This is a genomic window from [Bacillus] enclensis (assembly GCF_001456935.1).
Taxonomy (GTDB): domain Bacteria; phylum Bacillota; class Bacilli; order Bacillales; family Bacillaceae_B; genus Rossellomorea; species Rossellomorea enclensis.
Genome location: NZ_KQ758482.1, coordinates 995,293 through 1,051,110 on the forward strand (window position 1 = coordinate 995,293; position 55,818 = coordinate 1,051,110).

Sequence of the window (55,818 nt, forward strand, 5' to 3'; positions counted from 1 at the left end):
ATTTTCCATCTGTTCGTAGGCTGCACTCTTCTCTTCCGCTGACAATTCAGGATCGCCGACTTTCGCTTCAAGTTCTTCACGGAGCTGCGCACGCTGGTCTTCCACTTCCATTCTCATCGCTTCGAACACTTCATTGCCGGCAGAGTCTGTGACGACTTCAACATCACCATTTGCCGCTGTTTCTTTGTTATCTGCCGCTTTCTTGCCGCCTTCGTTCTGCTCCGCCGCCATGTCCGTTACCTGCTGTGTAGGTGAAGTGATGTAATAAACGGATAGGACGATCACAAGACTCAACATCGTTAAAAGCCATACTGTTTGTTTTTTTAATAACATCTATTATTTCCCCCTTAATCTTTAGGTTGGACCGATACCCTGTGAACCGGGACATCCAGTACGCGGGTAACAGCTTCCAATATCATTTTTTTGATTTGTATATTATCGGCTCCCTTTGCTACCACAAGGACGCCGCTGACTTTAGGTTTTCTCGTTTCACTGATGACCGGGACTTCTTTATCCCCGTCCTGGATCACGACCATCTGTTCTTCGCTTGATTTTTCTTCTATCGACCGTTTTCCGCCCTCTTTGTCTTCCTCATTCGTATGCTGAGACTGCTTGCTTTCTTTTTTTTCGTACACTTTTTGTTCAGAGGATTGAACATTGACGACGACGAGGGCTTCGCTGACCCCTGTTATTTGATCGAGTGCTTCTTTCAGCTGGTTTTCATATTGGTCTTCATAGCTCCGCATCGATGAATCATCCTTATGATCCTTGCCGAATGCAGATACGTTTTCTGCCCCTTCTTCCTGGAGGGTCTTGTCTACCGCAATGCTGGGCTCTTTCTTCCAAAGATCACTGATCAGCATGAAAGCGACCCCGAGCAGCAGGACAATCAGGAAGTACTGAATTTTTTTTCCTTTTTTATGTTCTGGAGGTGTTTGTGCATTTTCCTTTGACAGCCATTCTTTTATCAGAGTTATGGGTCCTTTGCTAAAGTTCATTGTCGCTTCAAGTCCCCCCTTCGGCTATGATTATTTTTTCGGGTGAAAGGTTCCACTTTTCTGCTAGTAAGGAGGTCACCAGGGACATATTCTCAACTGTCTTTTCCGGTCTCGTCTTATCTCCTGTATCGATCTCCACATGCCGGACGGCTTCAATGGCCTGTTCCTCTTTTTTTTCTGAGAGATAGACCGTCACTTCCGTGATGCTGTCTGGGATGTTTTCCAAATCAGATGCAGCAATATTTACCTTATTAATGACTTTTCCGCTCTTCTCCATCAACTCCTTTTCAGCTTCTTGTTTCATTTGGACAGCCATCTGTTCTAAAATATATGCACGTTGTGAGGCTTGTATTTCTTTTTTCTTCATTTCTATTAAATTTTCTACGGAATTATTCTGAGAAGTACCGCTAATCCGAAAGGAATCTATGACTGTATCAACATCCGAGGTCAGCAGCTTCAGTAGTGGAGTGAGGATGATCGTAATCAGCAACAATCCTGTCACGATCTTGACGTACTTCTGCATACTGGAGCTCGGAAGAAGCATATCGATGACGGTTGCCAACAATACGAAAACGATTATATTGGTGATCCATTCAGTCAGGAATGACATCTAAGCTCCCCCTTCATCGAACCATCATGGTTATATTTCCGGCTGCAATGATGACGGTAATGCTCAAGAAGAACATGAATGAGACTATGGCCAGCGCCGCAAATACATAAATTACACTCTTTGCGATCGTATCCAGACAATCGATGACCGGACCGCCCCCGAGCGGCTGTAGCAGTGCGGCCGCCAGTTTATAAATAAAGGCGATCATCAGGATTTTAATGGCGGGAAATGCCGCAATGATCAGCACGATTGCAACACCTGCTATCCCGACCGTATTTTTTAGAAGTACGGATGCGCTGATGACTGTATCGGCGGCATCAGTAAACATTCTTCCGATGACAGGGACAAAGTTGCCGGTTATGAATTTAGCGGTACGGATCGTGATTCCGTCGGTGACGGCCGCGGTTGCACCCTGCACAGAGATGACGCCGAGGAATACCGTCATGAAGACCCCGAGCAGGCCGATGCTCCATGTGCGCAGTAAGTTGGCAAGCTGTGTCACTTTATAATGCGGCGAGAGTGTGCTGACTATGCTCAATAGTGCGGAAAGGAATAAAAGCGGCAGAACGACATTCTGTATCAGCAGGCCGCTTGTGTTCATCAGAAAAAGGATGACCGGATGGAAGAATGCGGCTGATACTACCCCTCCGGAAGCGGCGATCAATGCAAGCAGCAGGGGAATGAGGGCGATGATGAAATTAATCATCGTCGAAATCGCTTCCTGCGTATAATCAATCGCGACGTGAAAGCTGTTCAAGGCGATGATGATCAGCACCATGAAGATGATTCCGTATGCGACCTTGCTTACATTACCTCCTTCAAAGGCGTTTTGGAGCGATTGGAGGAACATGCTCAGGATCGTGAGAAGTATCAATGTCCCCAACAGCTTTCCATTCATCACCAGTTCTTGGAACGCAAACTTCAATACACCGCTGAACCAGGCTTTCATTGAAAATTCTTTCTCCCCCTGGATGAAGTCCATCAGGCTCCCTTTTTGACTCTCGGGGAGATATCCGCCATATTCATCCACGATGCTTGTCCAAAAGCTTTTCAGTTCGTCTATGCCCAGATCATCGAGCTGCTGGGTCACGACCCCTTCCTGAAAACCTGGATTCCCCTCTTCACTGCTGCCTTCAGCCTGTACAGCGTAAGGACCCAGGATGAATAAAAGCAATGCGATGACGAGTGTTCGATAGTATTGCTGCAATTTTTTCCACCTCTTTCATCTTCAATCATCCGGTCGGAATCATGTTGATGATCGTTTCTATGATTACTGTCAGAATCGGTACGGCCATTGCCAAGATCAATATCTTGCCAGCGAGCTCCACCTTGGCAGCAATCGCCCCCTGGCCTGCATCCTTTGTAATATGGGAAGCGAATTCGGCTATATAAGCGATGCCTATGATCTTCAGGATCGTTTCAACATAGACAAGGTTCACGTTGGCATTTGCCGCGAGCTTCTCAAGCATATGAATGATGGTATAAATCTGATCGATCAAAAAAAGGAATATAGAGCAGCCGACGAATACGATGAGCAAAAATGCAAAGTTAGGCTTTTGTTCTTTTACGATCAGCGCAAGAAAGGTGGATACAAGTGCGATACCGACGATTTGAATGATCTCAATCGCAGACTCCCCCTTTACCCTTGAAATAGAAAGACCGATTTTATTTTCTGGAATAAGTCATCCACGATGGAAGCAACCATGAACAGAATATAGATAAATCCGAAAAGCGTGACCCATTGTGCGTATTCTTTTTTTCCCACCTGGTCCAAGATGGTGTGCAAGAAGGCGACGACTATTCCCACCCCTGCAATTTTAAATATGATATCCACATCGATTCCCATAATTTTCCCTCCTGCTTTTCTTTTTCGCACATTGCGGGTCATCCCGGCTTATCAAATGTTTGCTGCGATAAATTAAAGCAGCAGGATGATCAGAAGAAGGCCCGATAAAAATCCCAGGCTTTTTGTCATTTTTTCATATTTTCTTTGTCTTTCCACCGCTTCGGTCTCTTCACGTTCCAAATGCTTCAAAGCGAGATGGATATGCTTCTGCTGGGTGACCAGATCATGTTTTCCGAGGTTTTCCCCGAACTGTTTCATAATTTCATATTCTCCCGTTTTGAAAGCCGTCAATTTCCACACTTCTTCAAGGCTGTCTTCCCAGGCTTTCTTGACTGATATCTCCTGTGCGGTCAATTTTTTTGAGAAACCTTCAAAAAACCACGAAACCGGTTTTTGAAGCTGTTTGGATATTTTTCTGGCCGCTTCATGGAGCGGGGTATGGCTGTAGGTTATTTCCGCTTCAAGAGATTGCAGGGCAACTTTAAGCAGTCTTAACTGCCTTGGTCTTTCTGTAAGATACTTGGATACTTCAAAACCCGCCCACGATGTAGAAAGAAGAATAAAGATTGCTCCTATAATTTTTATCATTCATGTCACACCCACTTTATTCAAAAGAGATTCTCCATGCTCATTCAAGACTTTTGATACTTGTCCAGGGTCTGTATCTCTATTAAGCTCAATGAATCTTTCAATACTCTGCATACCGATGATTTCTTTGATGACAGGTCTCTTTTTCACTTCCTCAAACGAAGCTCCATGAATGGTCATCATTAAAGTAATGCCTGCATTTACTGCTTCCTGTATGGCCTCTCCGTCTTCCGCGCGCCCAATTTCATCGACAATCAAAACATCCGGACTCATGGAACGGATGAGCATCATCATTCCTTCTGCTTTGGGGCATGCGTCAAGGACATCGACCCTCGGACCGAATAAAAGTTGGGGAACCCCATTTACACAGCCCGCTATTTCAGATCGTTCATCCACGATCCCCACTTTATATGGAGGGATCTTTTTATGAGGATCACCTGTTGATATGATCCGCGCAAGATCTCTTAACAGTGTGGTTTTTCCCGTCTGCGGTGAACCGATGATCATTGTTTGCTTCCAGCTTCCGTCATACACGAACGGAAGCAGCGGGTCTGCAATCCCGATTTTCTGTCTGGCAATACGGATATTAAAAGAGGCCAGGTGACGTATCCCTTTTACGGCTCCGCCTTCTAGTATGACTTTTCCGGCAAGCCCCACACGGTGTCCACCATCAATTGTGATGTAGCCTCTTTTGAGCTCTTCCTCGAGTGTATAAAAAGAATGATGCGAAAGTTTATTGATCAGCTGTTCAGAGTCTTCAAGTGTGACGTTGTAAGGAAGAAAGAAGGGTTTCCCCCTTGCCGTGACTTCCAATACTCTGTTAGTACGGACTCTGATTTCTTCGGCTGTATCCAGTATGTCTTGTGGAAGGGAAAGGATTTTTTCGGAAATGGTGCTGGGTAGCAGGGCTAGAACTTCTTGCATGAATGTACCTCCTAATCTTTTTCCACCGGGCTTTTCGGTTGAGTTTTCCCATACCGGCGTACAAGCCCCCAGATAATACAATGTATTCTTTGAAAGTAAGAATATGACTCATCCTGGAGAGAATAGCGATTGGGAAGTGGATTGAAGCATCAGTTTTAGAATAAATTGGTGGATTGAAGCTATTTGCAGGGGTATTTTATTTTAGTTTGCGGACCGGGGCTTTTTTAAAGGAACCTTATAAAGTGAAATAGGGAATAGGTGCATGTAAAATTGGAATCGAAATGGGAAATGTTTCGGAATCGGGGCATAATCTTCGAAATACAGTCGATAATCTTTTAATTTTCACCTATATTCTTCGAATTTCCCCAATTATTCTTTTATTTCTCCGGATAATTCCACCACTTACCAATTTTAACCACTAAACCACAGCAAAAAAGCATGGCTGCACACCACCATGAGAGCATGCTTTTTCCACTATATCTCGCTGCTGCATTACGGGAATAAAGCAATAACGATCAAAAAAAACAGAAAAAGCCTGGACAGAGTTTGATCTGTCCAGGCTTCTGGTTTTTGTTTTTCGATATGGGTTTATCCTCGTGACACGTATGTCCCGTCCGTTGAATTAATAACGAGCACATCTCCTTCGTTCACGAAGAACGGTACGTTTACAACAAGCCCGGTTTCTACTGTGGCAGGCTTTGAACCGCCTGAAGCTGTGTCTCCTTTGATACCGGGTTCAGTTTCCGTTACCGTCAGTTCAACTGTGTTCGGAAGCTCGACTCCAAGAGTCTCCCCTTCATACATCATGATTTGAACTTCCATATTTTCCTTGAGGAATTTCAATTCATATTCTATGGATGCTGCAGGTAATTCGATTTGTTCGTAACTTTCATTATCCATGAATACGTGCATGTCACCATTAGCATACAAGTATTGCATCCTGCGGTTGTCGATTTGGGCTTTCGCCACTTTTTCACCTGCACGGAAAGTCTTTTCCTGCACTGCTCCGGTACGCAGGTTGCGAAGTTTTGAGCGTACGAATGCCGCTCCTTTTCCCGGTTTAACATGTTGGAAATCCATAACTCTCCAAATGCCGTTATCCACTTCGATCGTTAAACCTGTACGAAAATCATTTACTGAAATCATGTTTGTTCCTCCTATTGTCAATTAGACCTCTTTCAAGGACTAAAATGGTAGAATGATTAGATCTTTAGTTGAGTGTGTCAATGTTTCATTGGAATCCTCAGTGATGAGCGTATCATCTTCAATACGTACACCGCCGACCCCAGGTACATACACTCCCGGTTCAACCGTTACAATCATGCCAGGCTCAAGTACTGCTTCGGAACGGGAGGAAAGACCAGGTCCCTCATGAACTTCAAGACCGATTCCATGTCCCAGCGAATGTCCAAAGCACTCACCATAACCTTTTTCTGTTATGTAATCGCGTGCAATCGCATCTGCTTCTTTACCTGTCATGCCCGGCTTGATTTTCTCCATGGCCAGAAGCTGCGATTGAAGGACGACATCATAAATCTCCTTCAGTTTTTCACTCGGTTCACCTACGGCCAGGGTACGCGTCATGTCAGAACAATATCCTTTATAGTATGCACCATAATCCAATGTAACAAAATCACCTTTTTCAATGACTTTATCGCTTGCTACACCGTGCGGAAGTGCTGATCGGTTCCCAGAAGCCACGATTGTATCAAACGATGAAGAAACAGCACCGGCTTTTCTCATAAAGAACTCCAGCTCATTTGACACTTCCAGCTCCGTTACACCCGGTTTGATGAAATCCAATATATGCTTGAATGCTGCATCCGCAATGTCCGCCGCATCCTTAATTATCTTAAGCTCTTCAGGTGTCTTAATCAAGCGTAACTTTTCAATCGTACCCGCGACAGGTACAAGTTCGGCTTCCAGCACTTTCCGGTAACCCTCGAATGCACTGTAAGTCATATAATTTTTTTCAAAACCGAGCTTGTTTATTCCTAACTTAGAGACTTGTTTAGCGACTTCTTCCTGGATGGGACCTGTGTGCTGGACAATTTCATAATCAGCAGCCTGTTCCGCAGCCTGTTCCGTGTATCGGAAATCTGTTATGAAAAGAGCCTTTTCGCATGATATCAGAACAACACCTGCAGATCCAGTAAAGTTCGTCATGTAACGGCGGTTGTATGGGCTCGTGATCAGCATCCCGTCTATACCGCTTTCAGAAAATGTATTGCGCAATCGATCAATTTTCATCCCCTTGCACTCTCCCTTTTATGTAATGAATAATTGCCTCCAAGGCCAGTTCATACCCATGCAGTCCCAGTCCGACGATCTGCCCGATTGTTTCGGCGGCAATGACGGAATGATGCCTGAAATTTTCACGCTGATGGATATTGGAAATGTGGACTTCAATGACAGGTACTGACACAGAAGCCACTCCATCTCTCAAAGCATATGAGTAATGTGTAAAGGCACCCGGATTCAAAATGATACCGGCGACCCCTTCATCCTCAGCTTCATGGATATAATCAATCATTTCCCCTTCATGGTTCGATTGAGCGGAAAGTAACTGCCAGCCTTTTTCCTCAGCTTTTTCCTTCAGATTTGTTTCCAGTTCCTGAAGTGTGGTGTGACCATAGATTTCGGGTTCCCTTTTTCCTAACCGGTTTAGGTTAGGTCCGTTTAATAATAAGATTTTTTTCATAGATAACCCCTAAAAAAAAGAATGTTCAACATGAACATTCTAACATAAACCTATTCCATCTACCTACTAAATTATCTGATAATAGGACGTTAACGAGCCATTTCCCCTGACTTTTGCTTTTGTTCCTCATGTCTCAGCTCATTCTCCTCATATGATATCGAATATCCGATAAAGACCCCGTACAGGATGTAGATGCAAAGGGATGTGATCAACGTATGATAATCGATTGCTGCAAATGATTTTATGCTCGGGAAAAGAGGTCTTAACAGCAGGAAGACGGTAAAAAAGAGTACAATCCCATAACCTGCTCCCACCCACATTGATTTGAACTTTCTGAGTACACCATAATAGACCAGGGCTACACCGATAGAGATGATTCCATAGGCCAGTATAGATAAAATGATGCCTATCCATCTTTCCCTCCAGTCACCGACTGCCCAGGGTTCGAAGATAATATTTGGTTCGAGTTTGGTAAAGGAAAAATAATAACAAAGATAGGCAATTGAACTCCATATCAAACCGCCTATAAACCCGGTCAACATGACCATTCCTATAAACGACATCGGCTTTTCACTTTGATTTTGTTCCAGTGCGGGATTGGTTTGATCACCTTTCACTTTTTCAGCCTGATTATTTTGTTCGGACATCCAGAACACCTCCGTTCATAGTATGTCCCATTCCTTCAAACATTTGCATAAAATTCCTTTTAAGCTGATTTCATTTTTTCGACTTCGCAGTCTGGCTCTTTTTGAGAATTTTTAGTAAAATAAAGAATAAGGACCATCCCCCATCTCATGGAATATGGTCGAACTTTCAAAGGTTTAATGAGCGGTGATTACGTGAATAAGTATACTATCACACCAGTACCCCTCATATGAAAATCTACCCAAATTGACGATTAAAATGAATAAATATTGTCTACAATACTAATATAAAGGATTAAGAATCATTGAATCATAAGGAGGTGGCTTTGTTGAACGCTCGGAATATCCTGGTTTTCACCTTATTATTTTTAGCGATTTTAGGATTGGGATCCTGGCTGATCGAAAATCCCCTTGGACTTCTGCGTAACATTCTGGTCACGGCCGCCGTCATCGGAATCATTTTCTTTATTTACCGGAAATGGTTCAGCAAGAGAAGCAGCGCAGGCAGCAGCGAACAAAGAGCGTTTCTTAAAGCAGCCAAACAATCAAAAAAGAGATTAAAGAAAAAATCGACTACCGCAAAGTCCCATAGACCGACTGTTTCCCAGCTTTCAAAAAAACGTTCCCACCGAAAAAAATCCAGTGCGAACTTAACGGTCATTGAAGGAAAAAAGAATAAAAAAAACAATCGGGCATCTTTTTAAAATCGATGCCCGATTGTTTTTTTTCAAAAGGTCCATTGTTTCAGGAAAAGCTCTCCTTTGTACTTTCCCGTTTCAAATAATTCACTCTTTCCTTCATTGGATAACTCAAATTCCGTGGTCTGCACGCCCTCTGTCGGGATAAAAATAACATTTTTCTCATGCTTCCTGGAAATATATCTTGAATCATGCGCATCTTTCATCGTCTGAAACAGAGCACTGTAGAGGTCAATTGCATTATTGATTTTTTTCTTTGGACGCTGGAGGTAATTATGACTCAGCTTCACCCCTATGACAGGGCGGGTCTTTTTAATATTCTCCCTGTCAAACAGCCACATTGGAAAATTACTGAGCACCCCACCGTCCACAAATAGACTGGTGCCCTCGAGCGACCGGAGCTTTACAGGTTCAAAAAAGTACGGCAGACTTGCGCTCATCCTGACTGCCCTTGCAACCGGAAATGTCTGCGGGGCAATGCCGTATTTCTCAAGATCATCCGGCAATACAAGAAGCCTCCCATTCGATAAATCGGAAGCAATGACCCTGAGCGATTTTTCCGGAAGGTCTGCAAATGTATAAATCCCCCTTGCTTTAAGCTTTTGCTCGATCCAGTTTTCAAGAGCCGCTCCTTTATATAATCCCAGCCGGTAATAGATCCTGAACCACTTGATAAAAGGCAGGGAGATGAGTGCATTTGAGTCCAATAATTTCTTGATATCCATCTCTTCCATTATATTTTTCATCTCTGTGCTCTTATATCCTGCCGCAATAAATGCAGCAATGATCGCGCCTGCACTTGTTCCCGCCACTCTCTTTAACTGTAACCCTCTTTCTTCGATTGCCTGGCAGGCACCTATCAAGGCGAGCCCTTTAACCCCTCCGCCGGAAAACACTCCATCTATTTCCAAAGGCGCCCCTCCTTCAAAGCTGTATATAGTATATTTTTAAGTGAGGAATGCGCCATTTAGAACCTTTAATGCTCCTGGGGAATCGGTCATACACATAAAAAAGGAGAGGGAAAATCCCCTCTCCAGTTCGAACATATTCTTACAGACCGCATTTCAACTGTGCACCGCAATTGGTACAGGTATTGCAGCCGCCCATGTCCTTGACGGTACCTTTCCGGCATACCGGACAAGTATTTCCGACTTCAGAGCCGATCGTCACGTCAGTCGAGCGCACATCCTGAATCGTGTCCAGAAGTACAATCGGTTTGCTTTGGGTTTTCACTTCTTCTTGGACTTCTTCTTCGTCAAAGCTGTTCTCTTCTGCTTTCAGCGTTAGGACCTGCGAGTCACGGCTTCCGTCAACGTAAACAGTACCGCCTTTCGCACCGCCTTTGTACAGTCTTTCATACACTTTCTGTACTTCTTCCACTGTATATCCTCTTGGTGCATTTACCGTTTTGGAAATGGAGCTGTCGATCCAGTTCTGAATGACGCACTGAACATCGGCATGCGCTTCCGGTGCGAGATTCATCGAAGAAATGAACCATTCAGGGAGGTCATTTGCATCCGCTTCAGGATTGCGTTTCAGGTAATCCTCCACGATATCCGCTTTCACTTCAATGAATTTACCTAGGCGCCCGCTTCTGTAATACGTGAAGGAGAAGTACGGTTCAAGCCCGGTCGATACCCCGACCATCGTTCCGGTTGATCCTGTAGGGGCAACCGTCAATAAATGGGAGTTTCGGATACCGTGCTCAAGGATGTTTCCTCGTACATCTTCAGGCATCTTTTGCATGAACCCAGTATTGATGAAGGCTTTTCTCAGCCTTTCAGTCTCTTCTTCTGTTTCCCCTGTAAGGAACGGGAAGCTTCCTTTTTCCTTGGAAAGTTCCACGGAAGCACGGTAAGCCGTGGTCGCGATGACCTCGAACACTTCATCCACAAGCTTGTTTCCTGCTTCAGATCCATACTCTTTTTCACAATAGATCAGAAGGTCTGCAAGACCCATGACGCCAAGGCCGACGCGGCGTTCACCGAGTGCCTGTTTCTTATTTTCTTCCAGGAAGTAAGGCGTTGCATCGATGACGTTATCCTGCATACGCACGCCGACTTCAACGGTTTGCTTCAATTTTTCAAAATCCACTTTCTTTGTATCCTTGTCTGCGAAACGGGCCAAATTGACGGCTGCCAGGTTGCAGACTGAAAATGGTGCGAGGGGTTGTTCCCCACATGGGTTTGTTGCAACAACTTTCTGACCGTATGCTTTTGCGTTGGTCATATCGTTCGCATTATCAATAAAGAAGATTCCCGGTTCTGCAGAGTATGTTGCACAAACATTAACCAGGTTCCAAAGTTCTTTCGCCTTGATTTTTTTGTATGTCCTTACCTTGTAGCCAAGCTTTTCCCATTCTCGGACATCTCCGACTTCATGCCAATTTTCGTTATAATACTTCATCTGGTCGGCATCATAACTCTCTACATCAGGGAAGCGCAGTTCATATTCTTCGTCTTTTTCGACCGCATCCATGAAATCGCTTGTCAGGCAGACAGAGATGTTGGCGCCTGTCAGGAATTCCGGGTTGTGTACACTGTATGTACCGCCCGTCCGGAGCTTTTCCTCGGCATTCTTGATGATCTTCTCGTCGAATCCGCCGTAGCCCGGAATCTGTTTATAGTTGATGATTCCCTGATACATCGCCTCTTCCTGCTCTGTCAGAGGAGTGAATTTCAATTTATCTTCTGCTGCCTTCTTGATATTCTCATCTTCTGTATTTTCAAGCAGATAGCGCAGGATGCGCGGATTCTGCATTTTAGAGATGATGAATTCAATGATGTCAGGATGCCAATCTGAAAGCATGATCATTTGAGCCAATTCGTTTCACTAGTTCGCTACACCAGTTCTCTATGTCACCATAGAGTTCAGACCATATCTTACATTCAAATGTTGAATGTCCTCGCACTTCGGAACCGCTTGGCCCCTACTCTACTCCCTTCCGCTTTTACACGTGGTTTCGATGGTCGTTGAACCTTCTCCTAATTAGGAGCTTGGCTGCTGATTGTCTTTATCCACTTATTGTTTTTAAGCATTCACGCTCACCGTTTCCAGTCACGTTGTAGCCAATAAGTCATAAAAGAGTTTCCAGCAATTCACGAGGTTTATTTATAGACGAGGCACTTAAGCTGCTTTACCACGTCTTGATCCGCCCTGCTCGACCAAGTGAGTCAGTTTCGCGATGTCATCCAGCCAGGACACGGATCCCGAGGATTTACCATTAACTCCTTTTGCCAGCGTGTTGCGCGGTCTTAGAGTCGATCCATTTGTTCCGACACCTCCGCCGCGGCTCATGATTTCCATTACCTGCTTGCGGTGCTCGGAGATCCCTTCACGCGAATCTTCTACGAACGGCATCACGTAACAGTTGAAATAAGTTACGTCCGTCCCTGCACCCGCTCCGTACAAAACACGTCCTGCAGGTACGAAATGCAAGTTGACGAGCTCATGATAAAACTTTTCAAACCATTCTTGTCTCTTTTCAGGGGTTTTTTCTACTTCGGCCAAGCCTGTTGCGTTTCGCTTTGCAATTTGTTCATAGTAGACTTCCAATGGTTTCTCAATGACATCCAGTGTACGAGTCACTACGCCCGTTTCAATTTCATGCGGTTTATCGATCGCACTTCTGTATTCCTCTTCGATCCAGACATCCGCTTTTTTGTTTTCCCAATCAATGGCTGTAATGTACCCAAGGCCCCTTGCAGGGAACTTAGGATCCTCTTTGATTGTCAGTACGACAAAATCGCCTTCTGAGAGAGTGATCTTTTCAGTATCTTTGAAAGAATAACGGTCAATCATTACCAAGCGGGATACACCTTTGTGAGTGGTTTTCATATCCGGGGTGATAGGATGCACTTGAGGAAACAATCCAATATCCTGATTCAATCTTTCCTTGTTCAATTTCATCGTTTTTTTCGACGCAACAGTCATATAGACAGCTCCTTCTACCATAAATGTTTCTTTTATTTTGTTTTAGCTTGTTTTCTATTTGCAATTAATACGTTATCATATGCTTATTTTAAAATCAATAAATAAACACAATATATGGTGTATAATATATTTTTCGACACACCATATATTGTGTTGCGGACAGAAAATTATTTTTTTGTCAAACGACTAAAAAGCAGAAAATAATAGGAAAACGCAGAATCCCATAGATAATATTCCTAATTCAGGCGGTAATCTATTAATTTGGGAGTTGCCAAACTTTCATTTTCAGAAATAGTTGGTAAAACAGGAAAAAAGCGACACGCATCGCTTTTTTCTATCAAAAAATTTTCATCGTTTAAAATTCCACTCATCGGATTCATATCGGGTTTTTGCCAGATTCTCAACATATTGTGTTTCTTCTTCAGAAAGCACATATGGTTCAAGATTGATATCGAGTCCCTCTTCGAATCCTTTCTTAAAAGCGTCTTTTGCCATATCCATCGTGATTCTTTCAGACGAGATCTCATTCATGGCAACGGCTTTGTTTTTGAACGCTCTTTGCATACGCTCTTTTACCCTGTCGGAAGGATACTTAAACAGACTGAACAGTTTATCTTCGTCAAGATCAAGTAGGATGGACCCGTGCTGGAGGATGACCCCTTTTTGGCGAGTCTGAGCGCTGCCTGCCACCTTCCGGCCCTCCACGACAAGTTCGTACCAGCTCGGTGCATCGAAGCAAACCGCAGAACGGGGGTTTTTCAATCCTTCCCTTTCTTCAGCCGTCTTCGGGACCGCAAAGTATGCTTCAAGACCAAGCGCCTGGAATCCCTTTAATATTCCTTCTGAAATAACCCTGTAAGCTTCAGTGACAGTCTTCGGCATTTCAGGGTGCTCCTCGGACACAATGACACTGTATGTGAGTTCCTCATCGTGAAGGACTCCCCTTCCTCCCGTTGGCCTTCTCACAAAGCCCAGCCCGTGCTCCCTGACGGCTTCCATATTGATTTCTTTCTCAACTTTCTGGAAGTATCCTACAGAAAGTGTCGCCGGATCCCATCCATAAAAACGGATCGTCGGCGGGATTTTCCCTTCACTATGCCAATCCAGGAGCGCCTCATCGAGCGCCATATTGAAGGAAGGCGAACAATTGCCTGAATCGATGAATCTCCACGTTTCTTTTGACATTCGACATACCTCTTTTACTTTAGCTTCATTCTTTTACACCAGGCCGGTATTCAGGCCATTTTTGGATAAAAGGTTTTAATGTGTTTTCCTATGTATTAATCCGTTACTAGTCTACCAAATCCTTTTCCAAAAACAAAGGAAAACAGATTGGTAAGTCTTTGCTGTGAATAGTAAATTTCTTTTGATTCTCTGGGCGATGATGAATATAATAGTAGATAGTGCATTGGAAGAAAGGAGCATGAAAGCAAGATGGATGGTTTATTTATACTATTAGTCGTACTTGGAGCAATCATTGCGTATTCCCTGTTTACGTACTTCAATCAAAAAAGAGTGGTCAACACATTGTCAGAGGAAGAGTTCAAAGCAGGTTACAGAAAAGCCCAGCTGATCGATGTGCGCGAAAACAACGAATATAACAACGGACATATTCTTGGTGCCCGCAATATCCCTCTTTCACAGATGAAAATGAGACAAAAAGAAATCCGCAATGATCAGCCTGTTTACCTGTACTGCCAGAGCGGAATGAGAAGTGCCCGTGCAGCACAGATGCTTCACCGCAAAGGCTACCGCAATCTTCACCACCTGCAAGGCGGCTTTAAAAAGTGGACAGGTAAAGTTAAGCATAAAAAATAAAAAACTCGAGTCTCCTGCCGCAGGAGCTCGACAAGCATAAAACGAGACCCCCAAAAAGGCGTACTTTGCCTTTGGGGGTCTTAGTTTGTTTACCCAGAGCTCCTGGCCGAAGGAGCCTACAATTAAGAAAGGATTGCCTTAACCGGCAATCCTTTCTTTGTTATAGATACCACTATCCTGACTTACGCTTCAGGAGTATAACGAAGAATCGGTTTTCTTGCTGCAAGGGTTTCGTCCATTCGTTTGACTACTGTTGTATGCGGTGCTTCCTGGACGATTTCAGGCGTTTCCTCTGCTTCTTTTGCAATCTGGATCATAGCATCGATGAAAGAATCCAGTGTTTCTTTCGACTCTGTTTCAGTCGGTTCGATCATCATGCATTCCTCTACGTTCAACGGGAAGTAGATCGTTGGCGGATGGTAACCGAAGTCGAGCAGCCTTTTCGCGATATCAAGTGTCCTCACTCCGAGTTTTTTCTGACGCTTACCGCTGATGACGAATTCATGCTTGCAGTGACGGTCATATGGAAGATCAAAATGAGGAGCCAGTCTTCTCATCATATAGTTTGCATTAAGGACCGCATTCTCGGTTACAGCCTTCAACCCGTCAGGTCCCATCGAGCGGATATACGTATAGGCACGTACGTTGATGCCAAAGTTTCCATAATAAGGTTTCACGCGGCCGATTGAATCCGGACGGTTATAGTCAAATTCGAAATGATCACCGTTCTTCACCAGAACCGGCTTCGGGAGGTAGCGGATCAAATCTTCTTTTACACCGACCGGGCCGCTTCCGGGACCTCCGCCTCCGTGTGGACCCGTAAAGGTTTTATGGAGATTCAAGTGAACGACATCGAAGCCCATATCCCCCGGTCTCGCCTTGGACAGGACGGCATTCAGATTGGCACCGTCATAATACAGCTTGCCACCGGCTTCGTGGATGATCGCTGCCATCTCCAGGATGTTTTCTTCAAATAATCCCAACGTGTTCGGATTTGTGAGCATAAGGGCCGCAGTATCTTCCCCGACAACCCTCTTTAGATCTTCGAGATCCACAAGGCCATTTTCATCCGATTTCACTGTCACCGTTTCAAAACCGGCCACTGTAGCACTTGCAGGGTTTGTTCCATGGGCGGAGTCAGGTACGATGACTTTTGTACGCTTCGTATCACCGTTTGCTTCATGGTAAGCACGGATCATCATTAGACCCGTCCACTCGCCGTGAGCTCCGGCAGCAGGCTGGAGAGTCACTTCGTCCATGCCCGTGATTTCTTTCAGATGCTCCTGAAGGTCATACATCAATTCAAGTGCTCCCTGGACACTTTCCGGTTCCTGAAGCGGGTTGATATGTGCAAAGCCATTTAGCCGCGCCACATTTTCATTCACCTTCGGGTTGTATTTCATCGTACACGATCCGAGCGGGTAGAATCCTGAATCAACACCATGGTTGCGTTTGGATAATGCAGTATAGTGGCGCATGATATCAAGCTCTGACACTTCCGGTAAATGAGGCTCCTCCGTCCGGATATAATCGGAAGGAATCAATTCAGAAACATCTACTTCCGGTACATCCAGTTCAGGCAGGCTGTAGCCGACACGGCCTTGTTTCGATAATTCAAAGATAAGAGGCTGATCCTGTAAGTTATTCATGACAATCCCCCAATTCCTGTGCAAATGCATCAATTTCTTCTTTGCTGCGAAGTTCAGTCACGGCAACCAGCATATGATACTTCAACTCTTCATCCACTAGACCGAGATCATATCCGCCGATGATTTCTTTTTCTAGAAGCTTTTTGTTTATTTCTTTCACAGGGGCATTCACTTTTACGACAAATTCATTGAAAGAAGGACCTTCGAATGCGATTTCAAATCCTTTTTTCTTGAGTTCCTCTTTCGCATAATGAGCTTTTTGGATATTCTGAAGGGCCATCTCTTTAACACCCTGTTTTCCGAGTGCCGTCATCGCAACGGAAGCTGCCAGCGCGTTCAAAGCCTGGTTTGAACAGATATTAGATGTCGCTTTATCGCGGCGGATATGCTGTTCACGGGCCTGAAGGGTCAATACAAATCCTCTCCGGCCTTCTTCATCGACCGTCTGCCCCACTAGACGGCCGGGAACTTTACGCATCAATTTTTTACTTACTGCAAAATAACCGCAGTGAGGTCCGCCAAACGCACTCGGGATCCCAAACGGCTGGGCATCCCCGACAACGATGTCCGCTCCGAGTTTTCCAGGCGGTGTCAGGGCACCAAGCGATAGCGGGTTGGAAGATACGACAAACATTGCTTTCTCGCTGTGCGCGGCTTCTTCAATCGCCTTCAGGTCTTCCACCCTTCCAAAGAAGTTAGGGTATTGAACGATGACAGCTGCAATATCACTGCTCATAAGCTTTTTCAATTCCTCAGTATCTGTGACGCCATTATGATGCGGAATCTCCACAACGTCGATATATTGGCCCTTCGCATACGTTCTTAGAACATCCCGTGATTCAGGGTGAACCGTACTTGAAACAAGAACTTTTTTGCGGCGGGTCTGACCTGCGCTTAACATGGCGGCCTCGGCCAGTGCAGTCCCTCCGTCGTACATGGAGGAGTTCGCTACATCCATCCCCGTCAGTTCGCAGATCATCGTTTGAAATTCAAAGATGGCCTGCAGTTCACCTTGTGAGATTTCAGGCTGATACGGCGTATACGCGGTGTAGAATTCTGAACGTGACAATACGTGATCGACGATGATCGGCGCATAGTGATCATAAACACCCGCTCCAAGGAAGGAGGCATGACTTTTCAAATCTGCATTTTTTGCCGCCATTTTAGTCAATTCTTTCACCAGACCGGTTTCTGACTTGGCAGGCTTGATATTATACTCACCTTTGAAGCGGACCTTCTCAGGAATATCCTCAAATAAATCGTCGATGCTGTTTACTCCAATGCTATTTAACATTTCCCGTTGATCTTGCTCTGTCATCGGTAAATAACGATGCTTCATGACCGTCATTCCTCCCTATTATTTAGTTCTCTTATAAAATGGTGTCGGAACCACTTTTGCGTTAACTTTCTTTCCTCTGATTTCAACCTGGATTTCTGTATCGATGGAGGTGAACTCTTTTTTCAGCAGGGCAAGGCCGACATTTTTCTTTAAAGTAGGAGACTGTGTCCCTGTTGTCACTTCGCCGATTTCTTCCTCGCCTGAAAATACTTTGTAGCCGTGACGCGGGATGCCGCGTTCGATCATTTCAATACCGACAATCTTTCTTGACGCACCTTCATCTTTCTGTTTTTTCAGAGCGTCCTGCCCGTTGAAAGGAATCTCCTTGTTCACCTTTACTGCAAAGCCGATCCCCGCTTCGATAGGGGAGATGTCTTTTGAGAGTTCCTGTCCATAAAGTGCTAGATTCGCTTCGAAACGCAGGGTATCGCGTGCCCCGAGTCCGCATGGAAGCACCCCGTCCTTCTCGCCTTCTTTTAAAATATCTTTCCAGATTGCGGCTGCATCCTCTGCATCACAGTAGATTTCAAAACCGTCTTCTCCTGTGTATCCTGTGCGGGAGACAAGGGCATGACGTCCATTGATGCTGACGTTGGATTGGAATTTAAAGAACCCGATCTCGCTCAAAGAATGTTCATTTGTCAACCTTTGCAAAACACCTTCAGCAAGCGGACCCTGCAAAGCGAGCTGAGCCATATGCTCGGAGATATTATTGATTTCTACTCCGTCTGTTTCATGCTGTTTCAGCCATTCAAAATCCTTATCGATGTTCGCTGCATTGACCACCAATAAATAGTCATTATCTTTTATTTTATAAATCAGAAGGTCATCAACGGTGCCGCCGTCTCCATAGCACATTGCAGTATATTGAGCCCCGCCGTCTTTGACTTTGGATACATCATTGGTCATCATTTTCTGTAAGTATTCGAGAGCCCCTTCGCCCTTCACTTCGATTTCTCCCATATGCGACACATCAAAGAGCCCTGCACGGGTCCTGACCGCTTCGTGCTCTGCTTTGATACTTGAGAATTGAACCGGTAATGCCCAGCCTCCGAAGTCGATCGTCTTTCCCCCATACTCTTTATACACTTCATATAGAGGTGTTTTTTTCAAATCTGCCATTAGACTTCCCCCTTAATATCATCAAACTTTTCCTTCTGTACGCTTCCTGCTGCCAAATATCCGCGCATGAAAAAAGACAGAAAAACCCCTTTTTTCAAAAGAGTTTCTCTGTCCTTTCACCTGAAAGTTTACCGGTAAAACGGCTTTCCCCTTTGGTGGCTTCCAAATGGAAACACTCTCCAGAGCTGCGTCCAGCAAGAGTCTTTTTGCCTGAGAGATTCACACATTGATGTTTGCTCCTTCGGCGCTGTATGGTACAGTCTCTCCCCTTGCTATCATTCGCCAATATTCCTTGCAACATTTGGTCATACTAGAAGTATAAACAGTAGAAATGTTATTGATGTGAATGTTCGGATTATTATAGTTTTCAAAACATTAGGTAATCTACTCTCATCCTACCATTAAACATAAGTTCCGGGCAATCATTTTTCTATCAAATAAGGAGATGTTTTTCACATGAATGTTGACGTTGTATTTAATGAGGAGTGGGGCGATGGTCTCGATACGTTAATAAATAATGACGGCCCCTGGGGGAGCTGGGAGCTCTACAAGCTTGCAATAGAATGTGAGCAGCATCTGGCAATCCCGAACTTTGAGGGCCTTCAGGCACCAAAACATTTGGCTAATGTGACTCCGCTCCCCCATCAGCTCGAAGCTGCCAGACAGGTAGTGGAAACAATGAACGGAAAAGCCATCCTTGCCGATGAGGTGGGCCTCGGGAAAACGATTGAAGCTGGTCTGATATTAAAAGAATATATGATTCGCGGACTCGTAAAAAAGGTTTTGATACTCGTCCCTGCATCACTGGTGTCCCAATGGGCATATGAACTGAACAGCAAGTTCTTCATCCCTGCCGTCGCGCAGCGCAAAAGCTATGTCTGGGATCAGTGCGATATCGTGGTTTCCTCCATGGATACCGCAAAAAGGAGCCCGCATCGCGAGAAAGTTTATGAACAGGACTATGACCTTGTCATCATTGATGAAGCTCACAAACTGAAAAATCATAAAACCAAAAACTATGAATTTGTCCAGAATCTCAAGAAAAAGTTTTGCTTACTTCTTACAGCCACACCGATACAAAATAAAGTAGAAGAAATCTTCCATCTTGTTTCACTGTTAAAACCTGGGCACCTTGGGAATGAATCCGGATTCACCGACCGTTACAAAAAAGGAGACCGGACTGTCCATGATGATGACTCCTTGAATCAGCTCATCAATAAAGTCATGATCCGGAACAGGAGGAGTGATACAGGAATTGAATGGACGAAGCGCCACGTCAAAACGATACTCATTGATTTCAATCAGCCGGAACGAGACCTGTACGACAGTATCAACTTATTGAAAGGGAGCCAGGAAGACTGGGCCGCGGCCAGTTCATTTTCACTCCTCACATTGCAAAGGGAAGCGTGCAGCAGCAGGGAATCCGTTTTTTACACGCTGAAAAACATGATCGAGAAAAAAGAAAATCCTACTGCCGCATTCGAGAATACGATTGGCACACTCATGAAAAAAGTGGAAAACGTGACCGTGAATTCAAAAGCCCAGAAAGCGCTGGAACTGATCCAGCAGATAAACGACAAGGTCATTATCTTCACTGAATACAGGGCGACACAGCTGTACCTGCAATGGTTTCTGAAGCAGCACGGGATCTCTTCTGTACCGTTCAGGGGCGGTTTCAAAGGCGGAAAGAAGGACTGGATGCGTCAGCTGTTCCAAAACCACGCCCAGGTACTCATTGCAACTGAAGCTGGCGGCGAAGGAATCAACCTCCAGTTCTGCCACCATGTCATCAATTTCGACCTGCCTTGGAATCCCATGCGCCTTGAACAGCGGATTGGACGCGTACACCGTCTCGGCCAGACCGAGGATGTGCATATATACAACTTTGCCACCAGGGATACGGTGGAAGAACATATCCTAAAGCTGCTGTATGAAAAAATCAACCTGTTCGAGAGGGTGATCGGCCAGCTCGATGAGATTTTGACGAGGCTTGATTTTTCAGATTTTGAAGAGCACGTCACGGATATCCTCTCTTCCTCGCGAACCGAGGGAGAGCTCAAGATCAAAATGGAAAACCTGACCAGTATGATTCAGTTCGCAGAAGAATTAAAGGAGGAAAAAGCCAATGCAGCAGCGCGAAATACATCAATTTCTTGAACGCTATTTTACAGCAAACGGCTGCGAGCTGGTTGCAAATGGGGAAGGCTATATGACCGTCCAATTGACGATCGATCTTGATAAAGAATTGATGAACCGTCCATTTTACTGGCATTATCTGGAGAAGACAGGCGGGACCCCAAATCCGATGACCTTGTCTCTGGTGACGGACGGGGAAAAAGCACCGGAAGATTTCAAAGGGGAACTCATCCATTTCGGCTCCCCGCGATTACACCAGATATTCCGTTCGACAAGAAATCTTGCAGGATATATCCGTCTTTATGAAGAAAGAATGAATTTCAACGGCCAGCAGGTGCCTCTCCATCCATGGCTTGGTTTGAATATCAAAATTTCTCATGTGACAAATTTGAAAAAGGACAGGATTGAAAGCATTGGTCTTAATTTGATCAACGGCCACATACAGGAGGACTTTCACAATCACCTGTTATCGAGAAGATTGACCCCTAAGATTCCCGACTTTTCTTTTACTTTGACTCCGATCATTAAACCGCAGAGCGGGATAAATCGAATTCAAGGTTATCTGCTGAACGGAATCGAACAGGAATCCTTCTCCTGGGCAGACGAAGCAAGGAAAAGATGGGAAGAAGATCTGGATCTCCTAAGTCATTTTTACGGTAATCACGAGGAAAAACCGGAATCGTACCACCTCGAAAAGCAGGCGTTAAAAGAACAATATGAACCCAATATTACAATTGATATCATCAATGGAGGAATATTCTATTTACAGAACACCCATTGAGCATAGAAAAACCGCCCTGTCATTTACAGAGGCGGTCCTATTTTTTATTCTTTTTAAACAGCACCAGGAAGGCATATGGCAAGACCCCGAACCATCTGAATAAAAAAGGGGGACGCTCATTCTTCCTCTGGTGTTTCAGAGTTTTTCGTTCATGTGGGGATTTTTCGTAATGCTGAACAAATGTCTGGGTTATGAACTTTACGTAATCATTTACTGACATAAACGCACCACCTTCCGCTTCTATCAGTATATCCGCACCATCAGAATTTAATCATGATTCGATGTGGCGCTTCAATTCATTCAGTGTCTCTTCAATCGATTTACCGGTGGTATCGATTTCTGAACTACTGGCATTTCTATAAAGGGGCAGCCGGCGGTCGTAAAGATTTCGCAATTGGTCCCTGGAATTTTTCAGGACGAGCGGTCGTTCACAGTCTCCCTCCAGCCGCTCCCATAACTCTTCAAATGAACAATAAAGGTGGAATACCTTCCCGCTTTCACTTAGTATGTCCCTATTCTCTTTTCGTTCGATGATCCCTCCACCTGTGGTGATGACTGCTTCCTTCTTTTTCACTTCCATCAAAGCTTGTGTTTCGATTGTACGGAAAAAGCCTTCACCATCTTCCCGGAAGATTTCCTTTATCGGACGGCCTTCCTTCTCTTCTATGAAGTGATCCATATCAATTACGGGGAGATTCTGAAGCAACCCTATTTCCTTACCGACAGTTGTCTTCCCCACTCCCATGAAACCTATTAAAAAAATCGGCATGCACATTACTTCCAATCTATGATTTGTTTTGTTTCCCTATTATACACAACAGAGACCGGCTTAAAAACCTTCTCATCTGTTTGATAGGTTATTTCCATCAGCACCTCGTGTTCATTCAGGAGGGAATTCACTACTTCTGTTTCACCAAAGTCCCCCTCATGTATGACTGAAGCGGGCACAGGATCTTTCATTCCGAGGAGCGCACCATGGGCAATGCTCACCTTTCTTTCATACACTTCTCCCATATTGACCAAATAGCGGTATTTACTGAGAAAAAGGCTTGTCGACAATACAGCCGCCGTTATGACGATCATGAACAACAGCATTGAATAGGGAAGCAGAAAACCTCCCTCATTAAGGTACTTCCGGTTGAATTTACTTGTAATGATAATATTCACTTTCAACATTCTCTCCCTCTTTAAACACTACAGAGATCTTAATTCCTTGCTGGACTTCTGTAATAACAAACGAATCGATTTCTTGAAGCACGACCTCATGCCCGAGTCCGCCAACCCTTCTCCTTACTGAATCTTGATACCGCTCATACGTAATGGTTCCCCCATCGCTTTCAAACGAGATTTCTTCCGGGGAATACAGAATATTACTCCCTCCCCACATTTCCGTTCTCAGGCTCTCGCTGAACAGATTCCATTCATAATACCTAGGAGGGAGGCTTTCTTTTTGGATGATCTGAAGTCCTTTTATGACAAGTGGAAAGCTGAGCGATATGACCAAAAAGATCATAAAGGACAGCAGGGCATCGAGCAGAGTGAACCCCTTATTATTCAGAAGCACATATTTCATCGGTGACTCCCTCCTTTTCGAAGGCTACACAAGGACTGGTGAGGTCATTCCCTTTCCAATTCAGGGTGTAAAGCACTCCCTTATACATCCTCGTACTATTTTTATAGTCATCCGTCACAACTGCATGCTCAATCCCTTCAAGAAGGAACTTCATTGCCTCTACCCTATGCTGTTTTTCTTCAAGTGTGGTAATCATCCTGATGCTTAGAGGAAGGGAAAATGCGAGCATCATCATGAAACAGCTAAAAGCGACCAGGCTTTCGGGAAGTGAAAAACCTTTAGAATTCCTGTACATAAAATCTTCCTTGTCCGATTTGGAATGATAGTTTTATCGTGGTCTCCCCAGCATTGAAATAAACCGGACCGAACCGGTTGGTGTTGCCTGATGGGTTGTAAATGATTTCATTCAATTTATTGTTCTCTGATATTGTGACGCCGGCCGGAAGAGAGCGGGAGACCAGCGTATTCCCAAAGTAGTCTTTAGCAACATATTTATTTGCATAAGGATAAAACAACAGGGTCGTGGAGGATTGCGAAAAATAACTTTGACTTTGAATGAGATACAAGTCCGATTGCAGCTGGGAGATAAAAAAATTCTTTTCCGTATGCTCTTTCAATGGCGCAGCTGAAAATGCAGCAAACGATAAAAGGACCGTTAAAATCAATAGCACAATGAGCATCTCGATGAATGTATAACCTCCTTGATACGCACCCTTTTTACTCTGCCGCAACTGTGTCTACATTTCCCTCCGCATCAATCGTCAGTGATTGTCCATCGGGGCATGTTTGATGATTTTCATTAATATATTTCTTATCTACCAGAAGTGCCATCGTGACCGGTATCGCATTGCCGTTATCCATCTTATATGCTTCCACCTGCCCTTCCACCATATTGATGAACGCTTCACATCCTTTCGAATTGATCTTACTGCTCTGACTCGTGACATTCGGGATCGTTACGAATAACAGGACAGAAATGACCAATAACACGATCATCATTTCAATCATGGTAAAACCCTTTTCATTCTTTAACATAGTGATCCTCCTTCTTGATTAAATTAAATGCCCTGCATCATTTGAAACAGCGGCATCATGATGGAAAAATAAATGGCCATGATGAACAATCCGACGAAAGTGAAGATCGCCGGCTGGATGTACTTGAGTATCTTGTTTCCCTTCTCTTCAAGTTCCGCAATACAAATTTCACTGTACATTTTCAATTCATCTGCAAGCCTCCCGTTTTTTTGACCGTGGGAAACAACATAAGATAACTCTTCCTGGAAAAAGGAAATCTTAGAGGTGCAGTCGTACAGCGGCCGGCCTTCTTTCAAACCGTCCAGCAGTTTTTTTGAAATGTATTGCAGGACGGGTCGATATGTCTGCCTCTCAATGATTTTAAGAGATTCAGTGATCGACACACCATTTTTCAGCAGAAAGCTGAGTTCCCTCGCAAAGAAATGTGTCTGCCCATGCTTGATGAAAAAAGACAACAGCGGGAATCTTATCAAGAAAGTGATATGGCTTACCTGGAATAACTTATTTCTGAATAAATAAATGAAGGGGATGATCGTTGCCACAATCAGGATGAACCCCAAAAAATATGAGGGGAAACTTTCGATGAACCAAAAGAGGTAACTATAATTATCTGATTGATCATAACCTAATGAATGGTATAACGATTGGAAGCGCGGGAACAAAATCCTGCGGAGGAGTACCATGAGCATGATGGCGATCATTACGAGAAAAAGAGGATATTGAAGGACCTTCACTAGTTTTTGTCTGCCCTCACTCATTTTCAGGAGATAATCCCCTGCTTCCTTAAGCGTGGCACCCATCTCGCCATGATGTTCTGCAAAATAAATCTGAGCGGATACCTGCTTTGGCATGTTGAACTGACGGTCGAATATCGATGAGAGTGGCTCTCCTTTTTGGAGAGAGTTGGTGATCCTCTTTTTTAATTTATCTGAACCGTTCCGCCCCGGCACAAGAAGAAAATCAATCGCTTCTGAAAATGTATATCCCTTTTCCAGTAGATCACCCGTCCTCTTCAGGAACTTCCCTTGGTCATCCATTTTCTTCATGTATCCATTTGCGGAACTCAGAATCCGGAACAAATCCCAATGCCACCCCCTTGTTGATCAGTGTACGAAGAGTAGGATACTGATAATATGCATCTTCTCCCCTCGCTTCTTTAATCACTTCCTTAAGTGCACTGCCCGTCACAATTTCATAGACCGAGGCCCTTTTCACCGGACCTTTGCCTTTACAATCCGTATTGCAATCAGTCTCACACACTGAACATTTGAGTTTCAATAGTCTTTGAGCGGATACCCCTATCAAAGTCTGCTGTATATCATGCCAGTGCACCCCCAGTTCCATCAGCCTGTAAACCGCACTTTTGGCGTCTTTGGTGTGTAAGGTAGTTAAAACCAGGTGGCTAGTGATAATGATAGAACCCAGTTATTTATATTCATTTCTTTTTTGATAAATAAAAAGGGAATGTTTTACATTTGTCGAATTAAGTAAAATAAGACAGGAAGGAGGTGAATTACAATGGAGAAAAAGATTTACTGTCCACATTGCCAGGAAGCTTATTTACCTACTGATCCAGTGGTTTTAAACAGATTACATACTATACTGCACATGGATTGTCCAGATAATGAAAACCATCCTTACATTGACGAAGGAACTTTTGAGGAGATTGTAAAGAAGTATTCATTTTTTGATAATAAACTCCTTAAATAGAAGGAAAAATAAATATAACAATTTACTGAGTACTCTTATTGGGGTGCTTTTTTATTTTGAGGTGAGATTGATGGACTTAGTAAGTGCATTGGCAGCAAAAGGAGAGTTAATCACTCTTAAAGACAAATTAATTACATTGGGCTTGGAAATTGATGATGGAAAAGCAAGCAAAGAAGAGTTATTAAAACGAGTTGCAATGTGTATTGAAAATGTGGAAGAACTTGAGACAATGGTAAGGTTTAACTATGACAAGTACTAATATCTAAATTTGGATATACTGAATACAATAACTCCCCTGCTTGTAAAAGAGGGGAGTTTTTGTATTATCGACTCCAAATTGAGACATGTGTTTTAGTAGAATAACTACTGTCATCTAGTGCAGAAAAATTATATGTATACCTTACATCAATTTCCATCGCACCATTTTCTCCTGATGCAACAGAAGAGAATACTGAACTATCGAACCAAACAGTTCCATTATCCCAATTCCGGTACATATCAGCAGCATTTATTACTTTCTTACCTATATAGGTATAATTATTGTTACCATCATACTCATATAACATAATTTCCACTATTGGCTGATATGTACCATAGGGATTGTCGTTATAAGCCGGATAAGAAATTGTTGTTGGATCAAAACCAATTTTCACCCCAAAATCCTCACCACTGTTCAGTGCAAATGTCTTGCCAGCTTGTTGATAAGTTTGGTAATCCCAGTCAGCATAATTCCAGTGTTCACTTGCATTGTTCAAATACAAATAATGATACCCTAATGTATCAAGTGCAGCTGAAGCTTGAGATAAACCTAGAGTACTAGAAACAGCTAGAGCAACAATTGTTGCTAAAATCCCCTTTTTAAATACCTTTCTCATTTAATTACCTCCTATTACCTTTTTTGGAACATTTATAAACTATCACATCAATATCCATTATTCTACAATTTTTGACAAATAAGGATTAAATTAGTTCTAAAGTAACCGGAAAAGCGAGATGTGACCTTTAAATATTAAAATACTAATACTGGTAATGAAGTTTTTTGTTTATATAACTATAAAATGATGTGAACAAGTTGGGCTTATGTTAATGGAATGTATTAAAAATGTCGCAGAACTTGAGGTGATGGTAAGGTTTTAGGTTTGATTACTTTGAGATTTAATTTATATTGGAAGCTAAAAGAAAATAAAAAATCCCTCTTCAATTGAAGAGGGTGCAAAAAACATGCCAAGGTTGACTTGTCAACGTGTAACATTTTACCACAAAAACCGACTAATTACACAGGGAAACTTCTTGTTTATATCTTGAAATCAATTGCTTACTTTAAAGATAATTATACAAAAGGGTAATGGAGGTATAGACCACATGAGATTTGTAATGGACTTGAAACTCAGAGTCAATGACGAAACCCTTACGTTGAAACACACACTGGATTGTTCCAAAGAAGAGTTAGCCGAAAGACTATATGAATGGTGCAAGGATTATGAATTGAATGTAGCAGAGTGTGAAACAGTAATTGAAAGTTTAATAATAAATGGTGAAGAAGATCTTAAAGAGGAAGTATTGAAATTAGAAGTGCAGCACTTCCTCACCTTACCTGATGACGATAGCCCAAACAAAAAACCCCTTCCCTAAAGAAGAGGCAGCATCATTAGTATGTACCTTCAATGGAAGGGGTTAACTCAATATGCTAATAGTAGGATAGCCAATCCTACAAACATGTTACCATTATTACACAAATATTAAAAATCTTTTTAAAAATTTAACCCTCTCCATTTACGAAGAGGGCCATACTTTAGTAAGCACTATATTTGCCAAACTTACCTGTGATATATGCGAGATCACCGTCATAAATCACTTCCCAGTAACCCGAATCACTGTTTTCCCCTTTCACTGATCCGGTCACCTGAATCGTTCTACCTTTTTGAATTGTACCGAGGTTCTTAGACTTGTTCCGATCCGGGCGGTCTTGAATAATAGCAGCTGCAGAAACATTGACGATTTTGATTTCCCCGATTGCTATCGGTCCACTTTTCCTGGGTTTAGCCGGCTTCTGCGCGGTAGATGTAGCCGGCTTATGTTCAACCGAAACAAATTCCTCCGACGCTGTGAGATAGTATGTTTCACCTTCGCTGTTCTTTACCTCATACTGCCAGGCGTTGTCAACTCTAACTTTACGCACAGCCTGTGGGAATCCGTATCCTTTAGGTAAGTGTCCTGCCACGTCTTTATCCTCCCAGGAAGGCTTAGAGTAGTATCTCAAGTCGTCAACCTTCGAACGCACCCAGTTTGTTTTACTGGAATCTGTATTCTCTTCCTTCGCTTCTATGACTGCCGGCTTGTTAGGAGGAATTACGACCTTTGAATCTGTCAGTTCCAAGAGTTCCTTCCACAGGTTAGGATTCGATACCATAGGGGCAGGGCAGTTTTTCCCGGTGACATCAAAGTGGCGAACAAAACGATTTTTGGTCTCTCTTAGTTGTTTGAAATTCCTCTGTAAATACTGGTGAACAAGTGCTGTACGAGCGATTGTATCTGGATGGATAGTTCCATCTGGTTCAACACACATTTCTACATGGATGCAGAGTAAGTTTGCGTTACCCTCAGGGTAGCTTGAGTCTGTAGCTCTAAGTGTTTGCAACTTTAACCTAGCTGTTCCACCATCATTAGCGCCAAAACACACCTCATTCAGCGGCACTAATTCGAGAGCTTTGTGCTTATCGACAAAGATATGTGCACTTGCGTATCTTTTATCGTCTTCTGGCAGATCGTCATTTTGGTTTGGGAGTGTCTCGTTAAAGTATTTAAAATGATTCTCCGCTGACGCTCCATAATTGGCTGTCCAATGATTAACCACAGCTTGCACCCTCAGTAACTTGATCCCGGTTCTTGTTGTCGGATGCTTTTTTATATGCTTCTCTTTGTAGTTTAACTTAATCACACTAATCTCTCCCTTATTTTTGATATAAGAAAAAGCCCTCCGGAGGAGAGCCCTACTTGTTGCTTGGTTTCACATATAATTTTGCTCTGTTGCTATCTCCAATACCTTTTACAGTTGGATCAGTCACTGCATTAAATACAGACCAGGCGGTGATGGCCAATAAATATGGATTGGTAAAAGCCTTAATGAATAGGTCCCCCACAGATGACCAGGATGTAAGATCCTCCATAGCCAATCCTTGATAAGCCAATAAGGGCAGAAATAGAGCTCCCAATACCTGCAGCAAGAACGTTCTGTTGAGAAATCTAATTTTCCAGTTAATCAAATGATCACTCCTTTTAGTTTTGAATAAAGCCATAAAAAATAGCAATCGCTCCCCCGATTACTCCGGAACTGATTGCTGTGATAATGGCACCTGTAATTTTTCTTTTAATCCAGGTGGTATTCTCATCAATTTTATTTAAAGTGTTATTTAAGGTAGTAATCTGCTCATCATGCCTTGTAGTAGTGGTTTTTAGATCACTTACTTCTTTTTCAAGAATTTTGATGTCGCTTTTCATTTCCACAATATCTTTTTCATAGTGGTTCATGGTTTGTGCCTCCTCTGTCTGCTGCAACGGAAACGCCCCCTCTTTTTATTTTTCATGTGGACCGGACCACCTCCTTCAAACAAAATAAAAAAACCTACACTGTCGGGTAAGGTTCTCCAATAATTTCTTCATATTGCGCTGTTGTGATTTTTTCGCATTCAACTGCCGTACCTACTTGCTCTTTTGACCAGAACATCGGATACCACCCTTTTATATACTTGTACCAATCCACCTCACACCACCCCTTTCGTCATCAGGTCATAAATGAGATCTGCCTGCTGCTGCTGACTTTCCTGGAGAGCTGCAGTTGTGGTCATGACTTCGAATGCCAGTTCAGCGTTCTGAGCTTGCAGACGATCTACTTCTTGCGGCAGACTAGTGTCCGCCTTAAGATTGCCTTGTTGGATTTTCGGGCTCAGCTTCATCTGGTACCACCCCCGGTTCTACATTTTCTTTTCGGATGACAGGAAAGATCCGAATTTCTTGCTTTAACACATCCACCCAAAGGTGTTTGTGAATTAATCGATTGGTTCCTTCATAAACCGGAAATCCATCAATTGCCTGTATAAGCTCATATGTGTACTCATCTGCACTATCTACAATGAACAAGGCATACACGGATTCAGTTCCTTCTGCGATGTCGAAGTTAACCTCTGGAAGCTCATGCCTTCCGGTTTTATCCACGAAAGCCCCGGCCGCCAAATGGATGGCAGAGTCCAAATACTCCACCTCTAACCCTTCCGTCCACTTTCCTGTATTTTCACATGCCTGTGTGAAGATCTCCATTTAATCTCCTCCTTTACGATGGCTCATAAACGACCATCAAGTTAATGTCGATCGATATCCCACTTCGGTCACGGTTGGCCGGGTTGCCCAGATACACATCGAAACCCGTGGCGCTTACATTGTATACACGGGCATTGAAATACGTTGAATTACCGTTATAAGGTTGAGCCATCACCCAAAAGATATTTTCAGCACCACTGAATGAAAAACTCAACGGTCCAAAGTAATTGCTTGAGTATGATCCAGCCGTAATTTTCGTACGGCCGAACCAAGTCACCAGGTTACCATCCAGCGATCCATGCGCGTTTGTAAGTTCCGATTCCAGCTTTGCTCCCATTGCTGCGAATGAGCCACTTGACTTGGACTTTAATAACGTCTTCATTGGCAAATATGCTCGGTCAGTGAACATTTCGAAGTAGTCCCATCCGGCATCATATGTATCGGATCGGAACATTAACTTACTTGCACCTGTACCGGAACCTGTGTACTGCCAAACCTCGAATCCTGTGCGATGGGTGTTAGCCGGTGATAAGTTGTCACGACCCGTAAGAACGAGAACATTGGACCAACGAGTACCACCGGAGTCCGTGTAGTTGTTGACACGCACTTCAGGTACATACCCGTTAGCAGAACCACCTTGGTATGTTGATTTTAAAGACAGCGCACCGTCGTCATAGCCAGGACGATTGGCTCCGTATAAACTAGTGGAGCGCTTATCGTAATCTAATTTTAACCAGTTCTTCGCAGTCCCGTCGGAAGAACGGAATCCAAGAACTAAGTGGCTAATGTAACTATGGATGTCAAGTCCAGGGTCGCCGTCTGTAATATCATAGCCATCACGCATGTTACCTACGAGACTACCGGTTTGATCATAAATTCTAAGACCGTCTTCGTCTGCTCGGAGAACCGGTACCCCGTTACGGTATGACTGTAGCACTCCGTCATTTAAGATAACTTTACCACCATTGCCATTATCTGAACTTACTTTTCCATCAAACGTTCCACTGGCCCCAACAAGCTCTCCAGCAAACTTGATGTTTCCGGAAGTGTCAAAGTAAAGAACGTTCTGCCAAGCATGACTAGTTGAAGCTCTTCTCTGGATAACATAACCCAGAGTTGAATTAGATACTGTTCGAACCAAACCGTCCCCTCTGGCAGTTACAAAACCATCTTGATTTGTAATGCTTACTCCGTTATACGTTTGGCCTTTCATCACAGCGTTTTGATCAGCATAATCTTCTGCATCAGCTAAGGCATCTAGGTATGCTGCTTCTGAAACTGCATCTGCATGCCCTTTAGCATTTTGCTCTGCGTCTTCAGCTCTTTCGAAAGCATTGTCTGCTTTTTCTGTCGCTGTTCCGTCCATATCAACGCTAACTTCATAAACTGAATATCCCGAAGGAACATTTCCACTGGTCCAGTCGACACCTACCCAACCGGTTGTTTGAACATTTTCAGTAATATAACAATGAGAACTAGTAGGATATCTGCTTGTGTTTACATAAACTTCAAGGTATACATCATCATAAGTTGTGTTTGTTAAGATCCTGGCTTTACTAAAAGGAATAGATGAACTATATCGTGAAGAAGAAATAACAGATATCTTGGGATTATTATTGTAATTTACAGTTGCTTCAAAACTAACGGTTTGATGGTTACCAGAAGTTCGATCGACGAGAATAAACTTCGCATACGCTCGGCTGCCTTTGTTGACGGCAATTCGATACCAGCCTCCTGAACTTAGTGCATTGTGATAATAATAATTGTTACCGATGGTAGAAAACTTGTCCGAGAAGTTGGTGTTATCGTTGATTTCATTTGGCCCGATCGGTCCTTCCGGGCCCTGCGGTCCACGCTCCCCTTTGATTTTCACCCAATTATACTCGCTTGGATCATTACTATCTGCAGAAGAAAAATCGGTATACGTGCCGATATACAATTTATTAGTAGAATCAGAGGTAGAGAACCCCGATGTTCCTGTGGAATCATTCGCCCAAGCTGTATGAAAAAACGGGGTACGACCGTCGTCTCCCGGCTCGCCCGGGATTCCCTGCTCTCCATCAAAAAGATTTGTAATAGTGATCCTTCCGATTGAGAGAAGTGAATCTTGAATGACATCTACAGTAAACGTCGCTTTCTCATCAATGTCCGCTGCAGAAACGGTGAGGTCTTTCCCGCTATAGTTAAAACCCGATACCGGGAAACCGTCTTTATCCCGCTTGTTCCAAACGTAAGTATAATTCGCTCCGTCCTCATCTACTTCTTGGCCAGATAGAAATACCCTGGCTTTTAAAGTAGTAGTTCCGGATCCATTTTTAAATACTTCTCCGGCACTGGACACCACCGTTGTGACCAACATTCGGGCGAACTTTTTCCTGATTTGATCTTGAATGGAGTTCCAAATGGATTTAACCTCTGCCTCGGTGTATTCAATGTAGTCACCAAGAATGACTTTCTTTTTAGATTTTTGTGTGATCGATCGTTCCTGGGTATGCACCCGAGCTTCCAGATAGAGAGGAGGATTGAACTTTTCGTCTTTAATTTTGATGGTGTCACCGAACCGGATCTTTTGATTTTCGAGTCCTGGCACATGCTCTAAGTCTGCGATTGTCGATTCATATTCCACCATATCCTTAACGCGCTTTTCCAGCTCGTTTTCGGTTAACGCGGTCAGTCTTTCTTCGGTCATGTCCTGATCGGTCGACTGTGGCTCATATGGTTCGATTAAATGCTTCCCGTTCCTTCCCCATCGAGCAAGGGCTTCCTTATCCTCTACCAGGACTTCAAGCCGCGTCCCGTCTTCCCTCTCAGGTCCGAGACCGAGGAGAGCCGTTACCACTTCATCTTTTTCCCGCCGTTTCACCTCGATTAGGTCTTTACCGAAAGTAGCTTCTCTTCCATTCCAATCCCCTACTCTTTCAACCATATCGACATACCGTCCAGTGACTCGATTGCCTTCCGTTTCAATACGAAAGGAAAGTTCTAGCCCGAATGTATTGGCAATGCGTTTCAACAGAGTGAAAGGGTTCGTGTGGTTTTCTATGACAATTTCTTTCGCACCGGCATACACAATATTCCCCACCTGATACTCAGTGCCTGATACAGCAAACTGCACATGATTTTCTGCTGAACCGGTCAATGATGTGGGGCTGATTACTTTAGCCTTTTTCAGTTCAAGATAACTTGCTGTAGTATAAACTTCGCTTAGCAAACCCTCTCGGGATCGATACTTTAATGTTTCATTGATGATTAGTTCAACGAATCGATTCTCTTCATCCGGTATGATGACCCGTTTCCGTTTGGTAAGGTGGGATGAGAACGGCTTATTTGCGAAGGTTGTAAAATCGAATGTCTCTAGGTTATCTTTTAACGATTTCCTGTGTTTGTTGGACAGAATATTTTTTGTCGTTATGATATCTAAAATCTCATCAGTCTGATGATCTAAAATATGAATCTGCGTCATATTCTACCCTCCTTACTTGTATGACTCTCTATAAATACCGGAAACATTAAAAGAATTGCTTGGATGAACAATCATCTGATTCTCACCTTTTTTCAACGTAAAATAAGATGCCCCAAAGTCTTTATAACTCTTGGCATCTTCCCCGTTAATTAATATTTCTTCATTTTTATGATCAAATGTAATTTTATCTCCTACATCTGCAATGATCGGGATCTCATCTTCTTTTAAACTATTGATCCGCCAAACTTTAAGGTTGTAAATATTCATCCGGGTTGCTTCTGTATTCGGCCACTTTCGGAAGACCACCTGTATTTTGGCTATCTTATCTTCAAATATACCTTCGACAGGGGGAATATAATGTTGTTGTTGGACATAAACCCTCTTCCCATTCACAATCTTAGCGAAGTAGAACCACCACCGGTTTCCCCGACGTTGCAGTTTCATCAAGCCGTAAAAGTTGTTCCAATTTTTAATGTTACCTGGGGCAGCTGTGTTTATAGGAAAGCGTTGATATTCGTCATACCCTAGTTGAACTCTCCCGTGTATTCGGTCTGACCCTTGGAAGGAATCAGACATATGGATACGGGCCACTTGGCGGTCAAGAGCATCTAATAGATACACTTCCACCATCCCCGTCCCCCAGTCGACATTATTATTCCGTAGAATACAATCCATTTCAAAATCTTGAACTTCTTCAGGAAGAGACTTTACAAGTCCTGGCCCCTGCCACTTTTCGGGAGCTACAGCTGTCCCAAAGCTTTTTGGCCTGAAGCTTCCTCCATCTGTTTCAATCTCACCACGAATATATCCATTAGTCACTGTTGTAGCAGCAGCCCAGCCGGTCAATGTATTCATCAAGTCGGCAAGGATGAGAGTGTATTCTTCTTTAGGGGTACTCTCCACTGGAGCCGGCCGGCCAATCATCATATATTCATCAAATTGATTCTGGATCATGGCAAATGTGATCGGCGCCAGGACTTCCAATTCAAAAACAGGATTGGACTCTGCAGATCCCGATGTGTTGATAACTGCGGAGTCCCCAGCAAAAAAAATTGGTTTTTCGGGACCATACTTCTTAGGATCAGAGCATAGAAATGTCAGAGTCCCTATCAAACTATTACTGTTTTCTTCTGGTAGCTCATTCACTGAAAGGGAAGCATAATAGACAACATCCTCATCTGTAAAGGAGAGTTCCTTCTTAGATCCATCTAACAGACTATTCAAAAGGGTGGTCCGTCTTCTGAAACCCTCGTTTGTCTTGTCACTTATCTTATACTTAACCGTAATTTCTCTTTCTCCCGTACTGTGTTCGTTAGATTCCATAAGTCCATCCATACCAGGCACTTCAAACATATTAATGCGGTTCGTTAGGTTAGCTCTTCCGGATACAGTCAATGTTGTGAAGCTTCCTTCATCATCGCTTAACACTGAATCAAAATTAATTCCGTTAAACACCGTTTGGATAGACAGTGAGGTACTTGATGTACCCCGTTCCGTTAAGTTTACAAATCCGTACATAAAGTACCTCCTATCTAAAACTATTTAAGGTATCAAGCTCTCTTGTTTGGACTTCTGTAATATCATCAACAAAGGTTTTATATGTTTCCCGGCCCATTTGTAAGTAGATATAGGCTGGTTGTTTGTTATTCACCTTGACTTCTGCGTTAACCGCGCTGCTTACTTGAGCAGTGCTGCTTCTTTTCAGGCCCTTTAAACTTGACCGGATGCTTGCTGAGTCTACTGACAGATCAGGATTAAAGGCTGTCCTGACACCACTTGCAAGTTTTGAAGTTGCACGGACCAGAGGCGACTTTGCCTTTTCAATTGATGTCCGAATTGGACCTTTAAAGTCCATTCTATGAATATCACTCAAAGGTCCTCGCTTGGCAGGAGAGAATGGCCAGAAGTCCCGGACTGCTCCGACTATGTTTTCTACCTTGCTAAGAATCTTCCCTTTCATCGCAGCTAAACCATCGATTGCACTCTGGATAATCGCTTTCCCTGATTCGTAAAGGTCGATACTTTTGAAAAAATCAGTGATGTTCCCTAATATATTTTCAACAAGGTTCTCCATGTTACCAAGCTGATTTCTCACCGCACTGACCATACCTTCAAAATCTCCAGTTAGCAGAGCAACCAAGAAATTCAGAGCATTTTTAAACGTGCTTTTAATAAAGGACCAGACGGCCTTGATATTAGACAATGCCATTTGCATGTAGCTTTTGACCGCATTTTGTAGCTGGCTGAATTTATTTGAAACCCATGACTGGATTTTCGAGGCGATATCCCTTATCCACGTCCAAACGGCCGACCAGATTTTCAAGGTCCATTGCTTCACCTTGTCCCAGTTGGCAATGATCAACACAACCAGCGCAATCACTGCTGCAGTCACCCATCCAATCGGGCCAAGCGCGATAAACCAGGCAGCGGCCATTCTTGCAGCATGAAACAAAGCTTGGACTCCCATCCACGCCCACTTTGCAACGAAGACTGCTGAAGTTGCTATCATTTTAGCTATTGCAATGGCCATCTTCTGACCGGTAGCCAGTGTCCATGCAGCTGCCACCTTTGCCCCGTGTAGTAACGCTTGTATTCCCATCCAGGTCCATCGAGCAATGAAAATGACTGATTGAGCTATAAATTTCGCCACCGTAGTTACCATTTGTACAACAAACTGTCCTAATGATTTAATCATCATCGAGATTCCGGTGACCAGTTTCGCCCGCATCATACCTGTCTTAAGCCATATAAATGTAGCCATTCCTCCAAAGGCTGTTTTCACAAGAATGATAAGTGGAGTTAATGAAATCAAGACACCAGAGAGTGATAGCATCCAACTAATCACCTGACCAATTAACGGATAGGTTTTCATCATTTCTGATGACCAACTTAAGAATCCATTCACTAGTTCAAGAATCTTGGATCCCAGTGGAGCCATACCTACACCTAGTTGGATTAAAAAGTCAGTAAGGTTCCCGATCAACGCCATAACCTTTGGCCCGTTTTCTCTCACATACTTGATAAAGTTTTGAAATCCTTTTGATTCTTCTAATTTTGCTGACCATGCTGCGAACCTCTCAGTTAAACCAACCAGCCCACCTTGCATATCCTGCGATAGAGGAGTGAATGCGACCATTAAATTCATGATTCCTTGCATGACATTAAAAAATGATTTACCCATCGCTTCCATCGATGGACCAACATTATCATTCAGGAATTTAATGAAGTCTTTGAACTCTTTAGTCTCCATAGAAGAACTGAAACTTTTAGAAAGTGAATCGACCGCCTTGATTGCTCCATCAAAAGCAGGCTTTAATTTTTCTAACAGAGACTGAAGCTGACTTAGACTCCGGACGAAAATGTCCATCACCGGCTTCTCAAACTGCTTTGTGAACTTACCCCAAAACTTGCCGAATTTCTGAACGGCTTTTAATCCTCGTTGCTGCTCTTTAGATAAGCTAGCCTGGGCTTGCTCGATCTCTTTTAAGATTTCAGCACGTTTTTCTAAATCAGTCGTGTTAGCAAGCTCTTCACGTAAGTCCTTAATCGTCTTATTCGCTTCAAACACATCGTTTAAAGCTGAGGTCGCGACACTTCCGAACAATACAGCCCCGGTGCCGGCCGCGGCAAAAGATGTGACTAAACCTCCAAGTGCCCCAGTTAAGCTTGCAATGATTGGTACTAAAGCAGGTAATGCTGCTAATAACCCACCACCAATGAAGTTCCCCGTTACTATTCCAACAGAGCTGATTGTTTTAGCTATTCGATCGATTCTCCCTTGGAACTTATCAACCCTTGCCTCCACTCGGACAATGATTTTTTCTCGAGCGAGTGCTTTAGCCTTTGCACTTAAATTATTGATTTTCCTGTAGAAGCTTACGGTATCAGCATCCACTTCTTTTTCAGCTTTTTTCCTGGTGAATCGCTCCATCAATTTCTTTGCAACTTTGATGTTTCGTTTTAAAGGTTTAATGTCAGCCTTTAATGTTGTATCTTCTGCAGATTCAGATTCTTGTTTAAATCGTTTTGTAACATCCCTAGCTTTTTGAATTGCATTTCTGAATTTCGTTATGTTCGCTTTCAGTTCTGCTTCTACTGAGTAATTGGACATTTAGTCACCCCTTTCTCGAATTTCTTCGCAGGGCAATTTGGGCAGGAGATAAATCCTTGGATGTTTTTTCAATAGACTTCCCTGAATCTAATTCATTGTCCACAGCTTTCAGCACAGACTCGTAATCAAAGAAATCCTTGAACTCTTTAAAGGCATACTCCTCTTTCGGTTTCTTTTCTGTTCCTTTGTTGATCTTTGCTTCTGCATTGCGAATGAGGAAAGCTAATTTATGCAGCCTATACTCCTCATCGATTTCCTTATATTCCTGGGCATATCTCTTATAATGAAACTCGGTCAATGTCATCTCTTCTACATCGATCAACCGTTCCATCCCCAGCTTGCGCAAAGAATAGATAACCACCTCGTCGTAGGTTAATCCTCTATTGTCTTGCTCGCTTCCTTCACGACTTTCCCCTTTTGATACTCTTCTGGAACGAGCTTTCGGGTCATAGGTTGCTTTCCCAATTCATACATGACTTGCTCTGCGAACTCATCCAGCCCTTCGTTTTCAGCAATATCATTTAAGATTGATTCAAAGTCCTCTTCTGTCTTAGGCTTTTTCTTATCGTGAGCAGTAGCTGCCTGAATCAATTTATACAAACAGATGATATTTCCCGACTGCAGGCCAGGTACCAACATTGTTTCAAGCCCTTGTCCGAGACTTACATTTTCCACTTCCAACCCTAATGAACGATCGATTGTGGTTAAAGTGCGAAGTCCAAATGATAATTCGATATCTCTTCCGTTAAAGGTGATATGCAAAATCTATTCCTCCTCAAAATTTCAAAATAAAAAAGAGGGGGTTCTTCCCCTCTTCGTCCGTCTTATGCTTCTGGTGGTATACCCAGTCCATCATCAGCAACATCGTCCGCCAGCACGTCATGAAAGACGTATCCTAATGTTTCAATGTCTGCCTCCGGAAGGGTGACACGCCCTTTCTGTCTTTTGAACTGAGTGACAAACGTTCCACTTACCTCAGGGTCATCTTCTGCAGGATTCGTTGTTTCCCATTCAGTGATAAAGCCTTGTCGATATTCTGCACCAAATGTGAAAGTACCTGGATTAACCTCATCCTCTACTTTGTCTGCCAAGTCCACTTCCCACATTTCTACTGGATAGTCATCCACAATGGAATCACTTAGCATTGTAAATGTAGGATCCGTTTCAGCTTGAAGTGCCGAGATGCTTACCTCATCTTCAAGTGCACCAGAACCTGAAACGCTACCATCCTTCGTGACGGTTGATTCACGATCGCGGGAATAAGATTTTGAGTGTTCGGTTTGAAACACAAGCTTTGCACCCTCTGCAGCCTCACCGAGTTTCCGAAAATAGAGCACTTTGTGTACTCCTTTTGCTATGTTGGCCATGCTACTACCTCCTTATTAGGTAATTCTGTATTCTGCCTGGATCACTCCATGCAACAGATTGTCAGTCGTTGTATTATCAAAGATTTCATTTGAATCAAGAGAGACCAGCCTCACGTAGTAATTATCGAGTTGTGCCAGCCTTCGCAAGGCCATTTCGAGATTATAAATCATTTCGGCAAAGTGGACTCGATTATTGGCCATCTCCCAAACATGAATGGTTTGCGATAGATTACCGGTGATCACTTGTTTGTTATTTATGACATCAGAACCTACCTGTCCAGCTACATGCACAAATGGATAAGGAACTTCCTCGTCTTTCCCTGGAAGATAATCGTATGTGTCATATCCCAGATTAAGAGAGTTATTGAATACTGCATTGAACAGTTGAATTTTTGGTGACTTCATCTACTCACCTACTTTACAAGTCTATTTAAATCATCAAGGAACTGCTTTTTCTGATTGTAGAATCCAGGAAAGATGAATGGTTGTGCATCCATGAACCTTGTTCCGAATTCCAGGTAGCCGGAGTGTTCGGATTTACTGATTGTTTTACCGACAAGATTACTAACTATCTTCGTTTCAATGTTTCTCTTGGTGTAGCCAGTTTGATAACCTTGAGTAAATTCAGCGTTCTTAACTACCTTCTGAGTCATTTCAATGGTGTTGTTCTTCACGATTGTCCCGACATCACCTTCAATCTCCCTATCCATCCGGTCAAGCTTTGCAAGCAAGGCGTCCAATCCATCTAAGTCCACTCGCTCACCCCTTCCAAAAACAAAACGCTCTCAGACCTGTATGGCACATGCCGGAGAACGTTGTATTTATTACCGTTAATGACAGCTTTATCAACTTCATGTTTATATGGTCTCTGTAGCCTCACAGTGGTGATTTGCTTGTCTAAGGAACCGAATATAACTTTCACTCTTTCCAAGCTGATTGGAGAAGTGTTGCAGGATAATGTAACACCCTCATCCACCTCAACAACTGTCTTTCCGACAGAAGGATCATAAGCCCTGCCTAAAACTTTATGAAGTGTTACCCGATCGGAGTATCTCATCAGAAGAACATTACCTTTCCTGCAGTCTCGATTTTAGGAATATACGTTTCTAAGATAGACTGATAGGGTTTAAAGTCGTCTTCAGTAAATGAAACGGACCTTCCCTCGATGGATTCTGACTTCATTCCTTCACTACCAATCTTGTTATACCGGTTCACGACCAGCTCCTCAACAATGAACATTAACTCCTCTGGTATCGCTGTCATCCCAGCATTTTGTTTTAACCAGACCAATAATCTAGCTTCTACATTTGCAATCAATCTATCAATCTGGCTGTCTTGAAGGTCATCTTGAACGCCTACTATAATCTTGACGTTTTCTTTAATCGTCATTCAATCACTTCAATTCTGCTTCTGCAGCAATTGCTTCTTCTTTACCCTGAATTTTTTCTCCGTTAGACAGCACATACCAAGGGCCGCCTGTATGCTTCGGAAATTCACTTTCTTCAGGAGATTGATTTGATCCTTCAGGCTCTTGGTCGGCTTCTTCTGACCCCACTCCCAATTGCTCAATCAACGGCTTCCCTACTTTATTTTCTGTGCTTGATAATTCCGAGATCCGTTCCTTGCTTACTTTACCCTTAGAAGGGAAGGTATCTCCCTTTCGATAAACGCGATGATCATCTTCTATATCTCTGAAAGCTCGTATCACTTTGTAAGGCATTCCTAATCATCCTCTCTTTGATAAATGGTTATTACGCTGCTGGGGCAGGACCTGGGACTAATTTAGCAAAGGCTTCATCTTTTATGATCATCAAACCAACATCCATAGTGGCACGCAGGGCAACCATCTCTTGCTCAAACAAGTTGATAGGTGAACCATCCGCGTTGGTAATGGTCGACAGTTGAGCTTCCTCTGAAATTGCATAATCAATGTTAAAAGGAATACCATAACGCAATTGATCAAAATCCCCAGCGTAAAGAGTACCTTTTGAAAGATTAGCAGATTTCAAATCCACTGCCGGCAGCCCATCAATCGTATTGTTTGAACGGTCATACAATGATTGCAATGTTCCATTTTCAGCTTTTTGTGCATTCCTTAAAGCAGTATGGTTTTGCACTTTAGAGATCCATGCATTTGGTTCTACATCATTCTCGAAAAGTTCATCTTCTACTGCCAGGATATTATCGTAAGTGATTCCGTCATAAACGATGTTGTCAGTAGCTGTTACAGATTGTTCAATCGATTGAGTGAATGGGTTTGCTACATTCAGGATCCCTGCTTCATCAAACTTCTTATAGAATGCCTCTGCAATCTTTGGACGCATGATTTCAAAGAAATTCGAAACCCTGTACTGCAGATACTCACGGGAGACTGGTAGAATGACACCCAGCTTCTTTGCCGTCATCTTGACTTGCAGCAAGGTTGGTTTAGAAGTTTGAATCTTCTCAGTCTCACCTACCCAGTAAGCCCCTGGTCCTTCAGCAAAGTATTCGAAAGTCTTTTCCTTATCCGTCATTTCCTCATAAACGCCAAGCTGCATGATCTTGGAGTTTTCCATTACATCATTCAAAATCATGGTGTTGTACTTATCCGGAATCGTCCCATCTTTCGCTTCGTGAACCATCACGTTATCCGGGCTAAATGTTTGTGCAAAAAATTGTATATCCAGTTTTAATAGTTTTGGCATAAGTGTTTCTCTCCTCTTATTTAATGATTCTGTTCTTTCTTGCCATTTCGGCTTTTGAAGTATGGCTGCTGTTGGTTATTTTTGAACCGCCTGTTTCAGGTGGATCCTGACGAAGCTTTTCCTTCACTGCATTATTTACTGCAGCATCGAATTCCTTTTTGATACTCGACACTGCTTCTTTGATTTTCTCGTTGTCCTCAAGCTTGATAAGAGATTCAGCAAACGCAGCCGGCAGTCCCTCATCTTTTAAATCTGTTTCTACTTCAGAACGAAGCTGCTTTGTGTTTAATTCACGCTCTCGCTTATCAAGGGCTTCGAGTCGCTTCTTAAATTCAGCATCTTCTCTTTCTTTCTGAGTCATCTTGGCATATTGTTCTGCATCCTTTTTGGCATCGGCAATTCTTTGATCGAGCTGGTCTTCCCACTCTTTCTGTTTCTTCTCCAGTGCCTTTGCAAGCTTACGGTCTGACTCAGCTTCAATCTTCTTCTGTAGTTCTTCGGCAGAAAGCTCAATCTTTTCCGGTGGATCGCTTGGTGGATTATCGGGATTCTGTGGATCCGCAGGCGGGTCATTCGGCTCGGAAAAATACTGCAGATTTAGTTTTAGAGGTTCAAACTGTTTCTTAAAGGCTGCTGAATTAAACACATTAATTGGTCCTGTCACTCTCATTTCCTCCTAACCCATGAACACGCAACAACACACAGGTGCCCATCGTTAACGTCCTCACACGTTTTTAGTCAAAACGAATAAGCCTGTTTATAACGTCTGGTGCTTAAAGACGCGCTCACTAAATTTCTTATAAGGTGTATTTATCTTTCACGCTTGCGAAAAATTCCTCTCTCCAGTCTCCCAAGTCAAGAGCCGTTGAACTCCTACAAAACGGATGCATGGGTGGTGCATTGATGCCTGGCTTCATTTCCTTCACCTTGAATTTTTTCTTATTCAAGAGTTTACATTTCTTTGTGGTCTTCCCATCCATTACAGCAACATATTCATATTCAGCTTCCTCATCATCAGAAACAGCCTGATAGGATAACTTTTGGGCTTCCACCTGGACTCTGGCAGTTTCAGTTATCAGTAACCTTTTAGCTTCAAATGAACTTATATCAAATCGTTCTCGAATTTTTCTGATATACCTATTTGGATGGACACCACGGACGATTGCACTGTTGATAATAACGTCCAATTCTTCTCTTAGAGCTTCCATGTCTCCCCATATCCTTGAAGACCAATTGGCCCCATAAAAAGAAGCTCCAACAATCGATTTAAGAGTTGGAGTGGTGATTGCCATGTTGACTCCTAAGATTCCGGCTTGCCTCAATACTTCAGATATTCCAGCTTGCTCCAGATAACCTTGGAAAGTCTTTTCTTGCTCATTCGTCATTGATACCAGGTGAGCATTTAAATACATCATGAGAAGCTCCTGACGGTTAATCCGCATCTTTGTATTGTAGGTGAAGAGTTCCTTATTCGCTTTCGGGGAGAAGTCCTTCTCCCTCACATATCGTGCAGCTGTTCTTTCAAATGATTGGACATCAAATTCGGACACCCTCTTCTTAGCTTCGGCTAAAGAGATCGTATTCTTTTCTGCGTACCGGGAATAAAAGGCATTGATTTCTTTTTCTACCTCGCTAAGAGCATGATCGATGATCCCTTTTAATTTTCTTGATACCTCTTCATCTTTCATTTGTTCACGCTTGATGTTGTCTCTTTCTCTTTTCACCCAGTAGCTTTCTTCCTCAGGCATCTACCACACCTCAATTCCTCATATACTCGGAGGACATCGATTGTCTTTGTTTGGCCCTTTCACTTGTAATTCTCTTTTCTTCCTCTTCTGGATTTTCTACAATCATTGGAATGATCTTCAGTTTCGTTTCCTGAGAGAGCTCTCCTCCAAGTGCATTGAACATGTCTACTGCTTCTTTGGTGCTCTTAGGAAGGTTCGGAGTGAACTTATAGGTTAACCCCTCAAACTCTCCTTCCCCGGCTTCACTCGCCAAGTGCATGACATTGTTTATCAGCTTATAGCGACGATTAAGAGACCTTTTGAATAACCGTTCCTTGTTGATCCGAATTTGTTCCAGGCCAAATAACTTGTACTTCATCGCTTCACCGGTTTGTTGGCCAGCAAAGTTCTCGTCATTCAAGTCCGGTGTATTAGTGAATTTATGAATGTCTGTTTGCAGTCTGCCTTTATAAGCCTCACTGCCTGACACATCATACTGCTTGTAAATATAATCAGCTTCAACTCGACCTTCTGCACCGTCTGCGTTTTGAGTTGGCTTCAAGAAGATAATATTGGCTTCTTTCATCTTCTTTGCTTCCCCAGCATCCAGTTCCACATTACCGAGAATCTTCAGCATTGCATCATTCAAATCAGTCATATAGTTTGCCGTATCAGATTGAGCTGCATCATATAAATCAATCAAGTCGAGGACGTTCTCGAAGTCCCCCTGGCGGAAACGATTATTACTGTGTTCATTAATCGGCACTTCACCGAACGGATGGTCAGCCTCACTTTCAATTGTCAGATTATAATCACCCATGTTTGAAGAGAAATACGTGTAGATTTTCTTGTCTGTATAAAGGATGACTTTAATCCTTCGTTCGCCACCATAACCAACTGAGAAGTATCGGATCCCCGCTATCACGTTCTTCTCAATCGTAGTGTCATAGATTAAGAAAGTTTCTAAGGGTGAAGACAGATACACTTTGGTCTGATCCTGCTGGTTCCGATGAATTAGTTCATATGCCCGTCCATAAATAGAAAGATCAAGAACGATATCTGCATTAAGCGCTGCATCTTCTATTGTCCCGTTGATTTCATTTATTTTTTCCTGAGTGGACTTATCCTTATGGCGGACTGAAACAGGAACACCCACGAAGAAGCCCTGCATGAAGTTAGATACATACTTTGCATAATTGTGCTTAGCCCGGTGATCGGCCTTGTCATCTTCTTTCCGCCTATTGGCTGCAGATATCGTTGTGTTATCCCCGAGATAATAATCGTCCAAGACAGTGAGCCTCGGACGTTGGTGTTCAATATGATGTTTTAATATCGCAGACAGTTCCTTTGTATTTTGCACCAGCTCTTCTGCAGACTCGAACGTGTACTGTATGTTTGCTTCTTTACTGAACCGCCTCTTCTTCCCGGCATTTCCACTCGTACCTTCTCCAAGCTCAAAATTATTAACGTGATTCATGTTCCACCTCCTATAAACCCAGTCCTTTTAAAGCATTGTACGTTTCGTCTTTCTTGGCCACTCCCAAATGATATTGTTCCAGGCTGTATCGAAGTGCATCGATAATATGGTTATTTGCATCAACTGGAGTATTCAGCCACTTACCGTCTTTATCCTGATCAAACGTATACGTATTGAATTCTTCTATCGTGTGTTCACAAGTTGGATGAATGTACACCTTGAAACCTTGAATGAATAATATCCCCTGATTTACGCTGCCTTTCCCTTTGACTGAAGCTCTCATTCTTCGAACACCTTTATTGATTAATTCTTGGATCAATCGTCGTTCTGCAGAGTCAGCAGTGATGACTGATTTAAGAAGACCTTTACTCACAATCATTTTGTATATGTCCTCAGTTAACATTGCTTTCTCATAATGTTCATCGTAGATCCATAGCTCTTTCTTCTTAAGATCAACTACAGAGCTCGGTAAAGTTGTTGGATCGTTCGTGAATCCAAAGTCCATACCATGAGCCGTTTCTTGTATCTCTTTGATTTTTTGTTGAATATCGAAGTCAACCACATGAAAGTTATCGAAGACAAGCCCTTCTGCTACTCCCCAATCACCATCACAGACTATCCTGGCACGTCGAGGATTTGTTCTATATAAATCTTCATATCTTGCCCGGTCAACATCATCCAGCCATTCATTCACCCTGAAGGTTGTTGTAATAGCAAACGTATCTTTTTCCCGGGTATCTTCATCGAAAAAGACCTTCTTAAGCCAATGCCTCTCAGACCACGGGTTAAACGTAACTGTGACCTGTTTAAAGAACTCAGGATCATCGTAACTACCACGGATGGATTCAACTACTGTCCGGAACTTAGCTTCCGTTTCAATCTGGTATGCTTCTTCAAACCACGCCCAAGATAAGATGCCAACATCAACGGTGATCGATGTGATTTTCAGTTCATCATCAAGACCCCTGAACAAGATCTTCTGGCCAGTAGGCATATACGTGATCTCTGGCATCGATTCATTGAACTTAAATAAATGGGCAACCCCTAATTGCGTGGCTGCCCATTTTAAATCAGTATAGGTGGATTGTTTGTTGGTGTTGGAATAACGCCGGACAACCAGTAGGTTTGCCCAGGAATACTTCATGATTCGGTGGATGAAATTCAATGCGGTCGTTTTCGATTTCTTACTTCCCCGGGATCCTTTAACTACCCGGTAAAATTGCTTGTTGTTCCAGAACCGGTTGTACCCTCCACCAATCTTCTGCTTGATGGAGATTCGTTGCTGCTTAGTCTTCATCGGGTACATCCTCTACAAAGACAGGTGTAATGTTCTCTACTTGCTGCTTATCGGTCCACATGACATATCGCTTGCCTAAGAGCTCTGCTGCTTTTACACGATCTTTCAAGTAGGTGTCCTTGTCCTCTAACTGCTGGGCACCTTCTCCAATCCCTACGGGTATCTGTTCGGTATATTCTCCGCGCATCACGGAAGTGAGGAATTGTAGGATTTCATCCTGTTCTGCGATTGATTCTTTCTTCAATTCCTCTAAGCGATCGTCAATATATGCTCTCACGTTAGCTTTTGTTAGCAGCCTACTTCCTGATGCTCTTGCTGCTGCATCTTTTTTTACGCTCGGATAGGCAACTTTATAAGAAGCTGAGATATTCCCTGTTTTAACATACTCATCAGCAAAACGTTTCTGTTTTTCTGTCAATTTCATTACATCTCACCTGCCACCTCCAAAACTTTTATAATAAGAAAGAGCACCCCTAAGGATGCTCTTTAAAATTAAAGCCAATCTTCATCTACATTGTTATTATAATCATTTGAAGTATAATTCCCTTGTGCGTCTAATTCGTAAATTCGACAAGATATGGCCTTATCCAAATTGACTAGCTCCTCCTCGGTCTCAATCCAACCACCATCTTGAATTTCTTGCTTTAGAAAATCTAAACTAACCCTTTTAACCGTGTAATTCAATAAAGTATTGTTTTCGAAATTTAGACTTATAGTAAAATCTTTCATGCCTCCAACTCCTTTCGAAAATAAGATTCGACAAAAGGAGATATTTTCCTGCAAACTCCAAATACTTTTTCAAATAATAGTGGCTTTCCTACGACAAATTCACCGATTTTATTCTCTTTAGAGCTTCAATATACCAAAACTCATCTTTCTCAATCCCAATAAAATTTCTACCAGTATTTAAACAAGCAACTGCAGTTGTCCCACTGCCCATACAATTATCCAAAATCACTTCCCCTTTGTGAGTATATGTCTTTATCAAATATTCAAATAGAGCAACCGGCTTCTGTGTCGGATGTTTGGTTTTTGAATCTCTAGAATAATCAAGAATGCTTCTTGGGTAATTCTTATGCGTGGTAACATACTCATTCTTTAATGAATCTGTATTTGCCATTATGTCTGATAATTTTTGTCGTTTCTTTCTTTTGGTTTGTACCAGGGGAACTATCCCTTGAGGATTATATGTAGGTAACCTTTTATAAAACACACAAATATTTTCATGATTCTTCATGGGCATTCTCTTAGCGTTCGGAAACCCAGTAACATGTTTTCCTTTCTTCCAAATCCATTCATATCTAAATAATTTCATGTTGCTGCTGATCAGTTTAGTCGTAAATGGTTGGGAAGCAGTTAAGACAATCGCTCCGTTATCTTTTATCACTCGTTCATATTGCTCCCAAAGTTTATCAAAAGGGATAATTTCGTCCCATGAGCACCTGGTGGTTCCATACGGTAAATCACATAAAATCATATCGATGCTCTTGTCTTCAATTAAATTCATCTGCTCCAAGCAATCCCCTAAGATAATTGTGTTATGTAAGTCCTTAGCCCTCATAAACTTCAACTCCATTCTCACTTTAATAAATATAACAGAACGTATGTTCGTTTAACAATGTAAAAAAATAGGCTCAACTGCTTAAGCAGAAGAGACTATCATATCTTCTTTTGGCAATTTTCTTTTCTGCACGCTCAATCATCGTCTGAACACTACTTGAGCTGATGCACAAGTAATTCGCAATTTTATTGTATGATAAGCAGTGACCACGAGACATAAGATATACTTCTTTTTCTTTAGCCGTAAGGACAGACAAGGCATCATCTATCATTTCTTGTTCTGCAGAAGAAATTACACTCTCATTTTCTGATTCATCCCATACATAGGTCTCATCTTGACTCCTAAAAAATCTCTGCATCAATAACGGATCAAAGGGTCTTTCTCTTTGATATGCTGCTAATCTTTCAACCCCCCTTTTGTTTCCTGGCTGCCTTCCTGTTTCCATCCATTCAATAGCATACTGCATGTCTCTTATCATTCCATTAAGCAGTGATTTATCCCGATTAGAAGCTTCTTTAATCATCCTTTTGGCTTTTGATAAATTGTCTTTATAGCTTGAAAGAAGATTTTCCAAATAATCACCCCTAAACAAAATAAAAAGGACACCAATCAAAACACCGGTAATTCGGTGAGCGATTAGTGTCCTCCAGTTAGCTGGTCGGACTATATTTATCTTTAATTCTAAATTGTAAATCAGATTTATATTTAACCTCACCCTCTACTTCTTTTCTATAGATATCTCTTAATAAAGGGATAATGGTTACTTTGTCTACTAATTCATTCCAATGAGAATCAAAGTATTTTAGGTTTAACTCTAAGTTAGGCAGGTTCCTAATTTCCTGGCTCATATAAAATTCATTAATCATAATCGATAATATTTGAACATATGAAGAAGGTAGTCTAATTTCTATTTCTTTTTTCTCTCCTAAAATTGAAATAGAATAACTATCAAGATCCTCAACAGTAAAATAGCCATGTTTTTTTGTTTCGAATTGTTTTTCATTATGGTTCTTTAAGTACCTATAATATTCTCCTTTGCAATAAAGTAACTCTACACAGTTTTGAAAATTAAAATCCCACTTCATGTCTATCTTCTTAGCAGGTCCTACACCAATATTTTTCATCATAATATATATAGGAATGTCCAACCCCTTTCTTTCCGAAATGAAAATAGGCAAGTCATCAGATTCTGAATACTCAATGCTATATTTTTCTTCAGATAAAACTATTTCTGGCCTGATAGAATCTTCCCTCTGTTTCTTCATTTCACGTACAGTTGCAAGAGCTGCAATAGAAGCAAACAAAGCTCCGATACCAGAAATAACACTCCCTATATCAGCTAAAATACTGAAGGTCAAAACTCTTCCCCCTCATTCCATTTGATTCGTTTCACTTTCCCTTGATGTGTGACAATATTCGTTTCTCCAAAAGCCGGCAGCTCCGAAATTTTAGCCTTCCCATCACACACCACCACCGCAAAACTTCCTTCTTTATCCATTATATCAATTTCTAGTTTTAATGTACTAGGGTTAATTTCCAAGTCTGATAGTCTCACCAAGACCCCTCCTGTGTTATAATTAAGTTGGCTGGCCGGGAGAGATCCTGGCTTTTTCTTATTTTATGAAAAATGAATATTTCATCCTAGATATTTACATTTTTCTGTACTATGATTATAGTTGTAATAGGTGATGGAATGAAAGAACTAGAAACGTTAGATCGTATAAGGAAATTAGGATTACTTCTCAAAGAATTCTACAGGTGTAAATGCCCTGACCAGAAGCAATTAATTGCTGAAGAAATAAAAAAGACCTCAGAAACAATCCGACCTAAAACCTAACCCAACATATTATTCACACTTTATGCCTAAAAGAATTAATCTACTTACTTTATAAAGAATAATGAAGCACCCGTACCTAAAACCTCTTTAAATAAAAAAATATAAAAATCCCTCTTAATCTTATTTTTGGTAGTATATACCTATAAATAATTTTTTGAGAGGTATTAATATGATGTTCTTTATTGGCGATAACGTAATTTACAACCATGAAGAGTATTTTGTGCATTTCATTTATGATTCTGAGTACTTAGAAATATCTAAGGAAAAAAATAAAATGAGCAATTGCATACTCGTTCATAAATCTGAAATTGAATTGAAGAAGTAATCATCTACTTCTCCAATATAAACTCCTTGGATGGTGAACTCCTTTGAATGGACTAACAAACCTAACAGAGAAAAGACTTAAGGAATTGCTAGTTGATTCCAAAAGAGTTGGGACCTCGAAAGATTTCATTAGTTTGATTGAAGCAGCCATTCACCAGAAGAAATTACTTAAGGAAAAAGAAAGGCACCAAATACTAAATTGAAATCTTAGAAGTCCAAACTAATCTTGCAAGAGAGACGATCCTTACCCCGTCTCTCCTTTTTCTTTTATTCGCACTACCATAATCTCAATCCGCGGTGTCTCGCTGTACCACTTGCTGGCCAACAATTCTACAATCTGGCTATCATCCCTCCAGAGAACCCCACTACAAGCGTCCTTGATCCCTTTCACATAATTGTCTACATCCGGCTTTGTGGTTGGCCTCAATTCTCCACTCTCTGCAGCTGCATGTTTCTTTTTACTGAAGCTCTTTAGCGATGGCTTGAACACCCTGATAAACAACTGAAGTGGTCCTTCCAGGGGCTTCTCAGGTCGATGTTCTGCCGCAACAAGCTTCACGTACTTTTTAAAGTCCTTTGACTTCTTAGGATCGTATGCTTTAACCATTCCGCCCTTAGAGCTGAACCGTGGCCGGCCCTGGGCAACCGGAGTCCCGTATACGGTAAAATTGATTATCTCCACTTATTCATTTCCCCCTTCGCTTTCCCGGTAATGATTCGACTGGGTAACAGCTGCGATGGCAAGCTCGTGTCTCAAATCATAATAACTTAAGTCGTAAATGCTCTCCCCTGTTCGTGCCCTGGTAATACCCAAGGCTAACAGATCATTAATCATGAGCTGCGCCTCGGCATCTTGTTTACGCCTAACCGTGTTATACAAAACACCCAATCGATCATCCCCTCCTGTAGGCCAATAATTCAGCCTGTAGCTTTTCTTTTTCTTTCTCGAAGTCATAGTCATCCGACCCACCGGCAGGGGCATCTTGGCTTGATTGCGACTCCTCAAACCAATCGGGCAGCATTTCCTTTCGGATCGGCCGTACTTTCCCGCCGGCCGTGTTAGGCGGTCGCTTAGACTTATGCTCTTTGTATTGCTTCTGCTCAGCCTTACACTGCTCCACCGTCCTAATCCCTTTCTGGGACCAGTTTCTAAGGATGACCTCAACGTACCCCCATTTTTTTGTCCCCTGCTCTACCGCAATTTTCATGGCTTCCAAGACCATCTCCTCCGAAAGATCATCACACCAGCCGACAATCTTTTGAGGAATATAGCCACCCAACACACCAAACCCTTCTTGTTCGTAAAACTGAAATGGATTCGGAGACACACGCGCATCATCTCCTACATCATCTTTTAGTTTCGTTTTGTTTTGTTTATGTTTAGGTATGGTCAACTGTTGGTCATCGGATTGGTATCCAGATTGGTATATGGATTGGGTATCGGATTGGTATAGCGATTGGTCAACTGAGTTGACCAATGATTTTACCTTATAGATTGGAGCCTTACCTTTCTTGCCCTTTTCATATTCGATTAGTTCGTTCTCAATAAGCTTTATTCGAGCATTGACCAGCCCTTGCTTTGAAAGGCCAGTCAATTTCTCTACTGTGGAGTTGGGCGCATTGAATCGTTCTTTCCAGCCAGCCATATTGTTTATAGCCATCAGTGTGTGCCATAACGCAATTGCGCTGGTATTAAGATCGTTCAGCAGCAGCCAATCCTTAAAAGCTTTGAGTTCCTTTAGGTAATTCAAACTATCACCCTCTTAAGCTTGTTTAACATATGAAATGGCTGCTTCAATGGATTCCCTGTCTTCGACATTGGTGGCATCCTGTAAGGCCGTCTCGAGCCAGGTAAGTGTATTCTGTTTGGTCACATCCGTTTGATACGGTCTGAAGATGATCCCTCCGTGGCCAATGAACATTTCTAATGGTGTCCCGGTGTGTAACCCTTGGGTTCTCCTGACTTCCTTTGGAATAACGACTCTCCCTAATTCATCGATCTTTCTAACGATTCCAGTTGCTTTCATACTTCCTCTTCCTTTCTATCGCATATTGCTTTTCCGTTTTGTATTCCTCGCACATGATAGTGCGGATATCTCTTCATATACTGCAGAACCAACGCCTTGAGTTCTTCCTTACTTTGAGCCTTCTCCCAGATCCATGCCGGGAGAAGGACTTTGTAAGGGACCTCCTGGTTAATCAAAACTCATGTCCATTGCTTCTTGAGCTGAATCTTTCTTGCCTTTCTTTGAGGACGATTTTTCTTTCTTATCCTCAGCCGGCTGTTCTTCCGGAAGATCATAGTCAATGGTGTTGTCATCATCTTCAGGTGTAATGTCTTTCATTTCACGCTCATCGCTCGGATCATTCTCTTCGATGACGGCCTTCTGCATTTCGACCGAAAGAATGCCCCATTTAGATAATAGATTCTTAAGTACCGTCTTCATGGCCATAGCGTCCCAATCATTTTTCCATCCGAAATCTGATTTACTAAATTTCTTCCGGTGCTTCTCGACTGCCTCCTTGGTCCAGTACACCGTCTTCCTAAATCCATTCAATAGTTCGAAGTAGGCAGCGTAACCAATGACCACTTCCGACTTCCTTTGCTCAAAATCGATATCAATGTCTTCAGTAAGAGGGTTCCATTTGATCAGCTCCCCCTCATGGATGGGAGTGACGTTTATATACCGGTACTGGCCGGTTCTAAGGGCTAACTGAATGTATCCTTTATATCCGAGCTGGAACTGTGCTTTGCCCCCATACGGGACGATCCATGCATATCCTAAGTTCTTATCTACCGGAAGGTCCAGAGTGGCCGCGATCATCGCTGAAGAGATAACCGACATAGGCTCTGATTTCTGCAGCATCTTTTCGCTGTTATAAAGGCTAAGGATCGAGGCGGTAAATTGTGTTGCTCGCTTCCCTAAAACCTCTTCAAATCGTTTGATTACCGAAGGACTCGCCAGCAGCCCTTTCATGGTGGCCCCCTGTGTTGAAGGGGCCTGTCCATTCTTATTTGCTAAATGATTTTTGAGAGATTGATTGGTGGCCATTATTTAGCCTCCTTGATATCAAACCGTCTGTAGGAGCTCTTTTTGATGACTTCCTGATAGATATTAGGAAACTTCTCTTTTAACAGTTTTGTATCCACTCGATTGGATTCAATTGGCTTCCAGGCTACTTCGTAATTGGAGCAGAATCCTAGCTCGGCTTCTTTTAGTTCGTGCTGCAGGTCATGTTGAATATGTTTCTTTTGCTTTTCCAGTTCACTGATTGTTTTCTTTAGATCGAAGTATTGAAGGATTCGATCTTTGTGATTGCTCTTCAGTTCAACTGTCTTACCTTTTTCTGCAGCTGAGTATTTTTCTTTCAGATACTTTTCAGCTGCACTGGATCCGTCTAATGCCGGCGGGTTCCCTTCGATCACATGGTACTGCCAGAAATGTTTTTCTGCTTCAAAGATGATATTGATCAGTTCCTCGTCTCGTTCGACTTCCTTACAGATAAATCTGTTACCGCCTATAAGTACCGCAATATATGCTTTCGGGTAGCCAAGGACCCCTAAATAGTGCTGCACCTGTACCAGGTAGGACTCCGGTATTTCTTCACTCTCCCATTCCTTCAATAGAAACTGGTTGGCTGTTTTACATTCCAGGAGAGCATCTTCCCCAACCACCTTACGGTCGATGTTCGCGATAATAAATTCATGATCAGGGTGCTGCAGGATGGCATTTCGTTTTCGTACTTTCTTTCCCATCCGTACTTCAAATTCTTTTGCGACCATATCCTCAAATAGATTCCCAAAATAGGCTGCCTCACTTGAGGAATCCTCAACAATGACCTGGCCGGTCTTCTCAAGCCATAATTCAAAAGGTGTTTTATATTTATTAAGTCCAAGGATAATGGAGGCGTCTGATCCTCCAATTCCTTTTCTTCTCATTTCCAGCCATTCATTACGTTCCATATCTGTTGTAGTAGCTAATACAGAAACCATAATTTCCCCTCCGATTGATTTTATTTTCAAAGTGCTTTAGAATGGTATCAACTTTTTCTTTTTGAGGTTGACCCCTCTTTCTTAAAAGACCCGTGTGCCAGCATGGGTCTTTTATTCTGCCGTCGTGAAATGAAACTTGCATTTCTCGATTAAGTAATCCTCTAAATTGTCTTCTAAAATGACCTCTCCGTTGTCTGGATCAATCACGATTGAATCTCCCGTAAGGATCTCTTCTCCAAAGAAATCAATTCCGTTATGTTCGGGCTGAGAAACCATATTGGGATAACCCTGTTTTTCGATTTGGCTGATAACCGGATGTTGAAGCATTTGTTTCACCTCCTTAAAATGGTTAATGCATGAAACTTGCATTCTAGATCATGCAAGTTATATAATTCTAATTGCGCATAAAATAGTGAGATGCAGTAAGCTCTGGTGACAGCCTTAGCTTGCTGCTTTTTTACTTTTGCTTCTAAGTAAGAGCGACTTTTCAAATGAAGTAAGTCTCAACCATTCCCCTGCTTTAATCTTCATTTTCCTCACTCCTTCCTATCTTCGTTTCAACATTACATTCACAAAGGTTTGAGTAATGTACTCGAGTTCATCCTGCTTTACTTTCTTTTCTGCTAATCTATCAAGCTCTCTAATTGAGTTGAGCAAATCAACTGTCGAAAGCATGGCTTCTTTATATTTTTCTCCTTGAATGTTTTCCTCTACTGCTTGTAGAGCGTTCCAGGTCCCACGGTGATGTTGTGCTGCCTTTCTAAGATCTTCCTTTAGAAATGTTTGCTTGCTCACTTCTGTAGCCTCCTTGCTTTTAAGGTCAGTCTCCATTGCTTGAATATCTGGACCATGGAGAACCGATATTCTTTCGTAATCAGAGCGACAAGGTTGATCATGCTTGCTGCAGCATCCAATACTTCGAATACCACTCGTTTCATTTCCTCTCGCTCTGATTCTGTTTGAGCTTGTACTGGTTTGAACCAACATGCTCTTTCCAAGTGATCTAATGCCTCAGTTGATTCTCGTTTGACCAGGAGCATCATGGATGTTGGATGATGTTCAATAAATTCTCCGTTCAAATACGGAATTGATACATCGCCGGCTGATTCGTTCCATCTAACGAAGTAATACTCTTCATCATCAATGGCCTCAGCTGTAATCGATCGCAGATCTTTCGGAAACCCTTGCCTGCCTGTTTCATACTTGGCTATGCTTTCTCTTGAAATTGGAAGCTTAAACGATAGTTGTTGCTGCGTTAATCCTTGGCGCTTTCTCGCACTAGCAAGCTCCTCCCCTTCCTTGACTTTCATAAGGGTTGCTCCTCTCTTTACCTATATATGGATTTCAATGTTCAGGCTTATTTCATAAAATGAAGTTAACTTGCTTTTTCAGATTTCTTTTTACGCTCTTCGAGGATTCTTGGGACAGAAGTTTTTAAGAAGTAGCGTAGGATTTTTTTAATTGTTTCGTCTGATGGTTGGTTCATTCAGATCACCTCCTTATTGGTTGATACATTCCGTATCAAAATTAATCAAAAAAATATCTGGAAACAAT

At 42.6% G+C, this 55,818-nt stretch carries 71 protein-coding genes, 2 pseudogenes and 2 riboswitches (2 of these 75 cut by a window edge); of the genes and pseudogenes, 7 read left to right on the top strand and 66 right to left on the bottom strand.

The features are described from left to right. From AS034_RS04965 to AS034_RS05020, 12 genes are all read right to left on the bottom strand, one after another. Positions 1-333, bottom strand: the 5' portion of a protein-coding gene (locus AS034_RS04965; RefSeq protein WP_058297718.1) for a SpoIIIAH-like family protein. It extends 219 nt beyond the left edge of the window; 333 of the gene's 552 nt are visible here — the first part of the coding sequence; the start codon lies at positions 331-333; its stop codon lies off the left edge, out of view. A gap of 14 nt (positions 334-347) precedes the next feature. Then, entirely contained in the window at positions 348-998 is a 651-nt protein-coding gene (spoIIIAG, locus tag AS034_RS04970; protein ID WP_058297719.1) for a stage III sporulation protein AG, read from the bottom strand. Positions 999-1,005: 7 nt separating this feature from the next. Continuing rightward, on the bottom strand, positions 1,006-1,608 hold the full coding sequence (gene spoIIIAF, locus AS034_RS04975) for a stage III sporulation protein AF (RefSeq protein WP_058297720.1): 603 nt from the start codon (positions 1,606-1,608) through the stop codon (positions 1,006-1,008). A gap of 13 nt (positions 1,609-1,621) precedes the next feature. Next, positions 1,622-2,815, bottom strand: coding sequence for a stage III sporulation protein AE (spoIIIAE, locus tag AS034_RS04980; RefSeq protein ID WP_058297721.1), 1,194 nt, complete (start codon positions 2,813-2,815; stop codon positions 1,622-1,624). Positions 2,816-2,840: 25 nt separating this feature from the next. Then, complete coding sequence (spoIIIAD, locus tag AS034_RS04985) at positions 2,841-3,233, bottom strand: stage III sporulation protein AD (protein ID WP_098151200.1); 393 nt, start codon at positions 3,231-3,233, stop codon at positions 2,841-2,843. A 14-nt stretch (positions 3,234-3,247) separates the two neighbouring features. Next, complete coding sequence (gene spoIIIAC / locus AS034_RS04990; protein WP_006838772.1) at positions 3,248-3,454, bottom strand: stage III sporulation protein AC; 207 nt, start codon at positions 3,452-3,454, stop codon at positions 3,248-3,250. A 72-nt stretch (positions 3,455-3,526) separates the two neighbouring features. Next, complete coding sequence (spoIIIAB, locus tag AS034_RS04995) at positions 3,527-4,042, bottom strand: stage III sporulation protein SpoIIIAB (RefSeq protein WP_058297722.1); 516 nt, start codon at positions 4,040-4,042, stop codon at positions 3,527-3,529. Then, on the bottom strand, positions 4,043-4,966 hold the full coding sequence (spoIIIAA, locus tag AS034_RS05000) for a stage III sporulation protein AA (protein WP_032087747.1): 924 nt from the start codon (positions 4,964-4,966) through the stop codon (positions 4,043-4,045). A gap of 588 nt (positions 4,967-5,554) precedes the next feature. Then, entirely contained in the window at positions 5,555-6,112 is a 558-nt protein-coding gene (efp, locus tag AS034_RS05005) for an elongation factor P (RefSeq protein ID WP_058297723.1), read from the bottom strand. Positions 6,113-6,151: 39 nt separating this feature from the next. Continuing rightward, the gene (locus AS034_RS05010) at positions 6,152-7,216 is read right to left on the bottom strand and encodes a M24 family metallopeptidase (RefSeq protein ID WP_058297724.1); all 1,065 of its coding nucleotides are present in this window, start codon (positions 7,214-7,216) and stop codon (positions 6,152-6,154) included. Next, positions 7,206-7,667 carry a type II 3-dehydroquinate dehydratase gene (gene aroQ, locus AS034_RS05015; protein WP_058297725.1) on the bottom strand — a complete coding sequence of 154 codons (462 nt, stop codon included), beginning with the start codon at positions 7,665-7,667 and terminating at the stop codon, positions 7,206-7,208. The genes AS034_RS05010 and aroQ overlap by 11 nt, the downstream gene beginning before the upstream one ends. Positions 7,668-7,756: 89 nt before the next feature. After that, positions 7,757-8,314: a YqhR family membrane protein gene (locus AS034_RS05020; RefSeq protein WP_052011528.1), complete on the bottom strand. Its 558-nt coding sequence runs from the start codon at positions 8,312-8,314 to the stop codon at positions 7,757-7,759. A gap of 317 nt (positions 8,315-8,631) precedes the next feature. Between AS034_RS05020 and AS034_RS05025 the strand changes: the two genes are divergently transcribed. Beyond that, positions 8,632-9,015: an SA1362 family protein gene (locus AS034_RS05025; protein ID WP_231938018.1), complete on the top strand. Its 384-nt coding sequence runs from the start codon at positions 8,632-8,634 to the stop codon at positions 9,013-9,015. Between the two features lie 23 nt (positions 9,016-9,038). On the opposite strand, the gene AS034_RS05030 is transcribed toward AS034_RS05025, so the two are convergent. From AS034_RS05030 to AS034_RS05045, 4 genes and pseudogenes are all read right to left on the bottom strand, one after another. After that, positions 9,039-9,920 carry a patatin-like phospholipase family protein gene (locus AS034_RS05030; RefSeq protein WP_058297726.1) on the bottom strand — a complete coding sequence of 294 codons (882 nt, stop codon included), beginning with the start codon at positions 9,918-9,920 and terminating at the stop codon, positions 9,039-9,041. A gap of 139 nt (positions 9,921-10,059) precedes the next feature. Further along, positions 10,060-11,829 (bottom strand): annotated as a pseudogene (locus AS034_RS05035) (vitamin B12-dependent ribonucleotide reductase); the annotation flags it as partial. Between the two features lie 318 nt (positions 11,830-12,147). After that, positions 12,148-12,942: pseudogene (locus AS034_RS05040) on the bottom strand (ribonucleotide reductase N-terminal alpha domain-containing protein); the annotation flags it as partial. A 348-nt stretch (positions 12,943-13,290) separates the two neighbouring features. Further along, positions 13,291-14,127: a lipoate--protein ligase family protein gene (locus AS034_RS05045; RefSeq protein ID WP_058297727.1), complete on the bottom strand. Its 837-nt coding sequence runs from the start codon at positions 14,125-14,127 to the stop codon at positions 13,291-13,293. A gap of 249 nt (positions 14,128-14,376) precedes the next feature. On the opposite strand from AS034_RS05045, the gene AS034_RS05050 reads away from it, so the two are divergent. Next, positions 14,377-14,760, top strand: a complete 384-nt coding sequence (locus AS034_RS05050; RefSeq protein ID WP_058297728.1) for a rhodanese-like domain-containing protein — start codon at positions 14,377-14,379, stop codon at positions 14,758-14,760. Positions 14,761-14,942: 182 nt separating this feature from the next. On the opposite strand, the gene gcvPB is transcribed toward AS034_RS05050, so the two are convergent. Genes gcvPB through gcvT form a run of 3 tightly spaced genes read right to left on the bottom strand, consistent with a single transcriptional unit; the run spans position 14,943 to position 18,870 of the window. Beyond that, positions 14,943-16,409 carry an aminomethyl-transferring glycine dehydrogenase subunit GcvPB gene (gene gcvPB / locus AS034_RS05055; RefSeq protein WP_058297729.1) on the bottom strand — a complete coding sequence of 489 codons (1,467 nt, stop codon included), beginning with the start codon at positions 16,407-16,409 and terminating at the stop codon, positions 14,943-14,945. After that, positions 16,402-17,748 carry an aminomethyl-transferring glycine dehydrogenase subunit GcvPA gene (gcvPA, locus tag AS034_RS05060; RefSeq protein ID WP_032087736.1) on the bottom strand — a complete coding sequence of 449 codons (1,347 nt, stop codon included), beginning with the start codon at positions 17,746-17,748 and terminating at the stop codon, positions 16,402-16,404. Before gcvPA ends, gcvPB begins: the two co-directional genes overlap by 8 nt. Before the next feature lie 18 nt (positions 17,749-17,766). Next, positions 17,767-18,870 (bottom strand): glycine cleavage system aminomethyltransferase GcvT, encoded by a 1,104-nt coding sequence (gcvT, locus tag AS034_RS05065; protein WP_058297730.1) that lies wholly within the window; start codon positions 18,868-18,870, stop codon positions 17,767-17,769. 106 nt (positions 18,871-18,976) lie between these two features. After that, positions 18,977-19,055: riboswitch (glycine riboswitch) on the bottom strand. Positions 19,056-19,058: 3 nt separating this feature from the next. Further along, positions 19,059-19,149, bottom strand: a riboswitch (glycine riboswitch). 177 nt (positions 19,150-19,326) lie between these two features. On the opposite strand from gcvT, the gene AS034_RS05070 reads away from it, so the two are divergent. Then, positions 19,327-21,027, top strand: a complete 1,701-nt coding sequence (locus tag AS034_RS05070; protein ID WP_032087734.1) for a DEAD/DEAH box helicase — start codon at positions 19,327-19,329, stop codon at positions 21,025-21,027. Next, positions 20,996-21,787, top strand: coding sequence for a YqhG family protein (locus tag AS034_RS05075; protein ID WP_058297731.1), 792 nt, complete (start codon positions 20,996-20,998; stop codon positions 21,785-21,787). The genes AS034_RS05070 and AS034_RS05075 overlap by 32 nt, the downstream gene beginning before the upstream one ends. 37 nt (positions 21,788-21,824) lie before the next feature. On the opposite strand, the gene AS034_RS05080 is transcribed toward AS034_RS05075, so the two are convergent. Genes AS034_RS05080 through AS034_RS22665 form a run of 9 tightly spaced genes read right to left on the bottom strand, consistent with a single transcriptional unit; the run spans position 21,825 to position 25,820 of the window. Continuing rightward, the gene (locus tag AS034_RS05080) at positions 21,825-22,007 is read right to left on the bottom strand and encodes a YqzE family protein (RefSeq protein ID WP_032087732.1); all 183 of its coding nucleotides are present in this window, start codon (positions 22,005-22,007) and stop codon (positions 21,825-21,827) included. 51 nt (positions 22,008-22,058) lie between these two features. Then, complete coding sequence (locus AS034_RS05085) at positions 22,059-22,556, bottom strand: shikimate kinase (protein WP_244888125.1); 498 nt, start codon at positions 22,554-22,556, stop codon at positions 22,059-22,061. A gap of 5 nt (positions 22,557-22,561) precedes the next feature. Further along, positions 22,562-22,963, bottom strand: a complete 402-nt coding sequence (locus AS034_RS05090) for a hypothetical protein (protein WP_058297733.1) — start codon at positions 22,961-22,963, stop codon at positions 22,562-22,564. Beyond that, on the bottom strand, positions 22,932-23,360 hold the full coding sequence (gene comGF / locus AS034_RS05095; protein WP_052011526.1) for a competence type IV pilus minor pilin ComGF: 429 nt from the start codon (positions 23,358-23,360) through the stop codon (positions 22,932-22,934). The genes AS034_RS05090 and comGF overlap by 32 nt, the downstream gene beginning before the upstream one ends. Then, a complete protein-coding gene (locus tag AS034_RS05100) occupies positions 23,338-23,655 on the bottom strand; it encodes a hypothetical protein (protein ID WP_058297734.1) in 318 nt (105 codons plus the stop codon). Before AS034_RS05100 ends, comGF begins: the two co-directional genes overlap by 23 nt. Further along, the gene (gene comGD / locus AS034_RS05105) at positions 23,639-24,091 is read right to left on the bottom strand and encodes a competence type IV pilus minor pilin ComGD (RefSeq protein WP_141687662.1); all 453 of its coding nucleotides are present in this window, start codon (positions 24,089-24,091) and stop codon (positions 23,639-23,641) included. Before comGD ends, AS034_RS05100 begins: the two co-directional genes overlap by 17 nt. Continuing rightward, on the bottom strand, positions 24,078-24,395 hold the full coding sequence (gene comGC, locus AS034_RS05110) for a competence type IV pilus major pilin ComGC (RefSeq protein ID WP_032087727.1): 318 nt from the start codon (positions 24,393-24,395) through the stop codon (positions 24,078-24,080). The genes comGD and comGC overlap by 14 nt, the downstream gene beginning before the upstream one ends. A 23-nt stretch (positions 24,396-24,418) precedes the next feature. After that, on the bottom strand, positions 24,419-25,474 hold the full coding sequence (gene comGB / locus AS034_RS05115) for a competence type IV pilus assembly protein ComGB (protein WP_032087726.1): 1,056 nt from the start codon (positions 25,472-25,474) through the stop codon (positions 24,419-24,421). Beyond that, complete coding sequence (locus AS034_RS22665) at positions 25,425-25,820, bottom strand: ATPase, T2SS/T4P/T4SS family (protein WP_141687663.1); 396 nt, start codon at positions 25,818-25,820, stop codon at positions 25,425-25,427. The genes comGB and AS034_RS22665 overlap by 50 nt, the downstream gene beginning before the upstream one ends. A 93-nt stretch (positions 25,821-25,913) precedes the next feature. Here AS034_RS22665 and AS034_RS05125 point away from each other — a divergent pair, with 93 nt between their 5' ends. Both AS034_RS05125 and AS034_RS05130 read left to right on the top strand, forming a co-directional pair. Then, entirely contained in the window at positions 25,914-26,105 is a 192-nt protein-coding gene (locus tag AS034_RS05125) for a hypothetical protein (protein ID WP_058297737.1), read from the top strand. A 70-nt stretch (positions 26,106-26,175) separates the two neighbouring features. Further along, the gene (locus AS034_RS05130) at positions 26,176-26,364 is read left to right on the top strand and encodes a hypothetical protein (protein ID WP_058297738.1); all 189 of its coding nucleotides are present in this window, start codon (positions 26,176-26,178) and stop codon (positions 26,362-26,364) included. Between the two features lie 64 nt (positions 26,365-26,428). On the opposite strand, the gene AS034_RS05135 is transcribed toward AS034_RS05130, so the two are convergent. Then, complete coding sequence (locus AS034_RS05135) at positions 26,429-26,980, bottom strand: hypothetical protein (RefSeq protein WP_058297739.1); 552 nt, start codon at positions 26,978-26,980, stop codon at positions 26,429-26,431. A 487-nt stretch (positions 26,981-27,467) separates the two neighbouring features. Here AS034_RS05135 and AS034_RS05140 point away from each other — a divergent pair, with 487 nt between their 5' ends. Next, entirely contained in the window at positions 27,468-27,737 is a 270-nt protein-coding gene (locus AS034_RS05140; RefSeq protein ID WP_058297740.1) for a hypothetical protein, read from the top strand. Between the two features lie 160 nt (positions 27,738-27,897). Here AS034_RS05140 and AS034_RS05145 read toward each other — a convergent pair whose 3' ends face one another. The 37 genes from AS034_RS05145 to AS034_RS05330 all read right to left on the bottom strand — a co-directional run. Continuing rightward, complete coding sequence (locus tag AS034_RS05145) at positions 27,898-29,043, bottom strand: peptidoglycan recognition protein family protein (RefSeq protein ID WP_058297741.1); 1,146 nt, start codon at positions 29,041-29,043, stop codon at positions 27,898-27,900. 52 nt (positions 29,044-29,095) lie between these two features. Further along, positions 29,096-29,368 carry a phage holin gene (locus AS034_RS05150; protein ID WP_058297742.1) on the bottom strand — a complete coding sequence of 91 codons (273 nt, stop codon included), beginning with the start codon at positions 29,366-29,368 and terminating at the stop codon, positions 29,096-29,098. 13 nt (positions 29,369-29,381) lie between these two features. Then, complete coding sequence (locus AS034_RS05155) at positions 29,382-29,633, bottom strand: hemolysin XhlA family protein (protein WP_058298093.1); 252 nt, start codon at positions 29,631-29,633, stop codon at positions 29,382-29,384. Between the two features lie 94 nt (positions 29,634-29,727). Further along, a complete protein-coding gene (locus tag AS034_RS22245) occupies positions 29,728-29,865 on the bottom strand; it encodes an XkdX family protein (protein WP_141687664.1) in 138 nt (45 codons plus the stop codon). Position 29,866: 1 nt separating this feature from the next. Then, positions 29,867-30,058 (bottom strand): hypothetical protein, encoded by a 192-nt coding sequence (locus tag AS034_RS05160; RefSeq protein WP_032087717.1) that lies wholly within the window; start codon positions 30,056-30,058, stop codon positions 29,867-29,869. After that, positions 30,021-30,419 (bottom strand): hypothetical protein, encoded by a 399-nt coding sequence (locus AS034_RS05165; RefSeq protein ID WP_058297743.1) that lies wholly within the window; start codon positions 30,417-30,419, stop codon positions 30,021-30,023. Before AS034_RS05165 ends, AS034_RS05160 begins: the two co-directional genes overlap by 38 nt. A 13-nt stretch (positions 30,420-30,432) precedes the next feature. Further along, the gene (locus AS034_RS05170) at positions 30,433-33,882 is read right to left on the bottom strand and encodes a phage tail spike protein (RefSeq protein WP_058297744.1); all 3,450 of its coding nucleotides are present in this window, start codon (positions 33,880-33,882) and stop codon (positions 30,433-30,435) included. A gap of 12 nt (positions 33,883-33,894) precedes the next feature. Next, positions 33,895-35,400 (bottom strand): distal tail protein Dit, encoded by a 1,506-nt coding sequence (locus tag AS034_RS05175; protein WP_058297745.1) that lies wholly within the window; start codon positions 35,398-35,400, stop codon positions 33,895-33,897. A 10-nt stretch (positions 35,401-35,410) separates the two neighbouring features. Further along, the gene (locus tag AS034_RS05180; RefSeq protein WP_058297746.1) at positions 35,411-37,993 is read right to left on the bottom strand and encodes a hypothetical protein; all 2,583 of its coding nucleotides are present in this window, start codon (positions 37,991-37,993) and stop codon (positions 35,411-35,413) included. A gap of 4 nt (positions 37,994-37,997) precedes the next feature. Next, the gene (locus tag AS034_RS05185; RefSeq protein ID WP_058297747.1) at positions 37,998-38,339 is read right to left on the bottom strand and encodes a hypothetical protein; all 342 of its coding nucleotides are present in this window, start codon (positions 38,337-38,339) and stop codon (positions 37,998-38,000) included. A gap of 26 nt (positions 38,340-38,365) precedes the next feature. Then, entirely contained in the window at positions 38,366-38,755 is a 390-nt protein-coding gene (locus AS034_RS05190; protein WP_058297748.1) for a tail assembly chaperone, read from the bottom strand. A 62-nt stretch (positions 38,756-38,817) separates the two neighbouring features. Beyond that, the gene (locus AS034_RS05195; RefSeq protein WP_058297749.1) at positions 38,818-39,360 is read right to left on the bottom strand and encodes a phage major tail protein, TP901-1 family; all 543 of its coding nucleotides are present in this window, start codon (positions 39,358-39,360) and stop codon (positions 38,818-38,820) included. Positions 39,361-39,375: 15 nt separating this feature from the next. Then, a complete protein-coding gene (locus AS034_RS05200; RefSeq protein WP_058297750.1) occupies positions 39,376-39,765 on the bottom strand; it encodes a hypothetical protein in 390 nt (129 codons plus the stop codon). Between the two features lie 8 nt (positions 39,766-39,773). Then, a complete protein-coding gene (locus tag AS034_RS05205; RefSeq protein ID WP_032087707.1) occupies positions 39,774-40,115 on the bottom strand; it encodes an HK97-gp10 family putative phage morphogenesis protein in 342 nt (113 codons plus the stop codon). 301 nt (positions 40,116-40,416) lie between these two features. After that, the gene (locus AS034_RS05215; protein ID WP_058297751.1) at positions 40,417-40,749 is read right to left on the bottom strand and encodes a phage head-tail connector protein; all 333 of its coding nucleotides are present in this window, start codon (positions 40,747-40,749) and stop codon (positions 40,417-40,419) included. A gap of 4 nt (positions 40,750-40,753) precedes the next feature. Next, on the bottom strand, positions 40,754-41,080 hold the full coding sequence (locus AS034_RS05220; RefSeq protein ID WP_058297752.1) for a hypothetical protein: 327 nt from the start codon (positions 41,078-41,080) through the stop codon (positions 40,754-40,756). Between the two features lie 31 nt (positions 41,081-41,111). Beyond that, a complete protein-coding gene (locus AS034_RS05225; protein ID WP_058297753.1) occupies positions 41,112-42,047 on the bottom strand; it encodes a phage major capsid protein in 936 nt (311 codons plus the stop codon). A 16-nt stretch (positions 42,048-42,063) separates the two neighbouring features. Further along, entirely contained in the window at positions 42,064-42,711 is a 648-nt protein-coding gene (locus AS034_RS05230) for a DUF4355 domain-containing protein (protein WP_058297754.1), read from the bottom strand. Between the two features lie 133 nt (positions 42,712-42,844). Continuing rightward, positions 42,845-43,795: a minor capsid protein gene (locus AS034_RS05235; protein ID WP_058297755.1), complete on the bottom strand. Its 951-nt coding sequence runs from the start codon at positions 43,793-43,795 to the stop codon at positions 42,845-42,847. Positions 43,796-43,805: 10 nt separating this feature from the next. Next, a complete protein-coding gene (locus AS034_RS05240; RefSeq protein WP_058297756.1) occupies positions 43,806-45,251 on the bottom strand; it encodes a phage portal protein in 1,446 nt (481 codons plus the stop codon). Between the two features lie 10 nt (positions 45,252-45,261). After that, positions 45,262-46,548, bottom strand: coding sequence for a PBSX family phage terminase large subunit (locus tag AS034_RS05245; RefSeq protein ID WP_058297757.1), 1,287 nt, complete (start codon positions 46,546-46,548; stop codon positions 45,262-45,264). Next, the gene (locus AS034_RS05250; RefSeq protein ID WP_058297758.1) at positions 46,538-46,972 is read right to left on the bottom strand and encodes a terminase small subunit; all 435 of its coding nucleotides are present in this window, start codon (positions 46,970-46,972) and stop codon (positions 46,538-46,540) included. The genes AS034_RS05245 and AS034_RS05250 overlap by 11 nt, the downstream gene beginning before the upstream one ends. A 68-nt stretch (positions 46,973-47,040) precedes the next feature. Beyond that, complete coding sequence (locus AS034_RS05255) at positions 47,041-47,277, bottom strand: hypothetical protein (RefSeq protein WP_058297759.1); 237 nt, start codon at positions 47,275-47,277, stop codon at positions 47,041-47,043. A gap of 88 nt (positions 47,278-47,365) precedes the next feature. Next, positions 47,366-48,109 carry a DNA-methyltransferase gene (locus tag AS034_RS05260; RefSeq protein WP_058297760.1) on the bottom strand — a complete coding sequence of 248 codons (744 nt, stop codon included), beginning with the start codon at positions 48,107-48,109 and terminating at the stop codon, positions 47,366-47,368. Between the two features lie 73 nt (positions 48,110-48,182). Further along, complete coding sequence (locus AS034_RS05265) at positions 48,183-48,683, bottom strand: sigma factor-like helix-turn-helix DNA-binding protein (RefSeq protein ID WP_058297761.1); 501 nt, start codon at positions 48,681-48,683, stop codon at positions 48,183-48,185. A 76-nt stretch (positions 48,684-48,759) separates the two neighbouring features. Further along, entirely contained in the window at positions 48,760-49,467 is a 708-nt protein-coding gene (locus AS034_RS05270) for a hypothetical protein (RefSeq protein ID WP_058297762.1), read from the bottom strand. Further along, complete coding sequence (locus tag AS034_RS05275; protein WP_058297763.1) at positions 49,464-49,664, bottom strand: XtrA/YqaO family protein; 201 nt, start codon at positions 49,662-49,664, stop codon at positions 49,464-49,466. The genes AS034_RS05270 and AS034_RS05275 overlap by 4 nt, the downstream gene beginning before the upstream one ends. Positions 49,665-50,514: 850 nt before the next feature. Then, a complete protein-coding gene (locus tag AS034_RS05280; RefSeq protein ID WP_058298094.1) occupies positions 50,515-50,946 on the bottom strand; it encodes a RusA family crossover junction endodeoxyribonuclease in 432 nt (143 codons plus the stop codon). Positions 50,947-50,952: 6 nt separating this feature from the next. Continuing rightward, complete coding sequence (locus AS034_RS05285) at positions 50,953-51,159, bottom strand: hypothetical protein (protein WP_058297764.1); 207 nt, start codon at positions 51,157-51,159, stop codon at positions 50,953-50,955. A 4-nt stretch (positions 51,160-51,163) separates the two neighbouring features. Further along, complete coding sequence (locus AS034_RS05290) at positions 51,164-52,021, bottom strand: DnaD domain-containing protein (protein WP_058297765.1); 858 nt, start codon at positions 52,019-52,021, stop codon at positions 51,164-51,166. A gap of 12 nt (positions 52,022-52,033) precedes the next feature. Beyond that, positions 52,034-52,297, bottom strand: coding sequence for an AbrB/MazE/SpoVT family DNA-binding domain-containing protein (locus AS034_RS05295; RefSeq protein WP_058297766.1), 264 nt, complete (start codon positions 52,295-52,297; stop codon positions 52,034-52,036). Positions 52,298-52,465: 168 nt separating this feature from the next. Further along, a complete protein-coding gene (locus tag AS034_RS05305; protein WP_058297768.1) occupies positions 52,466-53,323 on the bottom strand; it encodes a recombinase RecT in 858 nt (285 codons plus the stop codon). Next, entirely contained in the window at positions 53,323-54,264 is a 942-nt protein-coding gene (locus AS034_RS05310) for a YqaJ viral recombinase family nuclease (protein WP_058297769.1), read from the bottom strand. The genes AS034_RS05305 and AS034_RS05310 overlap by 1 nt, the downstream gene beginning before the upstream one ends. Positions 54,265-54,375: 111 nt before the next feature. Beyond that, the gene (locus tag AS034_RS05315; RefSeq protein WP_058297770.1) at positions 54,376-54,591 is read right to left on the bottom strand and encodes a YqaI family protein; all 216 of its coding nucleotides are present in this window, start codon (positions 54,589-54,591) and stop codon (positions 54,376-54,378) included. A gap of 219 nt (positions 54,592-54,810) precedes the next feature. Then, positions 54,811-55,059: a hypothetical protein gene (locus tag AS034_RS05320; RefSeq protein WP_058297771.1), complete on the bottom strand. Its 249-nt coding sequence runs from the start codon at positions 55,057-55,059 to the stop codon at positions 54,811-54,813. Continuing rightward, complete coding sequence (locus AS034_RS05325) at positions 55,056-55,574, bottom strand: helix-turn-helix transcriptional regulator (protein WP_032087688.1); 519 nt, start codon at positions 55,572-55,574, stop codon at positions 55,056-55,058. The genes AS034_RS05320 and AS034_RS05325 overlap by 4 nt, the downstream gene beginning before the upstream one ends. Before the next feature lie 189 nt (positions 55,575-55,763). Next, positions 55,764-55,818: the 3' end of a helix-turn-helix transcriptional regulator gene (locus AS034_RS05330; RefSeq protein WP_058297772.1), read on the bottom strand. The gene runs 176 nt beyond the window's last position; only the last 55 of its 231 coding nucleotides appear in the window; its start codon lies beyond the right edge, outside the window; the stop codon is at positions 55,764-55,766.

Bases quoted from the DNA above. Each gene is read 5' to 3' on its own strand.
- AS034_RS05070 (WP_032087734.1), top strand. From the start codon at position 19,327: ATGAATGTTGACGTTGTATTTAATGAGGAGTGGGGCGATGGTCTCGAT.
- comGC (WP_032087727.1), bottom strand. From the start codon at position 24,395: ATGTTAAAGAATGAAAAGGGTTTTACCATGATTGAAATGATGATCGTG.
- AS034_RS05140 (WP_058297740.1), top strand. From the start codon at position 27,468: ATGAGATTTGTAATGGACTTGAAACTCAGAGTCAATGACGAAACCCTT.
- AS034_RS05135 (WP_058297739.1), bottom strand. From the start codon at position 26,980: ATGAGAAAGGTATTTAAAAAGGGGATTTTAGCAACAATTGTTGCTCTA.
- AS034_RS05240 (WP_058297756.1), bottom strand. From the start codon at position 45,251: ATGAATCACGTTAATAATTTTGAGCTTGGAGAAGGTACGAGTGGAAAT.
- AS034_RS05310 (WP_058297769.1), bottom strand. From the start codon at position 54,264: ATGGTTTCTGTATTAGCTACTACAACAGATATGGAACGTAATGAATGG.
- AS034_RS05090 (WP_058297733.1), bottom strand. From the start codon at position 22,963: ATGTTGAAAGTGAATATTATCATTACAAGTAAATTCAACCGGAAGTAC.
- efp (WP_058297723.1), bottom strand. From the start codon at position 6,112: ATGATTTCAGTAAATGATTTTCGTACAGGTTTAACGATCGAAGTGGAT.
- AS034_RS05165 (WP_058297743.1), bottom strand. From the start codon at position 30,419: ATGGAGATCTTCACACAGGCATGTGAAAATACAGGAAAGTGGACGGAA.
- AS034_RS05175 (WP_058297745.1), bottom strand. From the start codon at position 35,400: ATGTACGGATTTGTAAACTTAACGGAACGGGGTACATCAAGTACCTCA.
- AS034_RS05170 (WP_058297744.1), bottom strand. From the start codon at position 33,882: ATGACGCAGATTCATATTTTAGATCATCAGACTGATGAGATTTTAGAT.
- AS034_RS05020 (WP_052011528.1), bottom strand. From the start codon at position 8,314: ATGTCCGAACAAAATAATCAGGCTGAAAAAGTGAAAGGTGATCAAACC.
- AS034_RS05325 (WP_032087688.1), bottom strand. From the start codon at position 55,574: ATGAAAGTCAAGGAAGGGGAGGAGCTTGCTAGTGCGAGAAAGCGCCAA.
- spoIIIAG (WP_058297719.1), bottom strand. From the start codon at position 998: ATGAACTTTAGCAAAGGACCCATAACTCTGATAAAAGAATGGCTGTCA.
- AS034_RS05295 (WP_058297766.1), bottom strand. From the start codon at position 52,297: ATGAAAGCAACTGGAATCGTTAGAAAGATCGATGAATTAGGGAGAGTC.
- gcvPA (WP_032087736.1), bottom strand. From the start codon at position 17,748: ATGAAGCATCGTTATTTACCGATGACAGAGCAAGATCAACGGGAAATG.
- AS034_RS05220 (WP_058297752.1), bottom strand. From the start codon at position 41,080: ATGCCTTACAAAGTGATACGAGCTTTCAGAGATATAGAAGATGATCAT.
- AS034_RS05245 (WP_058297757.1), bottom strand. From the start codon at position 46,548: ATGAAGACTAAGCAGCAACGAATCTCCATCAAGCAGAAGATTGGTGGA.
- AS034_RS05100 (WP_058297734.1), bottom strand. From the start codon at position 23,655: ATGTACAGGAATTCTAAAGGTTTTTCACTTCCCGAAAGCCTGGTCGCT.
- AS034_RS05045 (WP_058297727.1), bottom strand. From the start codon at position 14,127: ATGTCAAAAGAAACGTGGAGATTCATCGATTCAGGCAATTGTTCGCCT.
- AS034_RS05085 (WP_244888125.1), bottom strand. From the start codon at position 22,556: ATGCCGATTTTTTTAATAGGTTTCATGGGAGTGGGGAAGACAACTGTC.
- AS034_RS05075 (WP_058297731.1), top strand. From the start codon at position 20,996: ATGCAGCAGCGCGAAATACATCAATTTCTTGAACGCTATTTTACAGCA.
- AS034_RS05235 (WP_058297755.1), bottom strand. From the start codon at position 43,795: ATGCCTGAGGAAGAAAGCTACTGGGTGAAAAGAGAAAGAGACAACATC.
- AS034_RS05200 (WP_058297750.1), bottom strand. From the start codon at position 39,765: ATGAAGTCACCAAAAATTCAACTGTTCAATGCAGTATTCAATAACTCT.
- spoIIIAB (WP_058297722.1), bottom strand. From the start codon at position 4,042: ATGATAAAAATTATAGGAGCAATCTTTATTCTTCTTTCTACATCGTGG.
- AS034_RS05155 (WP_058298093.1), bottom strand. From the start codon at position 29,633: ATGAACCACTATGAAAAAGATATTGTGGAAATGAAAAGCGACATCAAA.
- gcvT (WP_058297730.1), bottom strand. From the start codon at position 18,870: ATGGCAGATTTGAAAAAAACACCTCTATATGAAGTGTATAAAGAGTAT.
- AS034_RS05255 (WP_058297759.1), bottom strand. From the start codon at position 47,277: ATGAAAGATTTTACTATAAGTCTAAATTTCGAAAACAATACTTTATTG.
- AS034_RS05215 (WP_058297751.1), bottom strand. From the start codon at position 40,749: ATGACGATTAAAGAAAACGTCAAGATTATAGTAGGCGTTCAAGATGAC.
- AS034_RS05160 (WP_032087717.1), bottom strand. From the start codon at position 30,058: ATGAAGCTGAGCCCGAAAATCCAACAAGGCAATCTTAAGGCGGACACT.
- AS034_RS05225 (WP_058297753.1), bottom strand. From the start codon at position 42,047: ATGCCAAAACTATTAAAACTGGATATACAATTTTTTGCACAAACATTT.
- AS034_RS05130 (WP_058297738.1), top strand. From the start codon at position 26,176: ATGGACTTAGTAAGTGCATTGGCAGCAAAAGGAGAGTTAATCACTCTT.
- spoIIIAA (WP_032087747.1), bottom strand. From the start codon at position 4,966: ATGCAAGAAGTTCTAGCCCTGCTACCCAGCACCATTTCCGAAAAAATC.
- AS034_RS05125 (WP_058297737.1), top strand. From the start codon at position 25,914: ATGGAGAAAAAGATTTACTGTCCACATTGCCAGGAAGCTTATTTACCT.
- AS034_RS05260 (WP_058297760.1), bottom strand. From the start codon at position 48,109: ATGAGGGCTAAGGACTTACATAACACAATTATCTTAGGGGATTGCTTG.
- comGF (WP_052011526.1), bottom strand. From the start codon at position 23,360: ATGAAATATGTGCTTCTGAATAATAAGGGGTTCACTCTGCTCGATGCC.
- AS034_RS05315 (WP_058297770.1), bottom strand. From the start codon at position 54,591: ATGCTTCAACATCCGGTTATCAGCCAAATCGAAAAACAGGGTTATCCC.
- AS034_RS05180 (WP_058297746.1), bottom strand. From the start codon at position 37,993: ATGTCCAATTACTCAGTAGAAGCAGAACTGAAAGCGAACATAACGAAA.
- aroQ (WP_058297725.1), bottom strand. From the start codon at position 7,667: ATGAAAAAAATCTTATTATTAAACGGACCTAACCTAAACCGGTTAGGA.
- AS034_RS05050 (WP_058297728.1), top strand. From the start codon at position 14,377: ATGGATGGTTTATTTATACTATTAGTCGTACTTGGAGCAATCATTGCG.
- AS034_RS05250 (WP_058297758.1), bottom strand. From the start codon at position 46,972: ATGAAATTGACAGAAAAACAGAAACGTTTTGCTGATGAGTATGTTAAA.
- spoIIIAF (WP_058297720.1), bottom strand. From the start codon at position 1,608: ATGTCATTCCTGACTGAATGGATCACCAATATAATCGTTTTCGTATTG.
- AS034_RS05195 (WP_058297749.1), bottom strand. From the start codon at position 39,360: ATGGCCAACATAGCAAAAGGAGTACACAAAGTGCTCTATTTTCGGAAA.
- AS034_RS05305 (WP_058297768.1), bottom strand. From the start codon at position 53,323: ATGGCCACCAATCAATCTCTCAAAAATCATTTAGCAAATAAGAATGGA.
- AS034_RS05010 (WP_058297724.1), bottom strand. From the start codon at position 7,216: ATGAAAATTGATCGATTGCGCAATACATTTTCTGAAAGCGGTATAGAC.
- AS034_RS05080 (WP_032087732.1), bottom strand. From the start codon at position 22,007: ATGTCAGTAAATGATTACGTAAAGTTCATAACCCAGACATTTGTTCAG.
- spoIIIAC (WP_006838772.1), bottom strand. From the start codon at position 3,454: ATGGGAATCGATGTGGATATCATATTTAAAATTGCAGGGGTGGGAATA.
- gcvPB (WP_058297729.1), bottom strand. From the start codon at position 16,409: ATGAATAACTTACAGGATCAGCCTCTTATCTTTGAATTATCGAAACAA.